Source organism: Pseudomonas sp. ACN8, assembly GCF_002303925.1.
In the GTDB taxonomy this organism is placed as follows: Bacteria; Pseudomonadota; Gammaproteobacteria; order Pseudomonadales; family Pseudomonadaceae; genus Aquipseudomonas.
In genome coordinates, this window is sequence record NZ_MRCS01000030.1 from 1 (window position 1) to 57,671 (window position 57,671).

At 59.6% G+C, this 57,671-nt stretch carries 40 protein-coding genes and 1 pseudogene (1 of these 41 running past the window's edge); 24 read left to right on the forward strand and 17 right to left on the reverse strand.

What is annotated here, in order from left to right; translation table 11 throughout:
* Both BSF44_RS30505 and BSF44_RS17605 read left to right on the forward strand, forming a co-directional pair.
* On the forward strand, positions 1–1,895 hold a 1,895-nt coding region (locus BSF44_RS30505; RefSeq protein ID WP_178081857.1), incomplete at its 5' end, for a hypothetical protein.
* Between the two features lie 473 nt (positions 1,896–2,368).
* Positions 2,369–5,914 carry an Ig-like domain repeat protein gene (locus tag BSF44_RS17605; protein ID WP_141250046.1) on the forward strand — a complete coding sequence of 1,182 codons (3,546 nt, stop codon included), beginning with the start codon at positions 2,369–2,371 and terminating at the stop codon, positions 5,912–5,914.
* 58 nt (positions 5,915–5,972) lie between these two features.
* On the opposite strand, the pseudogene BSF44_RS17610 reads toward BSF44_RS17605, so the two are convergent.
* The 5 genes and pseudogenes from BSF44_RS17610 to BSF44_RS30735 form a co-directional block, all read right to left on the reverse strand.
* Positions 5,973–6,278, reverse strand: a pseudogene (locus BSF44_RS17610) (aliphatic nitrilase); the annotation flags it as partial.
* Between the two features lie 403 nt (positions 6,279–6,681).
* Positions 6,682–8,970 (reverse strand): autotransporter outer membrane beta-barrel domain-containing protein, encoded by a 2,289-nt coding sequence (locus BSF44_RS17615; protein ID WP_095944586.1) that lies wholly within the window; start codon positions 8,968–8,970, stop codon positions 6,682–6,684.
* 233 nt (positions 8,971–9,203) lie between these two features.
* A complete protein-coding gene (locus BSF44_RS17620) occupies positions 9,204–11,153 on the reverse strand; it encodes a hypothetical protein (RefSeq protein ID WP_095944587.1) in 1,950 nt (649 codons plus the stop codon).
* A 227-nt stretch (positions 11,154–11,380) separates the two neighbouring features.
* A complete protein-coding gene (locus BSF44_RS17625) occupies positions 11,381–13,291 on the reverse strand; it encodes a hypothetical protein (protein WP_256589098.1) in 1,911 nt (636 codons plus the stop codon).
* 321 nt (positions 13,292–13,612) lie between these two features.
* Entirely contained in the window at positions 13,613–23,752 is a 10,140-nt protein-coding gene (locus tag BSF44_RS30735; protein WP_172435364.1) for a retention module-containing protein, read from the reverse strand.
* A gap of 588 nt (positions 23,753–24,340) precedes the next feature.
* Here BSF44_RS30735 and BSF44_RS17640 point away from each other — a divergent pair.
* The 3 genes from BSF44_RS17640 to BSF44_RS17650 are packed head-to-tail and all read left to right on the forward strand — an operon-like array spanning position 24,341 to position 29,240.
* On the forward strand, positions 24,341–25,699 hold the full coding sequence (locus tag BSF44_RS17640) for a TolC family outer membrane protein (RefSeq protein ID WP_095944589.1): 1,359 nt from the start codon (positions 24,341–24,343) through the stop codon (positions 25,697–25,699).
* Between the two features lie 16 nt (positions 25,700–25,715).
* The gene (locus BSF44_RS17645; RefSeq protein ID WP_095944590.1) at positions 25,716–27,875 is read left to right on the forward strand and encodes a type I secretion system permease/ATPase; all 2,160 of its coding nucleotides are present in this window, start codon (positions 25,716–25,718) and stop codon (positions 27,873–27,875) included.
* A gap of 9 nt (positions 27,876–27,884) precedes the next feature.
* Entirely contained in the window at positions 27,885–29,240 is a 1,356-nt protein-coding gene (locus BSF44_RS17650; protein ID WP_095944591.1) for an HlyD family type I secretion periplasmic adaptor subunit, read from the forward strand.
* A gap of 149 nt (positions 29,241–29,389) precedes the next feature.
* On the opposite strand, the gene BSF44_RS17655 is transcribed toward BSF44_RS17650, so the two are convergent.
* Positions 29,390–29,986: a tRNA-uridine aminocarboxypropyltransferase gene (locus BSF44_RS17655; RefSeq protein WP_095944592.1), complete on the reverse strand. Its 597-nt coding sequence runs from the start codon at positions 29,984–29,986 to the stop codon at positions 29,390–29,392.
* A gap of 5 nt (positions 29,987–29,991) precedes the next feature.
* Positions 29,992–30,885: a LysR family transcriptional regulator gene (locus tag BSF44_RS17660; protein ID WP_007972518.1), complete on the reverse strand. Its 894-nt coding sequence runs from the start codon at positions 30,883–30,885 to the stop codon at positions 29,992–29,994.
* Positions 30,886–31,233: 348 nt separating this feature from the next.
* Between BSF44_RS17660 and speB the strand changes: the two genes are divergently transcribed.
* The 6 genes from speB (at position 31,234) to BSF44_RS17690 (ending at position 37,123) form a co-directional block, all read left to right on the forward strand.
* On the forward strand, positions 31,234–32,184 hold the full coding sequence (speB, locus tag BSF44_RS17665) for an agmatinase (RefSeq protein ID WP_008018246.1): 951 nt from the start codon (positions 31,234–31,236) through the stop codon (positions 32,182–32,184).
* A 9-nt stretch (positions 32,185–32,193) separates the two neighbouring features.
* On the forward strand, positions 32,194–32,616 hold the full coding sequence (locus tag BSF44_RS17670) for a nuclear transport factor 2 family protein (protein ID WP_095944593.1): 423 nt from the start codon (positions 32,194–32,196) through the stop codon (positions 32,614–32,616).
* Between the two features lie 55 nt (positions 32,617–32,671).
* The gene (locus BSF44_RS17675; protein ID WP_095944594.1) at positions 32,672–34,183 is read left to right on the forward strand and encodes a cytosine permease; all 1,512 of its coding nucleotides are present in this window, start codon (positions 32,672–32,674) and stop codon (positions 34,181–34,183) included.
* Between the two features lie 164 nt (positions 34,184–34,347).
* Positions 34,348–35,727, forward strand: a complete 1,380-nt coding sequence (locus tag BSF44_RS17680; protein ID WP_095944595.1) for a sodium:solute symporter — start codon at positions 34,348–34,350, stop codon at positions 35,725–35,727.
* Positions 35,728–36,075: 348 nt separating this feature from the next.
* Complete coding sequence (locus BSF44_RS17685) at positions 36,076–36,801, forward strand: MBL fold metallo-hydrolase (protein ID WP_095944596.1); 726 nt, start codon at positions 36,076–36,078, stop codon at positions 36,799–36,801.
* A gap of 70 nt (positions 36,802–36,871) precedes the next feature.
* Complete coding sequence (locus BSF44_RS17690) at positions 36,872–37,123, forward strand: phosphopantetheine-containing protein (RefSeq protein ID WP_095944597.1); 252 nt, start codon at positions 36,872–36,874, stop codon at positions 37,121–37,123.
* An 86-nt stretch (positions 37,124–37,209) separates the two neighbouring features.
* On the opposite strand, the gene BSF44_RS30740 is transcribed toward BSF44_RS17690, so the two are convergent.
* Positions 37,210–37,338 carry a PA1414 family protein gene (locus BSF44_RS30740; RefSeq protein WP_007914492.1) on the reverse strand — a complete coding sequence of 43 codons (129 nt, stop codon included), beginning with the start codon at positions 37,336–37,338 and terminating at the stop codon, positions 37,210–37,212.
* A gap of 135 nt (positions 37,339–37,473) precedes the next feature.
* Complete coding sequence (locus BSF44_RS17695) at positions 37,474–38,367, reverse strand: LysR family transcriptional regulator (RefSeq protein ID WP_095944598.1); 894 nt, start codon at positions 38,365–38,367, stop codon at positions 37,474–37,476.
* A gap of 104 nt (positions 38,368–38,471) precedes the next feature.
* On the opposite strand from BSF44_RS17695, the gene BSF44_RS17700 reads away from it, so the two are divergent.
* A complete protein-coding gene (locus BSF44_RS17700) occupies positions 38,472–39,653 on the forward strand; it encodes an MFS transporter (RefSeq protein WP_095944599.1) in 1,182 nt (393 codons plus the stop codon).
* Here BSF44_RS17700 and BSF44_RS17705 read toward each other — a convergent pair.
* Both BSF44_RS17705 and BSF44_RS17710 read right to left on the reverse strand, forming a co-directional pair.
* Positions 39,598–40,530, reverse strand: a complete 933-nt coding sequence (locus BSF44_RS17705; RefSeq protein ID WP_095944600.1) for a DMT family transporter — start codon at positions 40,528–40,530, stop codon at positions 39,598–39,600. The two genes, BSF44_RS17700 and BSF44_RS17705, sit on opposite strands and share 56 nt — an antisense overlap.
* Positions 40,531–40,724: 194 nt before the next feature.
* A complete protein-coding gene (locus BSF44_RS17710; protein WP_095944601.1) occupies positions 40,725–41,561 on the reverse strand; it encodes a S1 RNA-binding domain-containing protein in 837 nt (278 codons plus the stop codon).
* A 351-nt stretch (positions 41,562–41,912) separates the two neighbouring features.
* Here BSF44_RS17710 and BSF44_RS17715 point away from each other — a divergent pair, with 351 nt between their 5' ends.
* The 3 genes from BSF44_RS17715 to BSF44_RS17725 all read left to right on the forward strand — a co-directional run bounded on the left by BSF44_RS17715 (position 41,913) and on the right by BSF44_RS17725 (position 43,976).
* On the forward strand, positions 41,913–42,101 hold the full coding sequence (locus BSF44_RS17715; protein ID WP_015096330.1) for a hypothetical protein: 189 nt from the start codon (positions 41,913–41,915) through the stop codon (positions 42,099–42,101).
* A gap of 205 nt (positions 42,102–42,306) precedes the next feature.
* Positions 42,307–43,029 (forward strand): TorF family putative porin, encoded by a 723-nt coding sequence (locus BSF44_RS17720; RefSeq protein ID WP_095944602.1) that lies wholly within the window; start codon positions 42,307–42,309, stop codon positions 43,027–43,029.
* 77 nt (positions 43,030–43,106) lie between these two features.
* Positions 43,107–43,976, forward strand: coding sequence for a DUF6279 family lipoprotein (locus tag BSF44_RS17725; protein WP_095944603.1), 870 nt, complete (start codon positions 43,107–43,109; stop codon positions 43,974–43,976).
* 60 nt (positions 43,977–44,036) lie between these two features.
* Here the strand turns inward: BSF44_RS17725 and BSF44_RS17730 are convergent, their stop codons facing one another.
* Positions 44,037–44,429, reverse strand: coding sequence for a transcriptional regulator (locus BSF44_RS17730; RefSeq protein ID WP_095944604.1), 393 nt, complete (start codon positions 44,427–44,429; stop codon positions 44,037–44,039).
* A 194-nt stretch (positions 44,430–44,623) separates the two neighbouring features.
* Between BSF44_RS17730 and BSF44_RS17735 the strand changes: the two genes are divergently transcribed.
* On the forward strand, positions 44,624–45,358 hold the full coding sequence (locus tag BSF44_RS17735; RefSeq protein WP_095944605.1) for a thioredoxin family protein: 735 nt from the start codon (positions 44,624–44,626) through the stop codon (positions 45,356–45,358).
* Positions 45,359–45,534: 176 nt separating this feature from the next.
* Positions 45,535–45,813 carry a hypothetical protein gene (locus BSF44_RS17740; RefSeq protein ID WP_095944606.1) on the forward strand — a complete coding sequence of 93 codons (279 nt, stop codon included), beginning with the start codon at positions 45,535–45,537 and terminating at the stop codon, positions 45,811–45,813.
* Between the two features lie 63 nt (positions 45,814–45,876).
* On the opposite strand, the gene BSF44_RS17745 is transcribed toward BSF44_RS17740, so the two are convergent.
* On the reverse strand, positions 45,877–47,217 hold the full coding sequence (locus BSF44_RS17745; RefSeq protein WP_007972492.1) for a DEAD/DEAH box helicase: 1,341 nt from the start codon (positions 47,215–47,217) through the stop codon (positions 45,877–45,879).
* Between the two features lie 191 nt (positions 47,218–47,408).
* Here BSF44_RS17745 and BSF44_RS17750 point away from each other — a divergent pair, with 191 nt between their 5' ends.
* Entirely contained in the window at positions 47,409–48,707 is a 1,299-nt protein-coding gene (locus BSF44_RS17750; protein WP_095944607.1) for a mechanosensitive ion channel family protein, read from the forward strand.
* 127 nt (positions 48,708–48,834) lie between these two features.
* On the opposite strand, the gene BSF44_RS17755 is transcribed toward BSF44_RS17750, so the two are convergent.
* Positions 48,835–49,479, reverse strand: coding sequence for a hydrolase (locus BSF44_RS17755; RefSeq protein WP_095944608.1), 645 nt, complete (start codon positions 49,477–49,479; stop codon positions 48,835–48,837).
* Between the two features lie 158 nt (positions 49,480–49,637).
* Between BSF44_RS17755 and BSF44_RS17760 the strand changes: the two genes are divergently transcribed.
* Positions 49,638–50,525 (forward strand): LysR family transcriptional regulator, encoded by an 888-nt coding sequence (locus BSF44_RS17760; protein WP_095944609.1) that lies wholly within the window; start codon positions 49,638–49,640, stop codon positions 50,523–50,525.
* A 135-nt stretch (positions 50,526–50,660) separates the two neighbouring features.
* Here the strand turns inward: BSF44_RS17760 and BSF44_RS17765 are convergent, their stop codons facing one another.
* The 3 genes from BSF44_RS17765 to BSF44_RS17775 all read right to left on the reverse strand — a co-directional run bounded on the left by BSF44_RS17765 (position 50,661) and on the right by BSF44_RS17775 (position 53,015).
* On the reverse strand, positions 50,661–51,527 hold the full coding sequence (locus BSF44_RS17765) for a carboxylate/amino acid/amine transporter (protein ID WP_095944610.1): 867 nt from the start codon (positions 51,525–51,527) through the stop codon (positions 50,661–50,663).
* 341 nt (positions 51,528–51,868) lie between these two features.
* Positions 51,869–52,468 (reverse strand): FMN-dependent NADH-azoreductase, encoded by a 600-nt coding sequence (locus BSF44_RS17770; RefSeq protein WP_095944611.1) that lies wholly within the window; start codon positions 52,466–52,468, stop codon positions 51,869–51,871.
* A gap of 232 nt (positions 52,469–52,700) precedes the next feature.
* The gene (locus BSF44_RS17775; protein ID WP_095944612.1) at positions 52,701–53,015 is read right to left on the reverse strand and encodes a 3-phosphoglycerate kinase; all 315 of its coding nucleotides are present in this window, start codon (positions 53,013–53,015) and stop codon (positions 52,701–52,703) included.
* Between the two features lie 49 nt (positions 53,016–53,064).
* On the opposite strand from BSF44_RS17775, the gene BSF44_RS17780 reads away from it, so the two are divergent.
* The 5 genes from BSF44_RS17780 to aqpZ all read left to right on the forward strand — a co-directional run.
* Entirely contained in the window at positions 53,065–53,988 is a 924-nt protein-coding gene (locus tag BSF44_RS17780; protein ID WP_008018223.1) for a LysR family transcriptional regulator, read from the forward strand.
* A gap of 14 nt (positions 53,989–54,002) precedes the next feature.
* Complete coding sequence (locus tag BSF44_RS17785; RefSeq protein WP_095944613.1) at positions 54,003–54,806, forward strand: alpha/beta fold hydrolase; 804 nt, start codon at positions 54,003–54,005, stop codon at positions 54,804–54,806.
* Positions 54,807–54,809: 3 nt separating this feature from the next.
* Positions 54,810–55,367 carry a peptidylprolyl isomerase gene (locus tag BSF44_RS17790; RefSeq protein ID WP_095944614.1) on the forward strand — a complete coding sequence of 186 codons (558 nt, stop codon included), beginning with the start codon at positions 54,810–54,812 and terminating at the stop codon, positions 55,365–55,367.
* Positions 55,368–55,461: 94 nt separating this feature from the next.
* Entirely contained in the window at positions 55,462–57,294 is a 1,833-nt protein-coding gene (locus BSF44_RS17795) for an ABC transporter ATP-binding protein (protein ID WP_095944615.1), read from the forward strand.
* 299 nt (positions 57,295–57,593) lie between these two features.
* A protein-coding gene (aqpZ, locus tag BSF44_RS17800; protein ID WP_095944616.1) for an aquaporin Z crosses the window boundary here: on the forward strand, positions 57,594–57,671 show its start. It continues 621 nt past the right edge of the window; 78 of the gene's 699 nt are visible here — the first part of the coding sequence; its start codon is at positions 57,594–57,596; its stop codon lies beyond the right edge, outside the window.

Consider the following 57,671-nt stretch of genomic DNA (forward strand, 5'->3'; position numbering starts at 1 on the left):
GCACCTGGTTCGCGCAAAAATACTGGCCAAGACCGGTCGCCAAAAGCTACTTCAATGAATTGGCCGACGGCAGCCGCTTGACGCTGAGCTTCAAGGCCGCGCTGGATAAAAGCAATGTCGAGGCCAAGGCGCTGGTGTTCGCGGATCAGGTCTATACGATCAAGGCCTTCGAGGTGGTGACGCCGACGATCACCAAGGCCGAAGACTCCAAGGGCGATGAAATTCCTCAAAACGGCACCACCGCCGACACCGCCGTCACCCTCACGGGGACCGCCAGCAAGGGCCAGCAGGTCGAGGTGTTTGACGGCACCACCTCCAAAGGCAAGGCGACGGCCGACCTCACGACCGGTATTTGGACCCATCCCATGACGGGCCTGAGCCTGGCCGCCCACAGTTTTACCGCCAAGGCGCTGTATGGCAGTGGCCAGGTTTCAACGCCGCCACGCACCCTGACCGTCACGGCTGTGGCAGCTCCGACCATCACCAAGGCCGAAGACTCCAAGGGCGATGAAATTCCTCAAAACGGCACCACCGTCGACACCGCCGTCACCCTCACGGGGACCGCCAGCAAGGGCCAGCAGGTCGAGGTGTTTGACGGCACCACCTCCAAAGGCAAGGCCACGGCCAATGTCACAACGGGAATCTGGACCCTGACCGTCAGTGGTCTGGCGGTTGCTGCACACAGCATCACCGCCAAAGCACTCTATGGTGCGGGCGCCTCGTCAGCGGCAAGAACCTTCACCGTCACGGCCGTGGTGGCCCCGACGATCACCACGGTGAAAGGCTCGCCCAGCAATGCCGACATTCCGGCGAACGGTTACACCGTGGAAACCGCCGTGGTCTTGACCGGTACAGCGAGCAAGGGCCAACAGGTCGAGGTGTTTGACGGCACCGTTTCCAAAGGTAAGGCCACGGCCAATGTCACAACGGGAATCTGGACCCTGACCGTCACCGGCCTGGCGGTTGCTGCACACAGCATCACCGCCAAAGCACTCTATGGTGCGGGCGCCTCGTCAGCGGCAAGAACCTTCACCGTCACGGCGGTGGTGGCCCCGACGATCACCACGGTGAAAGGCTCGCCCAGCAATACCGACATTCCGGCGAACGGTTACACCGTGGAAACCGCCGTGGTCTTGACCGGTACAGCGAGCAAGGGCCAACAGGTCGAGGTGTTTGACGGCACCGTTTCCAAAGGTAAGGCCACGGCCAATGTCACAACGGGAATCTGGACCCTGACCGTCACCGGCCTGGCGGTTGCGGCGCACAGCATCACCGCCAAAGCACTCTATGGTGCGGGCGCCTCGTCAGCGGCCAGAACCTTCACCGTTATTCCGACGCTGGTGATTGATCCATCTCCTGTAAGCTTGAACGGAATCCGTTTGAAGGCTCAAGACTGGCCGAAAACAGGAGCTGACGCGCCTGGCACTACAGCAACCAGGACTGCGACCGGTGGCCGGCCTGCATACACTTACTCGTCTAGTAACCCCTCCGTGGCATCCGTTAATCCATCTAGCGGGAAAGTAAAAAGCGAAAAAAATGGAGTTGCCACAATTACTGTGGCCGACCAAAGCGGTCAACGTGCTTCCTACAGCGTCAACGTCTCGAACGTATATGACTTAGTTGTAAACAACAACTTAATTGACTGGACGCAAGCGTACCAGTGGAGGGATGCAACAGGTGTACGAATTCTGACTAGTAGCATGGCGAACGCTCTATTCATCGAGAATATCAATACAAAGGCACCCTATCCACTTGCGTTCTACTGGCCAGGAGATACGCAGGATTCCATGGCTTGCCCAGCATACCAAGGAACGATATTCCAAAAAGCCGCCGGCGTTATTCATTGCCAAAGTATCTACGATAGAGCCGGGGCTTGGGGGGTAAAGAGCACTTGACTTTTTAATGAGCGATATACGCCCCCCCATATACCTTAGATACTATGAACAGACGTCCACCCGTTTACAATCGTTTCCCGCGTTTGCTTGCCTTAAATAGGAAGCGATGAAACGGAAAAACGTGAGTCCATCTCAAACACCATCCCCATACGGCGATGGTGTTTGAGGCTTGCTCCTAAAGCTGGCGATTTTTCGATGGAGGAAGATTAACAAAGCGACTTATTGCGCGGGATAATGCCGTCCCAGGAAAGTGCTCCCCCCCGCTCAATACGTCCCACATAGGTTTTGCCTGGATGCTTCTCCAGCCTCAAACAGCCGATTGATGGTTCGAGCTGCTTTGCGCTACCCCCTACCACTCATCGAAAACCCACCCCAACCTGTTATTTCTGACAGTAGCCAACACCTCCGCCCTGGGGCCCAATCGAACGATCTATTCGTACCTGAATAGCATCACATCGACGAGGGCTTTTTCCATGTCGCATTTCCGCTCGTTTCTGTTTCCGGTTTTCCCGGCCGCCATTTCCCCTCTTGCTCTACGCCCCTTGCTGATTGCCGGCATGACGCATCCGGTCGTTGACGGTGACGGTGGCCTCAACATCCACGCCGTCGAAGAGTACCCCGAAGGCATTTTGTGTGCCGTCAACGCTTACAGCTTTCCAATGCTCGACGGCGATACGCTGGATATCTACTGGGGCACCGAGAAGCTCCTTACCCGGATTGTCGAGCCAGATGAAATCGACAAGACCGTGTTTTTTTTCCTGCCTGCCGAGGCTATCGTTTCCGGCTGGGTCGAGGAGGTCTACTACGTGCTGACCCGTCAGGGTGAACCCGTACCCGATGATCCGGCCGTGCCGTTGCGGTTGTTGGTGAAACTGGATCGGCCGGCCGGGCGCGACAAAGACCCTCATCTACCGGGCCATTCCGAATTGCATATTGCGCAACTGCCGGAAGACGTGATCAAAAACGGCGTGGATGCCGAGTGGGCGCAAAGGGGTGTGCCCATGACCATCGGCGTGTACCCGAACATCGCCGTGCGCGATGTGGTCCAGGTGAAATGGGGCAGCGCTTATCTGGCACCTCACTTTGTCACGACGGCACAAGTTGATGGCTCCGAGCCTATCGTGATCACCGCCACGCAGGCCGACATACTGGCGGGCGGCGACAGCGCGGCACTGATGGTGCAATACGAGGTCCACGACGAAGTCTGGAACTACTCCGAACAATGGTCGCAAGCCACCACCGTGCGGGTGGAGGCAGGCGCCTGGCGTCTGGACCCACCGATGATCCGGGAGTCGGACAACGGTGTGATCGACCTCAAGAAACTGAACCAGAAAGACGTGACAGTACAAGTCCTGGTCGTGGGCACTGATTTCGACCTGGGCGATACGGTCACGATGACCTGGATCGGCACGCCGCTCACTGGCAACCCGCTGATTCATACCGAATCATGGACCGTGGACAACATCCCCAGTGTCAAGGATTTCATGGTGCCTTACGCCGAGGTCCGCGCCATCGCCATGGGCTCGGCCGACGCCTCCTACGTCCTGACCAAACGCAATGGCGGCCCACCGCTCTCCTCCAAACGCGCCTTCGCCAGTGTGATCGGCGATGTGTATGCGCATCCGGCACCGACCATTCGGGAGCTGGTCGGCAACCTCCTCGAGCCTGACAACTCCATTGCCACCGTAGACATCACTTACCCGGGAATGACCAACGGCGACTTCATCAACCTGAGATGGCTGGGCACCCGATCCAATGGTCAGCCCTATGTCCATGGCGAGGAGTACACCGTCAGCAAGGGGGACGCCGAGCGCAAGAAGATCACGATTTACGTGCTGAGTGAACACATCGCCGTTCTGGCTGACGGCAAGCTGGACTTGTCGTATGTGGTGTCCAACGATAAAGCGGTAATTTATGGGGTCAGCGAGTCCGAGCACCTGCTGGTCGATGTCAAGGCCATCCGCGCCACGCTGCCGGCGCCAAAGGTAGTGGAGGCCGACGACGACGTGCTGGACCCGTCAAAAATTTTCGATAACGCCACGGTACGGATCGAATACCTTGGGACACTCAAAGGCGACATTCTGACGTATTACTGGACGGGTATCAGCGCTGGCAGCAGTACCAGCGACTGGCTACCGATCACGTCCGTCATTGCGGGCAAGCCGGTAAACTTCCGGGTCGACGCCTGGTTTGTCTCGGCCAACATCGGGCAGTACGTCAAGGTCAGGTACACCCTCAAACACGCCGGCACCGGCCTGACGAGTTACTCGGCGACGCTGAATCTGTTGATTGGTCAACTGGTGGGAGAGCTTCCGCCACCGAGGGTGATTCAGGCCCCGGATGACGAGCTTGATCCCATGAATGCGACCCAGGGCGTGGACGTATCGGTCGAATACGCAAACATGGATCCGGCACTGGACACCATTGCCTTGAAATGGCGCGGCACACCCGGTGCGGGCACATCGGAAGATCTGGAATTACCGGCAGACGCCAGTGGCCGGGTGAAGTTCTCTCTGCCGTCCTCTGTCGTAGGGCCGAACATCGGTAAAAGCGTTGCAGTGTCCTATGAGGTCAAGCGCTACAATTTCTGGAAACCCTCCGATTTGCTGACCCTCAATGTGTTGAGGTTTCAAGATCCCGATAACCAGCTTCCGCGCCCACAAGTGCCCCAGGCCCCCAACGGCATCCTTGACCTGATGACCTTTGCCGGCGACGCCAGAGTCACTGTCGATAAATGGCCATTTATCGCGCTCAAACAACGCATCTGGCTAAGGCTGCAAGGCAAGACCGTTTCCGGTGCGACTCACACGATTGAACTGCTCGACGGTACGGAGATCACACAGACACAACTCGCCAACGGCCTCAATGAAACCCTCCTCAGATCCGAACTGTTGAAACTGGGTCACGCTTCACCGGCGACGGTGATCTGCAAGGTTGCCTTCGATGGCGACTCGCAGGAACACACGGCCATCGAGTTTCCGCGTCTGGCGCTGACCGTCAAAACCCGGTACGACTACCTGACGCCGGAGATTACTGACGTGGCTGACCCGAAAGGTACGGTGGGCGAGGGCGAATCCACTTACTTCAGGCAAGTGACCATCACCGGGACGGCGACGCGGGGCGAGAAGGTTGAACTGTTTGACGGTTCCACGTCACTTGGGCCAACCGATGTTGATAGTGCGGGTATCTGGACAAAGGTGCTGAGCAATCTGGTCGTGAAGGGCTACCACATTATCGCGCGCGCCCTGTATGACGCAGCCCCGGTGGACAGTCTGCCAAGGACATTTTCAGTGGCCGAGAGCGTGACGCCGACCATTAATACTGTTACTGACGCGGGAGGCTCCGACATCAAGAATGGGGAGCACACAACGGAACCGTCCGTGGCTATCAGTGGCGGAGCCACCGGTAACGTCACGATCAGGCTCTATGACGGCAGTACCTTCCTGCGGGAGGTTCCCGTTAACAGTAATGTTTGGGATCTACCCCAAACAACTTTCAACCCGGGTCTTCATACAATTACTGCTCACAGCACTAATGGTTCGGGACTTATATCCCTCCCGCACAGTTTCACCAGCATTGCACCACTCGTGCGCGACTTGACCGATTTTTCCAATCAAAACTGGAATGGCTGGGCAGGCGGACCTGGTGTGGATCCCCGCGATCTGTTACTGGTCAATATCGGAGGCAACTGGGTATTCCAAAACTACACTCATACTGAAAAGTCCAATGGTGTCATCATTAAAAAGACCCTGAACAACTTGCGAGCAGGCCGCAGTTATCGGTTTTCCCTCAAGATCATTCGGGTCAATGGACGATACGAAGTACCAAGAATATCGATCAGAGCCGCCGACAATACGGTTGCAGGCCCGACCAATATCACTTCGTTGACCAATTGGATAACCCTCTCAGGCACCTTCGTTTCTACCAGTATGCAAATCGTACTGGATGTCTACAGTCATGTCGCAACGGGCCAGGGTAACGACTATCAAATTGACGATATCGAGATCGTTCCATTGTAAGTTGTAGAGCACGCCACCTCCCCCCTGCGATGAGCGGGGGGGGGACTTTTTTTCTACCCTAACCCAACACCTCCGCCAGCCCGCTCTCTTCAACCCGCTTCGGATGCGCACTGCGTTCGTGCACATGGCTTTGCGGTGTACGGTCAATCAGCAGGCTCAGCAGTTCCGGGCGGCTGTAGTGGCCGCGTGAATCCATCATGCGTTTGCGCTTGTCGATCAGGCCCATGTCGAGGTCGGCGATCACCTCGCCCTCATCTTCCTGCAACGAACCCAGCACCGAGCCATTCGGGCTGATGATTGCGGTATAGCAACCGCCGGAAATCGGGCCGATGGCGCAACCGGTATCAGCCATGATCTGCGCCTGTTATTACGGCACGGGGTGCGGTCAATCAGTCCTTGAGCTACACCGTAACCGTCACGGGTGTTATCCATTGCGTGGGCTTGGGAAGGAGCACATGGGCCGGAATCAATACAGCAGCCACTCAAGCTGGGGCGCGGATACCCAGTCATGCTGAACTGTATGAACTTCATCAGGCGTATGGTTCACGCTGGCCCATGGGCAATGCACTTTATTGGTCGACAACCCCCGGTCCCATTATTTGGCCATTTCAGAGCAAAAGATGTATGAACATTGTTACTTCCGCGAATGGCAACGTTCCTGAACAAGGGGGTAGCACCGCCCTCGGTGTTGGATTTAGATAATCGCTCATAAAAAACGCCTCGCACATTGCGAGGCGTTTTTTTTTGGAACCCTTCACACCAAGCGTTTAAAAACCCCAACGAAACCCCACATTCACCCCATACGGCTGTTCGATGTTCTCACCGTTGCTGTAATCGAAATCGGCATGCACTTGCACGTCCTTGGTCACCGCCAATGCAACGCCCAACCCCAGCAGCCCGCGAGTGCCGGACAAATCGTTGTTGAACTGGTTGTCGTGGTTGACGGTGACGCGGTTGTTGTTGATGAACTCTTGCTGCACGGCGGCACGCACATAAGGTTGCGCGATCATGCCGTTGTCCAAGTTGAAGGTACGGCCGGCGGTGGCGCCGGCTTCGCCGAGAACGGAACGTGCACGATCACCGTCGGCGTTCATGCCGTTGTCCAGGTCATAGTCGCTACCTTGAATCACCGCGGTCGACAGTTTGGCGTACGGCTCGACGAAGTAGCCCCTGTCCAGCTTGATGTTGCGCCCGAACTCGGCGGAAGCGCTGATGCCGGAGCTGCGGTAGTCGCCCTTGCTGCGCGAGCCGTCGCTCATGCTGACTTTGGCTTCATTGTGATAGCGGTTGAACCTGAGCGTGGCGTCGAAGTAGTACCCCGTCTCGGCGTCCAGCCAGGTCGCGTATGGCCCCAGGTAGTAGCTGTTGATGGTCCCGGACGTGCCCTGCTCGACGTTCAGGTCGGAATCGCTGTAACCGGTCATGATACCTGCCAGCCACTGGCTCTCGCCCAAACGCACATCCGCCCCCAGGGACAGGCCTTGCTGGGTTTGCTGATAGGCCACGCCGGAACCGGAAGACACGTTGTATTTGTTGCCGTAGCCACGCATCCAGAAGCCGGTTTTACCGCCGTTGAAACGCAGTTCGCCCATGCGGCTGCGCAGCGATGCACCCTCGGCATACAGGATGGTGATCGGTGCGTTGAACAAGGCCAGCACCGAGCGCGCGCCAGGGCTGACGGTCTTGGTGGTCGGGTCGAGGAACCATTCTGTCCCCCCTGCCCCCGTGCTGCGCTGGGCCAGGTCGTAGGACCAGGTACCCACGTCGACCGCGCCACCTTCGAGCGAGAATTTCGCATCGCCCGCCGCGGTGTGCACCAGGGTCAAGGCCTGCGGTGACGCCGCGTCCAGCCCGGAGGCGGCCACGGCCAGGCCGAAGTCGCCCGTCGCCACACCGGTAACGTTGAGGAAGTCGCGGTTGCCGGTGGCGAAGTCACCCTTCATGGCAAACACACCGTTGCCCGCCAGTGTCCCGACATTCAATTGATAGTAGGTAGCCGGGGCACCCGCCGCGCCAAAGCTGACACGACCGTCATTCATGGCCAGTGTGCCGATGCTGTCGTTGCCGGTGAGCGTCCAGTTCGAACCGCTGTTGATGGTGACACCGTTGGCCTTGTCGAGGCGGCCGGTGAGGGTCGAACCGTTTTGCAGGGTGACGTTGGCCGTCGAGGCATCATCGACCTTCACCACATCGCCGACCATGTGTCCGCCATCGAACGTCAGGTTCGCAGTGCTGCCACCGTCGACGCTCACGTTGCCTTGCAGGGTGCTGTTGGCCACTTTCAAGGCCGCCGTGGAGGCCCCTTTTATCATCAGAAGTTGGTTGTCTTTCCCTTGCAGCGTGGAATTGTTCAGCACTTCGATATTCGCGCTGATACCGGTATCCACCACAATCGCCGCGCCGTTACGGCCTGTCACGCTGGCGTTGTCCAGGACCAGCGAGTTGTTGCCCAAGCGAGACGGATCGCGGGCCATGCGCACACCCGCCGCATCACCGCTTATGCGGGTACCCGCCGTCGCGCGCACATCACCACCGAGGATATTCAAGCCAACGCTGTTGGTGCCTGTTCCGGTGATTTCGGTATTGATAAGCGTAAGGGTACTCAAGCCTGTGACTTGAGCGCCGGCGTCACCCCCGCGGTAAAAACCACCTGTGGCGGTTACCGTCGAGCCTTGCGTCGAAGAACTCAGCCGATTGACCGCCAGAGCCAGGGTATCGCTGGTGACGCTGGCCTGGTTGAGCGTCCCTTGGCTATTGGTAATGGTGACCCCTTCGATACCGCTTCTCGCCGTAATGGTCGCGCCATTGATGTTCAGTGTCGACCCACCGGTCGCGGTAATCTCATTGGTATTGGCGCCTGTGACATTGAGCACGCCGTTGTTGCGCACCAGGTAGTCAATGGTTGGCGTCGTTGCATCGATGTCCAGCGTGGTGTTATCGACGATGGTCGCTGCCAGTGCGGCAGGGCTCAGAAAAAAAAATGCCGGTATGGCTACCAGCATTTGAAATGGGCCTGCGAAGGCAGGTTTGTGCGATTTGCTATTGCCGATGTTCATAAAATGGCTCCGATTGATCAAGGCCTCACGTCTTTCATGAAACAGCGCAAAAGACTACGAGGGCAGCAGACAATACCCAGTACTTGCAAACATGAATGTAGGAGTAATCCTTTTTTAGCCGCGAGTAATTCCAGGGTTCATTCCGAAAGCTCCGTCATCAGAGACTTGTTCAACGAAAGACCCCCGAAAGCGGAAGGCGCATGACGCGCCTCCCGCCGGCTATTCAAATCACCTTAACGTCGAGTGATCTTGCAAGTGCCGCCATCACCCGGATCGACCAGGTAAACCCTTACCAGATGTGGAACGGAGTCTACTGGGCGACCGTCGATAACAGCGGTGTATCTAATGTCCCCCCAGCCATTCTCGGTTTCCAAAATAGGGGCATAAGGGATTTTCACGATAAAACCGTTGATTGCTTCTTGTTCATTGGGGGTATACGTAACATCAAGGTCCGTGCCAGGTTTCACCGTACCTGTATTGTCGGTATAACCCTGATATTTAAAAACCAGATCCTGATCTTTAAGTTGAGGTTCTCCACCTGCAACCAGCACTTCGACAACAGTGCCTTTCACAGGATCCTGACGCAATGAACCGCAGTTCAACCAGTCAGTGAAGTCCGGATCAAGGTTTTGAAACTTTGCCTCTGGAACAACACCGGGAACAATCTCGACATCAACGTCCTGATTAGGGGAGATGTCTTTGTTTTCGTTTACATCCGGGTGTGCGATTTCGTAGTTTACAAGAATTGGATTTCCGTTGCCCCCGTCGGCGACAACACTCCAGTCAGTGGTCCAGGTAATTCTGGCTGGAGGCACCGGAACCGGTTCCTCTACTGTATATACACCACCATTGGCTGCCGGTACAGGAACGCCCTTCCAGACAAGTTGAACTTCATCGTTCACTTTCGCCCCTTCGTAAATGACAACCGACACATCGACGTCCTGATCCTTGTCAGCTTCTGTCAACTTGTTTGGATCATTACCACCCTGCCCTTGAACCGTCACCAGAGCAAGGTTCGGGTTAACAGGGCCTGGATTGTCCGGGTCAATAACGCCACCCGGTTTCCTCAAGTCTACATCGACTTCCACAGACAGTGGAGTTGACGGATAAAGAAGCGAGCCACGCTTGATTTGATACTCAACCGTGACCGTTTTTTCACCAGCATTACCATTGAAAACATCTTTGAACAGTACATTCGCGTAAACGGGAAAGCTGACAATCGGTTTGGGTGCTTGTGGGATACCGTCCCATGTCACCAGCAATTGATCATTCGGCATGAAGTTGGTGTATTCAACCTTCATCCCTACGCCTACCGGCGTCTGGGCATCAGCCAAATCGATCAGGCCGTCCTCGTACAGCGGAATATCCGGCGCCAACAAACCTACTGGCGGATCGGTCAACGTGACATTCAATTGTTTGAATAGAGAAACTCCACTTATATAACCTTTGCGGTTGGTGATGTAGTAAAAGATCGCATGCGGCCCCTCTTCGTCCCCCACCACAGCGGCAGTCAATTTGTCGGAGACTACCGGAACGTTGGTGTCGGTCCGTGTAATCTCATCAAATTTCCTCGAAAGTGGCAATGACTTACCAAAATGGAGTTCGATGACATCGCCGATTTTTCTGCCTGAATACTCAGGTATGGTTAACTGCACATTACCATTTTCGTCCAGGTACTTCTTGGTAATACCGTCACGCTCCACCTCCGGTGGAACTATTACCTCACCATTGGTCTCTGGATGGGTTGTATCAACATTAATAGTCAGTGGTGTCACTGTAGTGGGGTTACCACCTTGCACCAGGTGGTAACCGAGTTGATGGGTTCCGGGTTGATTGCTCAAATTTTCCGGCAAATTCAAATCAATTTTTAGAATATCAGAGTCCAGCGGTGTCGTATAGGTAAAACGTGTTCCCACCCGAGTTTCATCCCATGTCAGTTGAATAATCCCCGGAATACCACCAGGCAGGTCCGCAACGTCTGGCCTTGGCACTTCAACCTTGAGTTCCACCCCTTGATACATGCGATGCAGTTGATTAGGCAGATCATCAGGGGTGTTCGGCAACAATGGATTATCGGTATGCAGGTTGGGTGGACCCGCAACAACTTTTGGGCTTGAGAGGCGAATTTTTTTATAATTCAACCGGCTTTGTTGTGCGGACGTGATTTTCTCTAAACTTGACATATCTCAACTCCTACTCAATAAACGGGCTTTACCTGCCCCAGGTATTTCAACCAAGCACATGACTGACAACAGCCACGTGCAACTTAAAAACATCAAACGCATACAGACAGCACCTCGAAAGGCACGGCTTTCAACTTTCAAACCATTTATTAACGTGCAGGGTTACGCACCACGAAAACTGGAACAAGCACGTTAAACAAACATCAGCTTTTCAATGACAGAAGCGATTACTTATCGCAGGGCTCCTGACAAGTCTCATTCGTCGGCGAACACACTTCGCCACTGGGCATGGTCCTGTTGATGATGACGAAATCTTTCTTGGAGACGCCCACTGCGCCATTGAGCTTTTTCAAGTCGTAATAACAAAGGGCGGAACCATTGTTGACCATGGGTGCAATCAGATTTTCATAATCAGCCACATGAACTTCGAAACCATTACGCGCCTGATCCAGGTTCAACTTCGTGGCGAATGTGTCAACGACGCCGGGAATGGGGGATGTGCCATTCGTCCCTTCACACCCTTGCCAATGCAGGGTCACGACATCGTTCTCATCGAATGCCGGATTACCTTCCACTTTCACCCAAACCCCCTTCCAGAGCCTCGGGCATGCACAGCAATTGAGAACACCGTATTTACCCGCATGAGGGAACGACGGCTCTTTCAGGCCCTCGATGACCACAATCAAGACACGGACCGAGGTGATACGCGCTTGCTGCAGATTGATACCGTTGCTGGTGGTGTAGTAGACCGGCAGCGCCGGGTTGTCCCGGTCCTGGTCAATCGCAGACCAGGGGATTGTGATCGGCACCCTTTTTCCCGCCACGTCACCGGACTGGACGATGTATTGCGCAACCGGTGTGCTGATCGACCCCCAGTACAACTCGATCGTCTGCCCGGGTTGTGGATCGTCAAACAAGGTCAGAAATGCCTCGGCATCTTCACCAAAATCCTCGGAGAGCAAGGTGTTCAAGGTCTGGGATTTGGCGCCATACACCTCAAGCAGGGCCAGCGTGGCGTTCAGCAGCGCTGGCGCATTGGCATGGTCCTGCCCGGCCACGGTCAAATCCATCGGCACCCGCGTTTCAAGCGATGACGGCGTGTCTCCACTGCCGCGTCGCACCTTGTAAGTGATGCGCGCCGTCATTGGGCCCAGGCCATTGGCACGCAGCACCGACCAAGGCACCGGAGCCACGAGCGGGAACCGTCCGGGGTCGACTGCCAGCGGTGCCAAGGGGTTTTCATCCCAGTCGATCAACACCTCATCGCCCACAGCCGGATTGTCATAGGCATCGATTTCTACCGTTACCACACCTTGGTCCACCGCACCTTCACGAGCGTGCTGACGGTCTATCAATCCTCTGGCCGACAACGGCACGCGTGGCGGCTTGAGATTACCTGGCGCCGGGAGCAAGTCGACGAACAGCGGTAGAAATGTCGAGCGGGGCCCACGGTTACCGGCCCAGTCTCGCAGCCGGTAAAAGATGTAACGTGGCCCGGGCCCACGATCCCGAATATCTGCCTCATACATCGTGATAATCAGTTGATCATTGTCGATATCTTGCTGGCTGAAGGCCTGCTCGCGAATTTCGGGTTCCGAATCCGGTGGATTGGGATTATCCGACCAGTAATAAATCGCCCGATCACGAGCCTGCACATCCACATAAGTCGGGACCTTGAAGCGAACTTGCCCGTGCTCGGTCAAATAGTCGTCAGTGATGCTACCCACGACATCCAGCATTTGCAGCGCCAAAGGTTCCTGACCGTCGTCAGGTTCAACCCGGTCGACCGTGATTTTCTTTTTACCGGATTCAGCCGAGTTGCCCCCGATAATGAGTTTGTACGACAGGTCATAAATACCGTGCACCAACTTATCCCGTGGTACCGATACGATCTTGTCCCCTGGCTCAATGGGGATGGGAAATAGAACTCTGCTGACTTCAAAAAAGTCTTGCCCTACCGGCCTCCAACCAACGGCAACAATGTCTGCGCCAAAAGCCGGATCGGTGGAAAAACTCCATGCCGGTACAGTGACCTGCAGATGACTATTCAAAACGCTGCGCGGTACCAGCCCATCCGCACTTTCATTGCCGTCCTCGTCTTTGAGAATGACCGGAACGATAGGCAACGGAAGGGCCATACCATCCTCGCCGGGGTTTGGCCCGGTACGTTCTGGGTCTATCGGAAATTTCGGGGACGGCATCGCAGATACTCCGTGGCAACGAATCAAGTGCAATGCGCCTGGACAGTGAATCACGTGCAAAACCGCCTTCACGGTCATCACATCGGCGCATCTGATGGGCTTAATTAAATGCCTGTCCGCTGATGCTGCCTACTGTCAGAAATAACAGGTATTGCGACCGTTCATCGTAAAACCACCCTCAGACCACCCGATTTTGCCCATAAAAAACCCGCGCTCCCGTTTGATCGGGAACGCGGGTTCTGTGGTTGCGACTTCGGGTTACACGGTATCCACCTTCAACGAATGATCGTTGAGCATGCCGTTGATGATGGTCGCGGTGTCATACCCGCCCGCGATCACCCCACCCGCCCCCGGCGTTACACCGTAATGGCTGGCGAGGTCGACGCCGGCCAGGTCGATGGTCTGGTTCGGCGCGGCGCCGGCCATGGCGCTGACGTCGATGCTGGTCACCGTCGACGGCCCGCTGCCGGTGACGGTGAAATGCAGGTAGTCATCCAGCGACGCCGTGGTGCCGTTTTCCCCTTGCAGCAGTTGCGACAGGTCGAGTTTGTCGGTGCCGGGCGTGAAGTCGATGATCACGTCATGGCCACTGTTGCCCTTGAGCCACTGGAAGGTATCGGCCCCCGCCCCGCCGGTGAGGGTGTTGTTGCCCAGGCCCCCGATCAGCAAGTCATCGCCGCCCCCGCCGTTGAGGATGTCGTTGCCCAGGCCGCCGTTGATCACGTTGTTGGTGTTGTCTCCGGTAAGGGTGTCGTTGAAGTTCGAGCCGGTGAGGTTTTCGATGCCGGCCAGGGTGTCAGTGCCGGCACCGAGAGTGTTTTGCCCACCGAGCAGGCTGAGGTCGACCGTCACTCCGGCGGTGGCGTGGGCGTAACTGGCCGTGTCGATACCCGTGCCGCCATCGACGATGTCACTGCCCTGGCCGCTGAAGAGCAGATCATTGCCGGCGTCGCCATGCAGCTCGTTGTTGCCGGAACCGGCGGTGAGCACATCGTTGCCGTCGCCGGCATTGATGAAGTTGTTGCCCGTGCCCGCCACCAGTACGTCATCCCCGCTGGTGCCGGTGAGGGTGTGGCCGTCCTGATAGCTGATGGTCAGGTTGGCCGAATCGCTGCCGCCGTGGTTGTCGTTGGCGGTGTAGGTGCCGTGGTAGTCCGTGGTGACTTCGTGTGCTCCGGCGTAGTTGACGGTCATGGTCAGTTCGTAGTTTTCCGCCGAATTCTTATTGCCGCCACTGGTGTTGGCGATGTTGGTCACGTGGATCTGGTAAGTGCCATCCGCGCCTGCGGTAATGGTGTCACCATCGGCGATGCTGACGAACGCCCCACCGTTGAGCGAATACTCCATCGTGATGTGCCCGGCATCCAGGTTGTGATTGAGGTTGAGCGTCTCACCTTGATTCAGCTTGACCGTGATGAAGTCTTCATTGTTGCCATTGGAGTTGTTCGCGGCGCCCAGATAGCCACTGATCACCAGCAGCGCCGTCATGGTCGTCGCGTTGGCCACAAAGGCGTTGCGCACATTGGCCAGACTCTGGTTGGCGGGGTTGTTGTTTTCGCCGGCGAAGTCGATCGCGCCGGTACCGGTGAAGTCCCCGCCTTTCACGACCCAGCCGGTGTTGAACGAGGTCGGGGTCGCCGAAAGCTGGTCGCCATTGGGGTCGGTGTCGTTGACCAGCAGCAGTTCGGCCGGCACCACGATATTGCTCGACAGGACGTTGGTGATGACGTGGTCGTCCACCGCCACCGGAGGCGCGTTGGGGATCACTTTCACGGTCAGCGTCGAGCTGGTGAGGTCGCCATCGTTGTCGCTGACGGTGAAGCCGATGTTCTCGGTGATCAACACCGACGTGGTTTTCTGCGAGGTGTAGCTGTAGTCGCCAGTGTCGAGGTTGATCACCAATGTGCCGCTGTTGTTGGTGGCGATGCTCAGCGTGTTGTTCACGGTGTTGAAGGTGCCGTGGTTGGTGCCGCCGCTTGGCGTCAACGAACCCTGGCCGCTGAGGGCTTTGGGATCGTAAGTGTAGGTGGTGCCGTCGACCACGATGGATTTGATGAAACCGCCATCAGCGCCGAACGCGCCACCCTCACCCAGCAACGAACCGGTGACCGGTGCGCCGACCACGGTGCCGGACAGCACCGAGTTGAGTTGGTTGAGGTCGGTGACCACCACCGCATTGGTGTCGGTGTGGCTGTTGCCGTCGTAGGCCAACGGATCGAGGTTGGCGTTGCTCACGCCACTGCCCAGGCCGATCGCGTAGTTCTTGATGCTGTTGGCATCGAGGAAGGCTTTCAGCGCGGTCTCGTCGGCGGTGCCGATTTCCTGGCCGGTGGTGGGCTTGCCGTCGGAGAAGAAGTAGCCGACGTTTTGCGCACCGGTCAGTTTGCCCGAGGTGTTGAACGCGGTCTGCATGGTCACCACGGCCGCGTCGTAGTTGGTGCCGCCGTTCGCGACGAGGCCGGCCAGCAGTGTCTTGGCGGTCGCGACATCGACCCACACCGAAGTCATGTCGGTGGCGCTGCTGCTGAAGGTGACGAGCTGCACTTTCACATCGCCCAGGTCGTCGTATTTATCCAGCAAGGCACTGATGGCCTGCTTGGCCAGACTCAGGCGCGACAGGTTCGACACGCCGGAAGGGTCGGCCATGCTGCCGGAGACGTCGAGCACGATCAGCAGGTTGGAATCGATCTCCACCGCCGCCACCGAGCGATCCGTTGCCACCGCCTTGGGCACGTCATCGACAATGTTGACCACGATGGTGCTGGTGCTGCTGTTGCCCAGCGCATCGGTGGCTTTGTAGGTGAAGCTTTCACTCAGACTGTTCGGCCCGTCGTTGGCGTTCGGCAAGGTTTTCGGCGCCGAGGTCAGGGTGTAGGTGTAGCTGCCGTCGGGGTTGATCAGGATCTGCCCGTAGCTGCCGGTGGCGCTGCCGACCAGTGTGTAGGTGAGCGCGCCGCCAGCACCGGAGACCGAACCGACCAGGGTCCCGGATGCGGTTTCGCCAGTGTTGCCCGGATCGCTGCCGGTGACCGTACCGGCGGCCAGGTCCTGGCCGTCCTGGCTCAGGTCGAGGGCTTTTTCGTAGACCGTCACGTCGCTGTCGGGGTTGGCCTTGATCGCGCTGTTGGCGACGTCGATGGTGAGGGTGGCAGTGCTTTCATCGCCATCGGAATCACGCACGGTGTAGGTGAACGTGTCAGTGGCGCCCGGATCGCCGACGGAATTCTGGTTGCTGTGGTACACCGCGTTGCCGTTGGCATCGAGGGTCAGGTAGCCATAGGTACCGTTGATCTGATTGCCCAGCCCGCCGATGGCTGACGTCAAGGTGTTGCCGCCGGCACGCACGCCAACCACCGTCGCCGGTCCATCGGCGCCGCTGACATCGTTGCCCAGCACACTGATGTTGACGGTGCCGCCCTCCACTACCGACGACGAGTCTGGTTTGGCGTTTGGCAGGTCGTCGACGATCTTGACGTTGATCTGCCCGGTATCGCTGTCGCCATCGGTGTCGGTGGCCACGACGTTGATGTTCTCGATGAGGTTGTTGGTGCCGTTGGCCGTTGGATGGGCTTCGTTATCGTTGAGGGTGTAGCTGTAGCTGATCACGCCCTGGCTGAAACCGGTGATGGTCAGGGTGCTGCCCAGTGGCGTGACGGCGGTTTGCGGGAAGCCGGCTGTAACACCGCCGCTGACGACCGTGATGCCGCCCACGGTCAGGGTTTGCAGGCCGTCGAGGGCAGCCACGGTGAAGGTGCCGCTCTGGGTCAGGGCCGGTGTGTCGGGGCTGGTGCCGTCGCTGAGATTTTTCTCGTAGACCGTCAGTTCACCGCCATACACGTCGAGGCCGTTGAGAGTGACCTTATCGTCGTTGTTGTAGACGTTCAGCACCAGGTTGGCGGTGCTGATGTCACCGTCGGCATCGGTGAGGGTGTAGGTGAAGGTTTCGGTGTCGCTGCCACCGCCATGCAGGTTTTTGAAGTCCGCATTATCGGGATCCAGCGTGTAGGTGTAGGTGCCGTTGGCATTGAGCACCAGGGTGCCATAGGTACCGGTGAAGGTGCCTGGGGTGACCGGGCCGGCATCCGGGCCGATGGCGACTTTATCGGCGCCGATCACGTCGTTGCCGAACACATCGCCGCTGAGGCTTGGCACTGTCTCCGAAGCGGTGCCGACGTTACTGTCGTTCATCGCTTTGGGCACGTCATCGACAATGTTCACCACGATGGTGCTGGTGACGATGTTGCCCAGCGAATCAGTGGCCTGATAGGTGAAGGTTTCGTATATCACGTTCGGGCCGTCATTGGCATGCGGCATGGTGCTCGGTGGTGTCGTCAGGGTGTAGGTATAGGTGCCGTTGGCGTTGAGCTGAATCTGCCCGTATACCCCGACATCGCTGCCGACCAGGGCATAGGTGATCGCGCCGACGGCGTTGGTGACCGAACCCACCAGCGTGCCGGACGCGGTTTCGCCCGTACTGGTCGGATCGCTGCCGGTGACGGTGCCGGCCACCAGGTCCTGACCGTCCTGGCTCAGGTCGAGGGCTTTTTCCAGAACCGTCACGTCGTTGTCGCTGACGGCCTTCAGGTAACTGTTGTAGACGTCGATGGTGAGGGTGGTGGTGCTTTCGTCACCATCGGAGTCGCGCACGGTGTAGGTGAACACATCCACCGCGCCGGGGCCGCTCACTGCGTTAGGCGTGCTGTGATACACGGCGTTGCCGTTGGCATCGAGGGTCAGGTAACCGTAAGTACCGGCGATGTGGTCGTCGAGCCCGCCGATGGCCGAGGTTGATGTGTCGCTACCCGCACGCACACCAACCACCGCTCCAGCGACAGCCGGACCATCAGCCCCGCTGACGTCGTTGCCCAGCACACTGAGGTTGACGGTGCCGCCCTCCTGCACCGAATCCGCGTCGGGATTGGCGCTCGGCAGGTCATCGACGATCTTGACGTTGATCTGCCCGGTATCGCTGTCGCCATCGGTGTCGGTGGCCACGACGTTGATGTTCTCGGTCAGGCTATTGGCGCCGTTGCCTGTTGAATGGACTTCGTTATCGTTGAGGGTGTAGCTGTAGCTGATCACGCCGGTCGCCGGGTTGTAACCGGTGATGGTCAGGGTGCTGCCCAGTGGCGTGACGGCGGTTTGCGGGAAGCCGGCTGCAACACCGCCGCTGACGACCGTGATGCCGCCCACGGTCAGGGTTTGCAGGCCATCGAGGGCGGTTACGGTGAAGGTGCCGCTCTGAGTCAGGGCCGGTGTATCCGGGTGGGTGCCATCGCTGAGATTTTTTTCGTAGACCGTCAGCTCACCGCCATACACGTCGAGGCCGTTGAGGACCACTGAAGCGTCGTTGTTGTGGATCTGCAGCACCAGGTTGGCGGTGCTGCTGTCGCCGTCGGCATCGGTGAGGGTGTAGGTGAAGGTTTCGGTGCCATTGCCACCGCCGTGCAGGGCTTTGAAATCGGCATCGCTGGTGTTGAGGGTGTAGGTGTAGGTGCCGTTGGCATTCAGCACCAGGGTGCCGTAGGTGCCGGTGAAGGTTCCGGGGGTGATCGGCCCGGCGTTCTCTCCGAGCGTCACCCGGTCCGCGCCTTGCACGTCGTTGCTCAGCACGTTGCCGTTGAGGGTCAGCAGGGTTTCCGAAGCCGTTGAAGGATTGCTGTCGCCCACGGCGTTGGGCAGGTCGTCGACGATGTTGACGTCCAGTGAACCGGTCGCGGTGGTGCCGTTGTCGTCGACCACGGTCACGGCGAACTGCTCAGGCAGGGTGTTGGTACCGTTGGCGGTTGGGTGCGCTTCGTTATCGTTGAGGGTGTAGCTGTAGCTCACCACGCCGGTCACCGCGTTGAAGCCGGTGATGGTCAGGGTGCTGCCCAGCGGTGTGGTGATCGATTGCGGGAAGCCCGCCGCCACACCAGCGGTGACCACGGCGATGCCGCCCACGGTCAGGGTGGTGACGCCGTCCAGCGCAGTGATGGTGAAGGTGCCGCTCTGGGTCAGGTCTGGTGTGTCAGGGTTGCTGCCGTCACTGAGGTTTTTTTCGTAAACCGTCAGTTCACCGCCATACACGTTGAGGCCGTTGAGGACCACTGGATTGTCGTTGTTGTGGATCTGCAGCACCAGACTGGCGCTGCTGCTGTCACCGTCGGCATCGGTGAGGGTGTAGGTGAAGGTTTCGGTGCCATTGCCACCGCCGTGCAATGCCTTGAAATCGGCATCGCTGGTGTTGAGGGTGTAGGTGTAGGTGCCGTTGGCATTCAGCACCAGGGTGCCGTAGGTGCCGGTGAAGGTGCCGGGGGTGATCGGGCCGCTGTTCTCCCCGACTGTTATCCGGTCAGCGCCTTGCCCGTCGTTGCTCAGTACGTTGCCGTTGAGGGTCAGCAGAGATTCCGAAGCAGTGCCATTGCTGTCGCCCACGGCGTTGGGCAGGTCATCGACGATGCTGACGTCCAGTGAACCGGTCGCGGTGGTGCCGTTGTCATCGACCACGGTCACGGCGAACTGTTCAGGCAAGGTGTTGGCGCCGTTGGCAGTTGGATGGGCTTCATTATCGACCAGCGTGTAGCTGTAACTCACCACGCCAGTCGCCGCGTTGAACCCGGTGATGGTCAGGGTACTGCCCAACGGCGTGGTGATCGATTGCGGGAAGCCGGCGGCCACGCCAGCGGTGACCACGGCGATGCCACCGACGGTCAGGGTGGTGACGCCGTCGAGGGCGGCGACGGTGAAGGTGCCGTTCTGGGTCAGCGCGGTGGCGTCCGGTGCGCTGCCGTCGCTGAGGTTTTTCTCGAAGACGGTCAACTCGCCGCCCCCGGCATTCAATCCGCCAATCGTGATCGGGTCATCGTTGTTGTGGATCTGCAGCACGAGGTTGGCGGTGCTGATGTCGCCATCGGAATCGGTGAGGGTGTAGGTGAAGGTTTCGGTGCCGTCGCCACCGCCGTGCAGGGCTTTGAAATCAGCATCGCTGGTGTTGAGGGTGTAGGTGTAGGTGCCATTGGCATTCAGCACCAGGGTGCCGTAGGTGCCGGTGAAGGTGCCGGGGGTGATCGGCCCACTGTTTTCCCCGACTGTTATCCGGTCAGCGCCCTGCCCGTCGTTGCTCAGTACGTTGCCGCTGAGGGTCAGCAAGGTTTCCGAAGCAGTGCCATTGCTGTCGCCCACAGCGTTAGGCAGGTCGTCGACGATGTTGACGTCCAGTGAACCGGTCGCGGTGGTGCCGTTGTCGTCGACCACGGTCACGGCGAACTGCTCAGGCAGGGTGTTGGCGCCGTTGGCGGTCGGGTGGGCTTCGTTGTCATTGAGGGTGTAGCTGTAGCTCACCACGCCAGTCGCCGCGTTGAACCCGGTGATGGTCAGGGTACTGCCCAACGGCGTGGTGATCGATTGCGGGAAGCCGGCGGCCACGCCAGCGGTGACCACGGCGATGCCTCCGACGGTCAAGGTGGTGACGCCGTCCAGCGCAGTGATGGTGAAGGTGCCGCTCTGGGTCAGCGCGGTGGCGTCCGGTGCGCTGCCGTCGCTGAGGTTTTTCTCGAAGACGGTCAACTCGCCGCCCCCGGCATTCAAACCGCCAATCGTGATCGAGTCATCGTTGTTGTGGATCTGCAGCACCAGGTTGGCGCTGCTGCTGTCACCGTCGGCATCGGTGAGGGTGTAGCTGAAGGTTTCGGTGCCATTGCCACCGCCGTGCAGGGCTTTGAAATCAGCATCGCTGGTGTTCAGCGTGTAGGTGTAGGTGCCATTGGCATTCAGCACCAGGGTGCCGTAGGTGCCGGTGAAGGTGCCGGGGGTGATTGGGCCGCTGTTCTCCCCGAGCGGCACCCGGTCAGCGCCTTGCACGTCGTTGCTCAGTACGTTGCCGTTGAGGGTCAGCAGAGATTCCGAAGCAGTGCCATTGCTGTCGCCCACGGCGTTGGGCAGGTCATCGACGATGCTGACGTCCAGTGAACCGGTCGCGGTGGTGCCGTTGTCATCGACCACGGTCACGGCGAACTGTTCAGGCAAAGTGTTGGCGCCGTTGGCAGTTGGATGGGCTTCGTTGTCGTTGAGGGTGTAGCTGTAACTCACCACACCGGTCGCCGCGTTGAACCCGGTGATGGTCAGGGTACTGCCCAACGGGGTGGTGATCGATTGCGGGAAGCCGGCGGCCACGCCAGCGGTGACCACGGCGATGCCACCGACGGTCAGGGTGGTGACGCCGTCCAGCGCAGTGATGGTGAAGGTGCCGCTCTGGGTCAGCGCGGTGGCGTCCGGTGCGCTGCCGGCGCTGAGGTTTTTCTCGAAGACGGTCAACTCGCCGCCCCCGGCATTCAATCCGCCAATCGTAATCGGGTCATCGTTGTTGTGGATCTGCAGCACCAGGTTGGCGGTGCTGCTATCGCCGTCCGAATCGGTGAGGGTGTAGGTGAAGGTTTCGGTGCCGTCGCCACCGCCGTGCAGGGATTTGAAATCGGCATCGCTGGTGTTCAGCGTGTAGGTGTAGGTGCCATTGGCATTCAGCACCAGGGTGCCGTAGGTGCCGGTGAAGGTGCCGGGGGTGATTGGGCCGCTGTTCTCCCCGAGCAGCACCCGGTCAGCGCCTTGCACGTCGTTGCTCAGCACGTTGCCGTTGAGGGTCAGCAGAGTTTCCGAAGCAGTGCCATTGCTGTCGCCCACAGCGTTGGGCAGGTCGTCGACGATGTTGACGTCCAGTGAACCGGTCGCGGTGGTGCCGTTGTCATCGACCACGGTCACGGCGAACTGCTCAGGCAGGGTGTTGGCGCCGTTGGCAGTTGGATGGGTTTCATTATCGACCAGCGTGTAGCTGTAACTCACCACGCCGGTCGCCGCGTTGAACCCGGTGATGGTCAGGGTACTGCCCAACGGCGTGGTGATCGATTGCGGGAAGCCGGCGGCCACGCCAGCGGTGACCACGGCGATGCCGCCGACGGTCAGGGTGGTGACGCCGTCGAGGGCGGCGACGGTGAAGGTACCGTTCTGGGTCAGCGCGGTGGCGTCCGGTGCGCTGCCGGCGCTGAGGTTTTTCTCGAAGACGGTCAACTCGCCGCCCCCGGCATTCAATCCGCCAATCGTAATCGGGTCATCGTTGTTGTGGATCTGCAGCACCAGGTTGGCGGTGCTGCTGTCGCCGTCCGCGTCTGTCAGCGTATAGGTGAAGGTTTCGGTGCCATTGCCACCGCCGTGCAGGGCTTTGAAATCAGCATCGCTGGTGTTCAGCGTGTAGGTGTAGGTGCCATTGGCATTCAGCACCAGGGTGCCGTAGGTGCCGGTAAAGGTACCAGGGGTGATCGGCCCGCTGTTCTCCCCGAGCGGCACCCGGTCAGCGCCTTGCACGTCGTTGCTCAGCACGTTGCCGTTGAGGGTCAGCAGAGATTCCGAAGCAGTGCCATTGTTGTCATCGACTGCTTGCGGCACGTCGTCGATGATGTTGATTGTCACTGTACCGGTAGTGCTGTCGCCATTGCTGTCGCTGGCCACCACGGTGACGTGTTCGACAAGACTATTGGCACCCTCGCCTCTCACATGGGATTCGGCACGGTTGAGGGTGTAGCTGTAACTGACCACGCCCGTGGCCGGGTTGAAACCGGTGACGGTCAGCGTGCCGCCCAACGGGGAGGTGATCGACTGCGGGAAACCTGCCGCCACACCGCCGCTGATCAAGTTGATCGCACCGATGCTGAGGCTGCTCAGCCCGTCGGGCGCATTGATGGTGAAGGTGCCGCTTCGCGTCAGCGAGCCTTCGCTCCTCGCCGAACCGTCGGCCAGGTTGGCCTCGTTGACGGTCCGCTCGCCGTTCTGCTGCGACAGGCCGTCGAAGGTCACCGGATTGTTCGGCACCGGCGGCACCACAGGGGCTTCGGCCGCAACAACGTCATTGTCCGGATTGGCGTTCAGGCGCTCTTCGGGTAGTTCGGGAATGCCATTGAACCCGTCAGTAGGGAAGCCGATCACCGGATCGACTCGTCCGCCCACTTCTTCGAGCATGACGAAACTATGGCCACTGCCCGCGATGCCACCCGGTACACCGGCCGTCGTGGTAGGCCCGGCAGCGGTGGCTTCAGCGGTTTGGGTCGGGTCGTCGCCCGCCGCAATGGCTTTTTGCAGCTGTTCGACATCGGTCAGTTGCGCTTCGCTCGGCGTCAGCGCTTCAGACGAGTTCACATGGGGAATCTGATTGGCGAGCAACTGCGGCGTCATCTGCATGCTGCTGCCGCGCCCGAGGGTCAGTTCCTGGCCATTTTGCAGATGCACCGCCACCGCGCCTTCAGCGCCGGTGCTCAGTTGGTCGCCGGCGAACAGCCGGTCCCCCTCGACCAATGCACGCCGGGTGCCGTCGCTCGCAACCGCGAACACCTGACCGATGACCTTACTGACGATTCCGATGAGCGTTGCCATGTGCACTTCCTCCGCCGCCAACCGCTGTCGGCACCTTGATTGTGCGAAGAACGTGCTCATGGCTCGAGCGGGTTGCCTGGCGGATCGTGTTCCGGGTGCCGGCTTACTTGAGTAAGCCGTGGACCCGGAACACGATCTCGCCCAGCCAGTCGCTCACGGCGCTGTTTACGATTTCGGAAAATCCCTCTGCAATCAATGGCATCGGATCCCTGTTCGCAACAACCTTGCCTGTGAGCGATGCGTAACGATCTCGAAGCACTAAAGTGACAAAAAACCGTCGCCATCAGATCGCTCGCATCCCTCCCCTCCAGCACCTCTCCGCTCTATTTCGATAAGTGGATTGGAACTTTCCTCAAACCCCGATGAGCGCCAGAGAGCTCATAAAACAAGGGGTTTCGACTTGAACAATGTGCTGGATTTTGTAGAGCGCATAAGTTTTTTTTTGCATAGTCGTTATGAAAAAAATTTCTTAGCTACGCTCCAGAATGTTCTTAGCTCTTTTGTTAAAGATGTGAAACAACTTTACCTATAATTGTCGTCAATAAATTGGCGACCGATAAGCACCATCAGGAATCAGGGAGATGCACCATGCGCCTATTAACCCCCCTCTGCAGCGCGGTTCTTTTGGCCATGGCCTGCTCGTACCAGGCCCAGGCCATGACGCTGACCGAGGCAATCCAGAGCACCATCGCGACGCACCCGGAGCTGGCATCACGGGTGGACAGCCGTCTGTCGGCTGACGAGGACGTGAAGGTCGCCAAAGGGGGCTTTTATCCATCGGTTGATCTGAACGCCGCCTACGGGCGCGGGTACAGTGACAACACCAATACCCGGGCGTTCGGCAATCACCATACCGAAATCCTCAACTACACCCAGTCGGAGCTGCGCCTGCGGCAAATGCTCTTCGACGGGTTCAACACTTCCAATGAAGTCGCACGCACCAAAGGCGTGGTCAACTCGCGCGCCTATTACGCTCAGGGCACGGCTCAGGACCTGGCCCTGCGCACCACCGAGGTTTACCTCGAAGTCCTCAAGCGCCGCGAACTGGTGACACTGGCCAAGAACAACCTGCAAGCGCACTTGCGGGTCAACGACCAGATCGGCCTGCGCACCCAGCGCGGCGTGGGCAGCAACGCCGATGCCGACCAGTCCAGCGCTCGCCGGGCACTGGCGGAAAACAACCTCGACACCGCCGAAGTCGATCTGGCCGATGCCGAGTCGAACTTCTATGCCGTTGTGGGGCGCATGCCCGATGAGCTCGAAACCCCGCCGTCGATTCGCGGCGAAGTCCCTACCTCCCTGCCAGAAGCCCAGCAGAGCATGGTGGAAAACAACCCTTACCTGAAATCCGCCCAGGCCGACGTGCAATCGTCCGAAAGCCAGTACGAAGTCGCCAAGTCGCCGTTCTACCCACGCTTCGATGCCGAGGCGGCGGTGGGCGCGAACAACAACCTGCAGGGTGACGAAGGCCACGACAACGAATGGCGGGTCGGCGTGATAATGAACTACAACCTGTTCCGCGGCGGCAGCGACAAGGCGCGCCTGGCCTCCGACTCGCACAAGATCAACCAGGCCATGGACATCCGCAACAATGCCCTGCGCCAGCTCAACGAGAACATTCACCTGGCCTGGAACGCCATGGTCAATGCCAAGAAACAAACCCCGACCGCCCGTGAATACGCCGACACCAGCAAGCGCGTGCGCATCGCCTACCAGGATCAGTTCGGCCTCGGCCAACGGACCCTGCTTGACCTGCTCGACAGTGAAAACGAGCTCTACAACGCCAACCGTCGCTACACCGAAGTGCGCTACACCGAGGAGTTCTCGATGTACCGCATCCTGGCGAACATGGGCCAGTTGCTGAGCAAGCAACGGGTCGTACTGCCCGCCGATGCTATCGCCCAGACCGAAGTGAAAAACGAAGCTCGACTACCTGAAATGAAGTAGTGCCCGGGAGGGTTCAATGACCAGCATGGAACCCGGCAACACCGGTGTCGATCCGCGCCTGAGCTTCGATGACCCGCTTCTGGACGGTCTGTTGATCCTCTGCAAACTCCACGGCGCGACGGTCAGTCGCGCCAGCCTCAGTGCCGGGCTGCCCATGGCACACCAACGCCTGAGCCTGGACCTGCTGCCCCGTGCAGCGGCCCGGGCCGGTTTGCAGGCACGCTTGCTGCGCCGTGACCTCAAAGATATCTCCGCGCTCAACTTGCCCGTATTGCTGTTGCTTAACAACGGCCGCACGGCCGTCCTGCGCCGTTATGGCGAGGACGGCAAGGTGCTGATCCTGCCCTGCGAAGCCGACGGCGGCGAACAATGGCTCAGCCCCGAGGAGCTGGCCGGACACTACAGTGGCCAGGCGTTGTTTGCGCGGCCACGCCACGAACTCGAAGACTTGCGCTCGCCCCTGGTGCCTCGGGTCCATGCCTGGTTCCGCGACACGCTGAAGCTGTCGAAATGGCTCTACAGCGATGCGATCCTGGCGAGTTTCCTGATCAACCTGTTGGGCCTGATGGTGCCGTTGTTCGTGATGCAAACCTATGATCGCGTGGTGCCGAACCAGGCCACTTCGACCTTGTGGGTGCTGGCGATCGGCTTGCTGATCGGCACCGCCTTCGAACTGGTGCTGCGGGTCGTGCGCGCGCACTTGCTCGATACCGCCGGCAAGAAAACCGATGTGATCCTGTCGGCCACCCTGTTCGAGCGCATCACCGGCATGGCGATGAAAGCGCGACCGGCGACCATCGGTGGTTTCGCCCAAAGCATTCATGACTTCCAGGGCCTGCGGGAATTTCTCACCGCCGTAACCCTCACCAGCCTGATCGACCTGCCCTTCTGCCTGCTGATGCTGCTGGTGATCGGGCTGCTCGGTGGCTGGCTGGTGGTGATCCCGATACTGGCGTTTCCCGTCACCATCATCTTCGCCATGGTGATCCAGGTGCGCCTGCGCGATACCGTGCAGAAAAGCCTCAGCCTCGGCGCCGAACGCCAGGCGCTGTTAATCGAAACCCTCAGCGGCCTGGAAACCCTCAAGGCCTGCAGCGCTGAAAGCGAACGCCAGCACAAATGGGAAAGCACCCACGGCGCCCTCACCCGCCTCGACAGCCACGCGCGCAACCTCTCGGCCCTGGCCACCAACGGCACGCTGTTCATCCAGCAACTGTCCGGCATGGCCACCATCGTCGCCGGGGTCTACAGCATCATCGCCGGCAACCTCAGCGTCGGTGCCCTGGTGGCCAGCTACATGCTCGGCAGCCGGGTACTGGCGCCACTGGGGCAGATCGCCGGCCTGATCACCCGCTACCAGCAAGCGCAACTGACCATGAAAAGTACCGACGCGCTGATGGGCCTGCCCCAGGAACGCGACGTCAAACAGCGGCCGCTGGAGCGCACCCAACTGCAAGGCGCGCTGGATGTCGTCGGCGTGACCTTCCACTACAACGGTCAGAATTCTCCTGCCCTGGCCAATGTCAGCTTCAGTGTGAAACCCGGCGAGCGCATCGGAATCATCGGCCGCAGCGGCTCGGGCAAAAGCACCCTGGCGCGACTGGTGATGGGCTTCTACGAACCGGATGAAGGCCAGCTGCTGCTCGATGGCCTGGACCTGCGGCAACTGGACGTCGCCGACCTGCGCCATCAAATCGGTTACGTCGCCCACGACCTGCCGCTTCTGGCCGGCAGCCTGCGCGACAACCTGACCCTCGGCGCGCGCTACATCAGCGACTCACGCATGCTCGAAGTGGCGGAAATGACCGGCGTGACCGAACTGGCCCGGCAACACCCGCAAGGCTTCGACCGGCCCGTGGGCGAACGCGGGCAACTGCTGTCCGGCGGCCAGCGCCAGGCCGTATTGATGGCCCGGGCGATGTTGCTCGACCCGCCCATCATGCTGCTCGACGAGCCCACCAGCGCTATGGACAACAGCAGCGAAGACATCCTTCGGCAAAAACTTCACGGCTGGGTCCAGGGCAAAACCATCCTGCTGGTGACCCACCGAACCTCGATGCTAAGCCTGGTGGATCGGCTGGTGGTGCTGGACAACGGACGGATCGTCGCCGACGGTCCGAAGGAAGCGGTCATCGATGCACTGCGCAAGGGCCGTGTCGGCTCTGCGGCCGTCTAGGAGTCGCCCATGTCTGCCGATCAAGGATCCCGTGGCTACTTCGACAGTTTCAACAAAAGCGCCGAAACCGAGTTCATGCCGGAAACCGCCGGCGCCTCGTTGCAGGACTCACCGCGCTGGTCGCGCATCACCGTGTGGCTGGCGGCCGCGCTGCTGGTCAGCGCAGTGGTCTGGGCCAAATTCGCCGTGTTGCAGGAAGTGACCATGGGCGAAGGCAAGGCGATTCCCTCGAGCAAGGTCCAGGTGATCCAGAACCTGGAGGGTGGCATCGTCACTGAAATTTTCGTCCGTGAAGGACAAATGGTGAACAAGGGCGATACCTTGCTGCGCCTGGATGACACCCGCTACCTGTCGAACAAGGGCGAAAGCGAAGCCGATCGCTATGCCTTGACCGCGCAGGTCGAACGGCTTTCGGCCGAAGCCGAAGGCCGGCCGTTCAAGCTGTCGGAAGAGGTGATCGCCAAGGCCCCGCAAGTGGCTGAAGACGAGCGCTCGCTGTACGAACAACGGCAACGGCGACTGGCCAGCGAACAGCGCACCCTGACCGAGCAACTTCGGCAAAAAACCCAGGAGCTGGCGGAGTTCCGCTCGAAACAGGGGCAGTTCAGCTCCAGCCTGGCGCTGCTGCAACAAGAGATGAACATGTCCACACCGCTGGTGGGCACGGGTGCGGTATCACCGGTGGAAATCCTGCGGCTCAAACGCAGCGCCGTGGAGATTCGCGGTTCCTTGAACGCCACCACCCTGGCGATTCCCCGGGCCGAGTCGGCGATCGAAGAGATCAAAAGCAAGATCGACGAGTCGGAGCAAACCTTCCGCTCGGAAGCCGCCAAAGAGCTGAACGAGAAACGCACCGACCTGTCGAAAATCACGGCATCGAGCATTGCCATCGACGACCGCGTGACACGTACCACGGTGGTCTCGCCGGTGCACGGCATCATCAAGGTGTTGAAGGTCAACACCATCGGCGGCGTGGTCCAGCCCGGCAGTGACATGGTGGAAATCGTACCACTGGAAGACAACCTGCTGATCGAAGCCAAAGTGCGGCCACAGGACGTCGCATTCCTGCATCCTGGCCAGAAAGCCATGGTCAAGTTCAGTGCCTACGACTACACCATTTACGGCGGCCTGAGCGCCAAGCTGGAACTGATCGGCGCCGACACCATCACCGACGACAAGGGCAACAGTTTCTATCTGATTCAGGTGCGTACCGACAAAAACCATTTGGGCGGGGATGTGAAACCGCTGCTGATCATCCCGGGGATGGTGGCGACGGTGGATATTATTACCGGGGAGAAAACGGTGCTGGATTACTTGCTTAAACCGGTGTTGAAAGCGCGGACCGAGGCGATGCGGGAGCGGTAGTCACTATTCAAGATCTTCTGTGATTGTTCCACCGCCATCGCGAGCAGGCTCGCTCCCACAGGGGATTTTCGGTGGTTACAAAAGTTGTGTTCGCCGAAGAACCAATGTGGGAGCGAGCCTGCTCGCGATGGGGCCCTGACAGGCACCGACTATTTTGACCCATGGTTACGCTGGTAAACCTCCTCCCCCATCGCCGCAATCTGCCCCTCGATCAACGCCTCGAACGGCTTCAGCAACGGCGTAAACATCGCCGGCGCTTCGAGGATTTCCAGCGCCTGCACAATCGCCTCCACCGTCGACAACGCCCCCGGCCCCGGCGCCTTGCGCAGTCGATAACGGGACACACCGCCTTCGGCCAGCGTCACCCTCGGCAATGCCGCCAGCAGCGGATTGAGGTGCAGTATCTTGCGCGCCTTGCGCCAGGTGCCGTCGGGGACCACCAGCAGCAAGGGTTCGTCTGTCGCGGCACAAGCCTGCATCGGTTGGGCATCTTCGCCGGGAAACAGCAACCGCGCCCGATGCCCCGGTTGATTCAACAACGTCGGCAAATCCTCGAACACTTCGCCCACGATCAACTCGGCATTGTTCAAGCCCAACGCCGCCAACCGCGCCGTATTCAGCGCATGGTTCACTTCGCTCGGATGCTGCAACAACAGCACCCGGGTGCGGCTGTCGAGGTTGGGAATCAACGGGCACAGACAATGAGTTTGCGGGCGCAGGCAACGCGGACATTGAATTCTGGACATCGTCTTTACGCCTGATTCAGTTGTGCTTTGAGCAGATCACGGAAGGTCTGGATCAGCGGCTCGCGGCTACGGCCCCGACGCACGATCATCGAGAACGGCGCCTGATAACCGAAGGTCGCCGGCAGCAACACCCGCAAGTCCCCCTTGTCGGCCCAGGCCTGGGCGTAGTGCTCCGGCAGGTAGCCGATGTAGGCGCCGGACAGCACCAGAATCAATTGGGCCTCCATACTTTCTACTGTCGCGGCGCTGTGCTTGAAGCCGTGGCGCGCCAGTTCGGCCTGGCTCCAATAGCCACGACCGACCATGCGTTGCTGGGTGATGACTTGCTCGGGGATGCGCCGCTCGTTGAACAGCGGATGCCGCGTGCTGCAATACAACCAGTGTTGTTCACGGTACAGCGGCATGTACACCAGGCCGCTCATGCGCGTGGAAAACGCGCCGATGGCCAGGTCGAGGCGGTTGTCCTGCACGCCGAGTTGCAATTCGTAAGGGCTCATCACCGACAGGTGCAAATGCACGGCCGGGTGTTCCTGGCTGTAGGCGCCGATGGCTTCGGCGAACGGCAGGGCCTTGTCGCTGACGGTGGAGTCGATCACCCCCAGGTTCAAGGTACCGCGCAACTCGCCCTTGAGGGCGGCGGCGTACTGCTCGAAGCCTTCGAGTTCGCCCAACAGACGCAGGGTTTCCTGATGGAACAGCTCGCCCTTGCTGGTCAGGCTGAAACCGCCACGGCCGCGATGGCAGAGCACCAGGCCGAGGGCTGCTTCGAGCTGGCTCATGTAGGTGCTGATGGCCGACGTCGAGAGATTGAGCTCCTGCTGGGCGTTGGCGAACCCCTGATGGCGCACCACGCTGACGAAGATGCGCAATAGTTTCAGGTCGGGTAAAGCGTTGGCCATGGAATGCTCCGGTCTCGGGGTGACACGTAGTACTCGAATCAATAGAGAACCTTGTGGGAGCGAGCCTGCTCGCGATGAGGCCATGACAATCAGCATCAATGTTGTCTGACCCGCCGCCATCGCGAGCAGGCTCGCTCCCACAGGGTTTGCTCCTGGCATCGGGTTTTGCGTATGGAGGGAAGTCTATCGCTGTCCCAGTCATTAGTTTAGAAAAATCTGAACTAAGTATTTGCCCGTAGCGATTCTTCCCGGGCACTACATTTCGCAGAATCGGCGCCACAAGGTTCGTCCGTACTCCCGTGAACGGCGCAAACCAATAAATAAAACAACGACGATGAGGCCCTACCCGTGGACAAGATTCTTCACCAACCACTGGGCGGCAACGAAATGCCGCGCTTCGGCGGCATCGCCACCATGATGCGACTCCCCCATTTGAATACCGCTGCCGGCCTGGACGCTGCCTTCGTTGGCGTGCCGTTGGACATCGGTACCTCGCTGCGCCCCGGCACCCGCTTCGGGCCTCGCGACATCCGCACCGAATCGGTGATGATCCGTCCTTACAACATGGCCACCGGTGCTGCGCCGTTCGACTCGCTGTCGGTTGCCGACATCGGCGACGTGGCGATCAACACCTTCAACCTGCTGGACGCCGTACGCATCATCGAAGAAGCCTACGACGACATCCTCGAACACAACGTGATCCCCCTGACCCTGGGCGGCGACCACACCATCACCCTGCCGATCCTGCGTGCCATCCATAAAAAGCACGGCAAGGTCGGCCTGGTGCACATCGACGCTCACGCCGATGTGAACGATCACATGTTCGGCGAGAAGATCGCCCACGGCACCACCTTCCGCCGCGCCGTCGAAGAAGGCCTGCTGGACCCGGACCGTGTCGTGCAGATAGGCCTGCGCGCCCAGGGCTACACCGCTGACGACTTCAACTGGAGCCGCAACCAGGGCTTCCGTGTGGTTCAGGCCGAAGAGTGCTGGCACAAATCGCTGGAGCCCTTGATGGCTGAAGTTCGCGAGAAAGTCGGCGGCGGTCCTGTTTACCTCAGCTTCGACATCGACGGCATTGACCCGGCCTGGGCGCCTGGCACCGGCACCCCGGAAATCGGCGGTCTGACGACCATTCAGGCAATCGAGATCGTTCGTGGCTGCCAAGGCCTCGACCTGGTCGGTTGCGATCTGGTAGAAGTCTCCCCCGCTTACGACACCACCGGTAACACCTCGCTGCTGGCCGCCAACCTGCTGTACGAAATGCTCTGCGTACTGCCTGGCGTAGTCCACCGCTGAGGATTGGTCATGAATGAACGTGATCAGGTCTTGAAAGCCGCCGCCGATCTGGTGTCCGCTTTTGCCCGTAACGATCGCGAAGCCTACTTCGGCGCATTCAGCTTTGAAGCCAGCTTCGTCTTCTACACCCTCGAACAGCCCCTGCTGTCGCGCGACGCCTATCAGGCGATGTGGGACAGCTGGCGCGCCGAGGATGGCTTCGAGGTGCTCTCGTGCACCTCAAGCAACGCTTTCGTCAGCCTGCTGGGTGACGTGGCGATTTTCATCCATGACGTCGCCACCGAGTTGCGCATGCAAGGGGAGCAACACTTCAGCCAGGAGCGCGAGACGATTGTTTTCAAGAAACAAGCGTCTGGCCAAGAACAACAAGGCCTATGGCTGGCCTGCCACGAACATTTGTCCGCGATGCCGGAAGGGCTGCCAACCCCTTAGCCAACACAGGTGACGCTCACGCACGATGAGCGCGCCTTTATGATCGGAGCTGATCATGAATAACAACAACAACGACCAAAGCCTTACGCAAATTGAAACCCACGGGGTCGAACAGATCCCGGACAGCGAACGCACCGCAGGCCCGACGGACTTGTTCCGGATGATCTTCGGTGGTTCCAACACCTTTGCAACCGCCGTCCTCGGCAGCTTCCCGGTACTGTTCGGCCTGTCTTTCCAGGCGGGCGTCTGGGCGATTGTGCTGGGCGTATTGCTGGGTTCGCTGATCCTCGCGCCAATGGGCCTGTTCGGCCCGATCAACGGCACCAACAACGCCGTGTCGTCCGGTGCGCACTTCGGCGTGCACGGGCGGATCGTCGGTTCGTTCCTGTCGCTGTTGACCGCCATCGCCTTCTTCTCGCTCTCGGTGTGGAGTTCGGGGGATGCGCTGATCGGTGGTGCCAAACGCCTGATCGGCCTGCCGGAAACCGACCTGACCCTGGGCCTGGCCTACGGTCTGTTCGCGATCCTGGTACTGACCGTGTGCATCTATGGCTTCCGCTTCCTGCTGTGGGTCAACAAGATCGCGGTGTGGAGTGCCAGCCTGTTGTTCCTGCTGGGCGCCTTCGCCTTCGCCGGTCCCTTCGATGTGAACTACGCCGGCACCGTCAACATGGGCCAACCCGGTTTCTGGGCGGCGTTCATCGGCGCTGCGCTGGTAGCCATGAGCAACCCGATTTCCTTCGGTGCGTTCCTCGGCGACTGGTCGCGCTACATTCCGCGTGACACCTCCAAGCGCCGCATCATGGCGGCGGTGGTGATTTCGCAGATCGCAACCTTCATCCCGTTCCTGTTCGGCCTCGTCACCGCCACCATCGTAGCGGTCAAGGCACCGGACTACATCGTGGCCAACAACTATGTCGGCGGCCTGCTCGCGGTATCACCGAGCTGGTTCTTCCTGCCGGTGTGCCTGATCGCGGTGATTGGTGGCATGTCCACTGGTACCACTTCGCTCTATGGCACCGGCCTGGACATGTCCAGCGTATTCCCACGGGTGCTGTCGCGGGTCAAGGCCACGCTGCTGATCGGTGTGATGTCGATTGCCTTCATCTTCATCGGGCGCTTCGCGGCCAACCTGGTGCAGAGCGTGTCGACCTTCGCCGTGCTGATCATCACCTGCACCACCCCGTGGATGGTGATCATGATCATCGGCCTGCTGGTGCGTCGCGGTTTCTACTGCCCGGATGACCTGCAAGTGTTCACCCGCGGCGAGAAAGGTGGCCGCTACTGGTTCACCCACGGCTGGAACTGGCGTGGCCTGGGCGCCTGGATCCCGAGCGCGGCCGTCGGCCTGTGCTTCGTGAACCTGCCGGGTCAGTTTGTCGGGCCGCTGGGCGAAATGGCCGGTGGTATCGACATCAGCCTGCCGGTGACCCTGGGCCTGGCCTCGCTGGTGTACCTGGCGCTGCTGAGCCTGTTCCCGGAGTCGAGCGCAGTGTTCGGTCCGAACGATTCTCGCAGCAAGGGCGCAAGCACCATGGCAAAGCCTGAACTACGTCAGCCCGCCTGACACAGATCCACCTGTGGGAGCGAGCCTGCTCGCGATGACTGCGGCACATCCGACATTGATGTGACTGACAAATCGCAATCGCGAGCAGGCTCGCTCCCACAGAGACCTAGCCCACAGAACCATCTTTGTTCCACCATAAAAAAGACAATCGGAGACACGCCATAATGGCTTTGGATTTATTCGTCGTACTCATCTACGCCGCCGCAATGCTGATACTCGGCTACTACGGCATGCGCAAGGCCAAGACCCACGAGGACTACCTGGTCGCCGGTCGTAACCTCGGCCCGAGCCTGTACATGGGCACTATGGCCGCCACCGTCCTCGGCGGTGCATCCACCGTGGGCACCGTGCGTCTGGGCTACGTGCACGGCATCTCCGGTTTCTGGCTCTGCGCCGCACTGGGTTGCGGGATCATCGCGCTGAACCTGTTCCTCGCCAAACCTTTGCTGAAACTGAAAGTGTTCACCGTCACCCAGGTGCTGGAAAAACGCTATAACCCAATGGCCCGCACCGCCAGCGCGACTATCATGCTGGCCTACGCCCTGATGATCGGCGTGGTTTCAATCCTGGCCATCGGCACCGTACTGCAAGTGCTGTTCGACCTGCCATTCTGGGTCTCGGTACTGGTGGGTGGCGGTATCGTCGTCATCTACTCGACCATCGGCGGCATGTGGTCGCTGACCCTGACCGATATTGTGCAGTTCGGTATCCAGACCGTCGGCCTGATGTTCCTGCTTCTGCCGATCTGCCTGTTCCGCGTGGGTGGCTGGGATCAACTGGTCGCGCAATTGCCGGCCGCCAGCTTCAGCTTCACCAGCATTGGCTGGGACACCATCATCACCTACTTCATGATTTACTTCTTCGGCATCCTGATCGGTCAGGACATCTGGCAACGGGTGTTCACCGCCAAAAGCGAAAAAGTGGCGAAGTACGCCGGTACTTCGGCCGGTATCTACTGCATCATCTACGGCCTGGTTTGCGCACTGATCGGTATGGCTGCACACGTGCTGATCCCGGACCTGGACAACGTCAACAACGCCTTCGCCGCTATCGTCAAAGTCTCGCTGCCGGACGGCATCCGTGGCCTGGTGATCGCTGCGGCCCTGGCGGCCATGATGTCCACCGCCAGCGCCGGCTTGCTGGCCGCGTCCACCACCTTGACCGAAGACCTGCTGCCAAAGCTGCGCGGTGGTAAAGAGTCGAACATTGCTACCAACCGCTTGTTCACCCTGCTGACCGGCATTGTCGTGCTGGGCATCGCATTGGTGGTGAATGACGTCATCAGCGCGCTGACTCTGGCCTACAACCTGCTGGTAGGCGGCATGCTGATCCCGCTGATGGGTGCGATCTTCTGGAAACGCGCCACCACGGCCGGTGCAATCGCCGCCATGGCATTGGGCTTTATTACCGCCCTGATATTCATGTTCAAGGACGGAATGGATGCCAACTCGCCGATCTACTTCAGCCTCGGCGTAAGCCTGGTGAGCTTCGTGCTGGTCAGCCTGCTGTCCCCTCGCCCGGTGACTGAGGCCAACGCTGCCTAAGCTGTACATAACGACTTGATGCTTTCTTCGACGGGTGTGGCACGGGCGTGTCCTCCCTTATTTCATGCGCCGCGTTGCGCCTAAAAGCGAGCTAGGCAAGGCGCAGTCCGTAGGTAAGGGTCGTTTCCTTGCCAAGGACTGCAACACAGCCTAGCTCGCTTTTAGGCACAACCCGAAGGGCCGGATCTGATGTCGTGCAGGGCTGCGTTGCTCGGACCTTATTTGGAACAACCAAACCACGCTCCTCGCGCCTTGCCCTGCACGACATCAGATCCGGCGCGACGCATGAAATAAGGGAGGACACGCCCACTTGCCACACCCGTTTTTTTCGTCTGAAGGAAACTGCACATGAAGATCGTCAGCCGCGATCAGTGGTTCGAAGTCAAACATCTCTGCGATGGCATCCGCTTGATCCACGAGCCGTACATCCGGCCTTTCTACCGCTGCAACCTCTGGCACATCCAGGGCCGTGACAAAGACCTGCTGCTCGACAGCGGTTCGGGCCTGGTCAGTCTGCGCGAGCAACTGCCGTGGATCACCGAACGGCCGCTGGTGGCCGTGGCCAGCCACTGCCATTTCGATCACATCGCCGGCCATCACGAATTCGCGGAACGACTGGTGCACCCGGCCGAGGCGGACATTCTCGCCGCGCCCGATGGCGACAACGACCTGAGCAAAGCCTTCGTCGGCGACGACATGTTCGAGGCGCACCCCGATTGCCCGCTGTGCTACGCCGAGTACCGGGTCAAGGCCGCACCGGCGACGGGTTTTGTCGAAGACGGAGATGTGCTGGACCTGGGCAATCGGGTGTTGCAGGTCGTGCACACACCGGGACACTCGCCGGGTGGCATCTGCCTGTACGAAGCCGCCACCGAGACCTTGTTCAGCGGCGACATCATCTACGACGGCCCGCTGATCGAAGACGCCTACCACTCCAACCTCGATGACTACGCCCGCAGCCTGCGACGCTTGCACGCGTTATCGATCCGCACGGTGCACGGCGGGCATTTCGGCAGTTTTTCCGGGGAACATTTGCGCAGCATGATTGACGAGTGGCAGCGCTCACACGGCTAAAGCCTGCTGTACTCAACGGCAGGAACTGCACCGGCAGGGAGAACGACACCCACCGCCTCGAAGAACCATCATGAAAGAAGCTGCCCTTCGTGCTGTCGTACATCGCTACATCAGCCGCCTGCTGGAAGGTCGGGATGACTTCGACGACAACGCCAGCCTGGCGCAGTTGGGATTGGATAAAAAAGACATCGAAGAGCTGATCTTCCATCTGGAAGATGAACTGGGTGTCACGGCATTTACGGTGGAGGAAGACCGGATGCTCAAGACCGCCAGGACGGCGAATGATTTAAGCCGGTTTTTGTTGGAGATCGAGCGCTACTAAGGCGGGTGATCAAACGTACACGAAGCGGCAAGGGAGCTTGCTCCCTCGCCACAGGAAACCTTTCACCTGTCAGATGTTATCTGCCATTACCGGCGTCGCTGCTGGCGCCGACGTTGTTCGTCGTCAGTACGAATTGGCACGGGTTGCAGAGGCGGTTCGATCAAACCCAGTGCAACACCCAGGTCATGCAGCCAGTTTTGGATTTTCTCTTTCATGGTGCCCCCTTCAGGGTAGTGCCGAGCGGCCAAAGTTCTGTAGCCCCTTCGTACAGATAATAGTCCGAAGTCCTACGCAATGCTCGCGCAAAGTCACAATGATCTGTTACTGAATCCATCACAATCAGCCTGTGTTCAGGCAATTTCCCGTGACCCTACCCGTGCCGGCGGAAAAACCAGCTGTTGCTGCTCGATCCAGGCGTTCAGATTGGCCCCGACCATGCCTTTGCGCCACATCAGCCAGGTAGTAGCGCTGGCGAACGGCTCGGCCAACGGATGCACGGCCACACTCTCACGGCCTGGCAGACTGGCGAGCATCGACTCCGACATCAGCGCTACACCGGAACCAGCAATCACGCATGCCAGCATCCCCGGGTAAGACTCGATCTCCATCGCCCGGCCCATGGCCGCATGGTCATGGGCGAACCAGGCCTCCAGGCGCATGCGGTAGGAGCAGCCCTGGCGAAAGGTGAACACCGAACGCCCCTCCACATCCAGCGCGCTGCGCACGGGCGGATGGTCGGCCTCGCTGATCAGCACCAGGCGCTCGTCGCACAAGGGCACCCCGTCGAGCCCGGCCAGTTCCAGGGGGCCATCCACCAGCGCCGCATCAAGTCGACCGGTGAGCAGGCCTTCGAGCAATTCACCACTGGGCCCGGACTGTACTTGCAGGTTCACTGCCGGATACAAACGGTGGTAGTGCGCCAATAGCCCCGGAAGGTGAATCGCCGCCGTGCTGTACATGGTGCCGAGTACGAAGTCGCCCGCCGGTTGCCCGCCTTGCACTGCCGCGCTGGCTTCGTCGCGCAAGGCAAACAGCCTGGCGGTGTAGTCCAGCAAGACTTTTCCCGCAGGCGACAGCTGCAAACGCTGACGTTCGCGCAGGAACAGTTCGACGCCCAGTTGCTCTTCCAGCTGTTTGAGCCGGGTCGACAGGTTCGACGGCACTCGATGCAGCCGTTCGGCGGCACGGGTTATCGACCCTTCCTCCGCCACCGCCTGGAAGATGCGCAATTGGCTGAACTCCACGATATTCTCCAAAAAAGAACAAGTTACTCAATATTATTCATTTTTAAAGAAAGTCAATCAGTCCTAGCCTGACGGTCATCGATCCTCTGAACGGAATCCAGACCATGTCTCCCCTGATCCGCTTATCCGCCAGTTTCGTTGCCCTGATGATGGCCATGGGCATCGGCCGTTTTGCCCTGACACCGCAACTGCCGCACCTGCTCAGCGAAGGCCAGATCGACCTGACCGCCGCCGGGCTGATTGCCGCCGCCAACTACCTCGGGTATTTCATTGGTGCGGTGGACGCCATGTTTTCCCGGCGTCCCGCGCAAGTGCGTCGGCGCTTGCTCGGCGGATTGTGGCTCTGCGTGCTGCTGACCCTGGCGTCGTTCTGGGCCAATGGTTTCTGGTCGCACCTGCTGCTGCGCTTCGGCACCGGCGTGGCCAGCGCCTGGGTGCTGGTGATGATTACCGCCCTGAGCCAGCCACTCGCGGCAGCGGCCGGTCGTCCTCGACTCGGTGCCCTGGTCTTCGCCGGGCCGGGTTTGGGGATTTTTCTGACAGGTCTGCTGGCCCTGGGCTCGAATCTGCTGGGCCAGACGTCCGCCACCTTGTGGCTGGTGTACGCCGCCGCAGGGCTGACGATGTTGCTGGGGATCTTGCCGTTCCTGCCACAACCGGGTGTCACCGCGACGGCGGCACCCGGCGCCAGCACGTCGGGCAATCAAGGCATCGCTCGTCTGGGCTGGATCTACGCCTTGTACGGATTGGGCTACATCATTCCGGCGACCTTTTTGTCGCAAATGGCCAACGCGCAATTTCATGGCCAATGGCAGGCCGACCTGTTCTGGCCATGCTTTGGTTTGGCGGCGGCAACCGGCGTGGTGCTGGTGAGTCTGCGGCGGCAAAAATCCGGCGCCACGGGGCACTGGTTGATGGCGACGTTATGGCTGCAAGCCGCTGGCGTGTTTGCCTGCCTGCTGGGCAACGGGCCGGGCCTGGCATTGGGTGTGATCCTGTGCGGCACGCCGTTCCTGGCCTGCATGCAACTGGTGATGCAACGCTCCCGGGAACTGGCGCCCCACGCCACCCAGCGCAATGCCGGCCTGCTGACGGCCTGCTTTGCCGTGGGTCAACTGAGCGGGCCATTGCTGGCGGCGCTGAGCAGTCATTTCAGTGGTGGTTTGCAGCCGGCACTGGTGGTCGCCGGCTGCGGCCTGTTGATCGCCGGCGGTCTGTTGCTCGCGCCGGTCAGTGCTGCCCGAGGGCTTTGCGCAAACGACGGCGCAACCACTGTTCGGCGCTGACAAAAGTGATGCCCGCCAATACCAGCACGGCACCGATGACGAAGTTCAGGCTCAGTTCCTCGCCGAGCAGCACCACACCGAAGGTGACGCCGAACAACGGCGTCATGAACGAAAACACCGCGAGGTTGGCCGCCAGGTAACGGCGCAGCAGCCAGAACCAGATCAGGTAACTGAAGAACGACACGACCACGCCTTGAAACAGCACACTGGCCACCGCCACGCTGGTCAGGCTGACATGGGTGATCTGGCCGCTGAGCAGCGCAATCAACAACAGGCCGAAGAAGCCGACAATCAACTGATAGAACAGCGTCAGGGTCACCGGCGCTTCCGACAGGCGCGAAGCGCGCACCACCACCGTGGTCGCGCCCCAGGCGGCACCCGCCAGCACGCCCAGGGCATCGCCCATCAACATGCGGTAATCAAGGTTGTCCCAGGACACCCCACCGGCAAACGCAATCGCAATCCCGATAAACGCCAGGACAATCCCCAGCCATTGCAACGGCCGCAAACGCTCACTGGGCAGCAACCAGTGCACCCCCAATGCGGTGAAGATCGGGGCCGTGTAGAGGAACACCGACATGTGCGCCGCCGTGGTCAGTTGCAGGCCTTCGGAAATGAAGAAGAACTCCAGGCCGAACAAGGCACCGGCCAACAGACCGCCGCGCCAGGTTGCACCCACCTGGTTCCAGCCGCCCTTCCAGCAGATCAGCAGCCCGACCAGCAACGCCGACATACCGGAACGTCCGGCCGCCTGCATCACCGGCGCGATATCGGCCGCCGCCCACTTGATCATCACCTGCTGCACGCCCCAGACCAGGCACAACCCGACCATCACTTGCAGGGCAAACCCGTCGGCGCTGCGCCGGGTGGCGCTCACCGGAACACCTCGAAGACACAATCCATGGCAAAGACTCGGCAGTAAAAGCAAAGCCCCGGCCTTCTCGTTGAAAAGAAAACACCGGGGCGAAGAATCATATTGTCGATTATTGACCAGAAGACCAGAAAATGCCGCCTGCCAGAGACCTCTACTTCTCTGCCTGCGCCATCCTGGCCCTCTGTATTGTCAGCGCATCAACTGAGTTCAATGCGATCGGCATGAATGACAATCTGGCCATTCTTGTACAACGCACCGATGGCCTTCTTGAAGTTGCCCTTGCTGACACCGAACAGGCTGCTGATCAACGCCGGATCGCTCTTGTCGCTCACCGCCAGGCTGCCGTTGTTTTCGCGCAACTTGGCGAGGATCTTCGAGTTCAGGCTGGTGGCCGCTTCCTGGCCGACCGGCTGCAGGCTAAGGCTGATCTTGCCGTCGGCGCGAACTTCCTTGATGAAGCCCTTTTCTTCTTTACCGGCGCGCATGAACTTGAAGATTTCGTTCTTGTGGATCAGGCCCCAATGCTTGTTGTTGATGATGGCCTTGAAGCCCATGTCCGTGGCTTCGGCCACCAGCAGATCCACTTCCTGGCCCGCGGTGTAGTTGGCCGGGGTTTTGTCCAGGTAGCGGTCCAGGCGCGCGGTCGCGGTGATGCGACGGGTGTGCTTGTCGAGATAGACATGCACAACCACATACTCGCCCGCCGTCATCTGACGCTTCTCTTCGGAGAACGGCAGCAACAGGTCTTTCGGCAACCCCCAGTCCAGGAATACGCCGATGCTGTTGACTTCAACAACTTTCAAACTGGCGAATTCACCGACTTGAACTTTCGGTTTTTCAGTAGTTGCGATGAGTTTGTCATCGCTGTCCAGATAAATAAAAACGTTGAGCCAGTCTTCATCTTCGCTAGGAATATCTTTTGGAATATAACGATTAGGCAGAAGGATTTCGCCATCCGCGCCACCGTCCAGATATAAACCGAAGTTAGTGTGTTTAACCACTTGCAAACTGTTGTAACGCCCGACTAAAGCCATGTCCAATACCCTCATTGCGTGGGCGGCATTCTACCCGGTTTTAAGCGCTGCGTTCGGCAGCCGGCCCGGTGGCGCGAGAAAATCCTCTGAAACCCTTAATTTTCCCGGGGTTTCATACCGCGCCTGGCCGCTCGTCAGGCCGATCCGGGCATTTACGCCATGCCCAGGCAAGCGTGACGCGGTATTTTTTCAGGCAATGTTATTAGTTAAAACAGCGGCTTAGGTGCATATTTCGAATATTGGCCGGTGACTGGTTACCCCGCCCTCACGGATATACCGAGGGGATATTTGCCAAGCAATTATCTGGTAATTCCTGTACGATGCCTGGCCAAGTTAATTTTCTACAGGTTAATGGCCGCCATGCGCGTAAAAGCATCCACCAGCAAAGCAAAGCCAGCTCCAGCCGTCGAAACCAGCGAATCGATCAACAGCCAGATCGCTGCGTTCCTCAAGTCCGGCGGTGAAATCCAGCAAATTGCCAAAGGCGTCAGCGGCCAGACGTTCGGCCCGTCCAAGCAGATCACCCTGGGCAAAAAGTAATCCCCTCGCGTCACCTGGTCCCAAAGCGCTTTGAGCTTCGAAGCGCTTGGACTGGAACCCTCGATACTCCCGCGCCACTCCTTCAATTCTCTGTAAATCGACGAACGGCCTTCATTGCCGATCATTCGCCGGTATCCTTGCACACGTCTGGATCAAGCGTTTCAGCGGGCCCACCCGCCTGTCCTCGCTGTTCATGGAGTGACGCATGTTCAAACCTTTCTATCTATCGGCATTGCTCGGTGGCCTGCTGGCCTGCTCCGTGGCACACGCACAAATCTTTCAGCGTGAACTGGGTGCCTTCGACCTCAAGCTCGGCACCAGCCCCACCCGCAGCATGGCCCAGGGCCTGGTCAAGCCTTCGGCCGTCGGCTCGTTCCACGGCGGCCTGGACCTGAGCCACGACAGCGGTTTCTATGTGGGCCAATGGTCGCCCAGCATGGGCATCAGCCCGGGAAAAGACCTCGAAATCGATTCCTACATGGGTTTTAAACAACCCTTCGACCAAACCCTCGGCTACGAAGTGGGCCTGATCCGCTACAGCTACCCCGAAGTCACGACCCCTGCCAGCCAGGAACTGTTCGGCGGCCTGACCTTGCTCGGCAGCCGTTTCGGCATCGCCTTCAGCAATGACCCGGACAAGCAGAACAACACCCTGTTCGCTGACTTGAGCGGCAATCAACCGTTCGGTGTCGGCATCAGCCTGAAATACACCACCCACCAATTCAATACGCCAGTGGCGGTGGATGGCGGGTATGTAGGCAGCTTTACCGATTGGTCGCTGAAATTGTCCCGACCGTTCATGGGCATCGACCTCGACCTGATCTACAGTGACTCCAGCCTGAGCGGCAGCGGTTGCTCGGCCTATGCCGGGCACAACAACCAATGCGACGGGCTGGTGACGCTCAAGGCCGAACATGCGTTCTATTGATCGACTGAACTGCCGGACGCCTCCCGGGTTCACATGAGAATCAGACCCCGAAGACTGGCTTTCGCAAGGATTCGCCCATGTCCCGCTGGTTCAAACATATCGTCGTTGTGCTGAGCGTTTCCCTCGCCCTCGGCGCGTGCAGCCGCGTGGGCCTGGCCTACCGCAATCTCGATGTGATCATCCCGTGGACGCTCAGCGACTATCTGGACATGAACGGCGAGCAGAAAAGCTGGCTGGACGAACGCCTGAAGGAACACCTGAGCTGGCACTGCACCACCCAACTGCCCGGCTACCTCGACTGGCTGGACCGCCTGCAAGCCATGATCGCCACCAACCAGATCACCGATGCCGCCTTGCAGGCCCGCGCCCGTGAAGCCGAACAGGCGATCGCCGAAACCGCGCGGGAAATCACCCCGTCAGCCATCGAGTTGCTGCAAGGGCTGGATGATAAACAGGTCGCCGAAATGAACGATGCCTTTGCCAAGGACCAGCGCAAACGCCAGCAGGAATACCTCAAACCTTCCCTCGACCAGCAGATCAAGGAACGCGGCGCGCGCATGGAGAAGCGCCTGAACGACTGGCTCGGGCCACTGAGCACTACCCAGCAACAGCGGGTAGCCACATGGTCCAACGCCCTGGGCGAGCAGAACACCCAGTGGCTTGCCAACCGGGTCCATTGGCAAAAGCAGTTCAGCGCGGCTATTGCGCAACGCCAGAGTCCGCAATTCCCACAACGCATCGAGACACTTCTGGTCAATCGCGAGAGCTTGTGGACGCCCGCCTATCGACAGGCCTTTGCCAACACCGAAGCCCAGGCACGTTCGCTGTTCGTGGATCTGATGGCCGAAAGCACGCCGAACCAGCGCGCACGATTGCTGAAGAAAATTGAAGGTGTGAGGAAGGACTTCAGCGACCTGAAGTGCCTGAAAGCAGCGAAACAAAGCTGAGGACAACGCAAGACCAATGTGGGAGCGAGCCTGCTCGCTCCCACAGGGGATCACACCACGTCAGGCAATCTGCGCCTTTGACGCCACCTCATCAAACGTTACTTCATTCAGCGCATCCTCCTGTTCGTCCAGCACCTGCCGCGGGTGATCATTGCCGGGAATACTGCTGTCGATCAGGCTCAACAAACGCGAACCCCGTGCCGTCAATATGTAATTGGTGCCCGTGCCACCTTCGTCTTCCGGTCGCGGCTCGATATAGCCACGCGCCAGCAGCAACTTTTCGTACTCGCCAGCCATCGTTTTCAAGTGATCAAGATTTTCAATCGGCTCGCCTTCCGCGGCCTTCTGCGCGGCATGCTGTTCGGCGTAGGGCCGCGGCGTGAAACTGTGGCCCGCACTGTTTTGCACTTCATGCAGCAAGCGCTCAATCAAGTCCCAGTTGTAAGTCGTCATCCTGATTCAGCCTCCGGTACCCGTTCGATTGATGCCCGTGCAATTGAACGGGCCTTACAGGTTGTGACCGGTACACCCGGCCGCCGTTCAGCCGGGCGTTTGCAGACGACCGACCGGCGGCATGTCGAATTTCATGCAAGCCAAACGACTAGGCTGTGTAGGTCACCTCCCCGCCCCACGCAGGAGAAAACAACATGAACATTCAGAACCATCCCGTCGTATCGCGGGAAGAATGGCTCGCCGCCCGCAAACAGCACCTGGCCCACGAGAAAGCCTTCACCAAGGAAAGAGACAGGCTCAGCGCCGAACGCCGCGCCCTGCCCTGGGTAAAAATCGACAAGGACTACCACTTCCAGGGCCCCGATGGCGAACTGAAACTGGCGGACCTGTTCGGGGGGCGCAGCCAGTTGGTCATCTACCACTTCATGTTCGCCGAGGGCTGGGACGAGGGCTGCCCCGGTTGCTCGTACCTGAGCGATCACATCGACGGCGCCAACCAGCACCTGGCCCACCATGACGTGGCCGTGGTGGCGGTTTCCCACGCACCGTTCGCTGAATTCCAGGCCTTCAAACGGCGCATGGGCTGGAAATTCGACTGGGTGTCTTCGGCAGGATGCGATTTCAACTACGACTTTGGCGTCTGTGCCCGAGCCGAAGAGGTCGCCGCCGGAAAGGCTACGTACAACTACGAAAAAACCGACGGCGCCGAGGAAGAACTCCCCGGTCTCAGCGTGTTTTATCGCAATGACGCCGGCGAAATCTTCCATACCTACTCCACCTATGCCCGGGGCCTGGACATGCTGGTCGGCGCCTACAACTACCTCGACCTGACGCCCAAGGGGCGCAACGAAGAAGAAATCATGGAGTGGGTCCGGCATCATGACAAATATGAGGAACAGGAGAAGTCGAGCTGCTGTCATGGTGGTTAGCCCCAGACAGCGAGGCGCGGCCTTCGCGGGCAAGCCACGCTCCCACAGTTCCTGTGGCGCTCACAAAACCTGTGTGCTTACCCGCGAAGGGGCCCCGGCAATCACAGACTGAACTTTCCCCAGGGGCCAACGCTCAACCGGTTAACCCGCCTTGACCGGAGCTGAGGCCCGCCCCCATGAAACCACTGCTGAAGACGCTCACTCTCGCCGCTGCCCTCACCTGCGCCCTGCCCGCCTGGGCCTGCACCCTTGATGAAGCCACCGCCAAGCGCGAACAACTGGCCCGGGAAGTGGCCAGGCTCACCGAGCAAAACCCGACCAAGGCCAAGGAGATCAACGACGAATTGCAGAAGATGGACTTGGGGACGGCGGCCAAGGACTTGCCGGATAAATGCCAGTTGATCGATCAACGCCTGAAGGAGTTGGAGTCCGCCGAGAAGAAAACCGAAGGCTGATAAACGCCAGGCATAAAAAAACCCGGACACTGTCCGGGTTTTTCACAGGCCATCTACAACGACTTACTCAGCCGCCGGCGCTTCCGGCTTGCGGCGCTTGAGCGGGGCCATGCCGTCCTTGCTGACCAGGGAATCGCTCTTGGGCCGGTTGGCGCTCTTGCGCTTGGTCGGGGTCTTGGCGGCAGTCTTCTTCTTGTCGCCCTTGGCGTCGGTCTTTTTCTTCTTCACGCCGACGGCCTTGCCCGAGGCCTTGACCTTTTTCGGTCCGCCGTAGGTGCCTTTGACTTCCTTGATGGTGCGGCGCTCGAAGCTCTGCTTGAGGTAGCGTTCGATGCTCGACATCAGGTTCCAGTCGCCGTGGCAGATCAGCGAAATGGCCAGGCCATCGTTACCGGCGCGACCGGTACGACCGATGCGGTGCACGTATTCGTCGCCGCTGCGCGGCATGTCGAAGTTGATCACCAGGTCCAGGCCGTCCACGTCCAGACCGCGAGCGGCAACGTCGGTGGCCACGAGGATTTTCACGCCGCCCTGCTTCAGACGGTCGATCGCCAGTTTGCGATCCTTCTGGTCTTTCTCGCCGTGCAGCACGAACGCTTTGTATTCCTGCGCCACCAGGCGGCCGTAGATACGGTCGGCCATGGCCCGGGTATTGGTGAAGACGATGGCCTTCTGGTAGGTCTCGTTGGCCAGCAGCCAGTTGACGATCTGTTCTTTGTGCTGGTTGTGGTCAGCGGTGATGATCTGCTGGCGGGTGGTGTCGTTCAACTGGCTGACCGCGTTGAGCTGCAAGTGCTCAGGGTTGTTCAGGACCTTGGCGATCATCTCGCGCAGGCCCGAACCACCGGTGGTGGCGGAGAACAGCATGGTCTGCTGACGGTTGGTGCATTCGTCCACCAGACGCTGAACGTCTTCGGCGAAGCCCATGTCGAGCATGCGGTCGGCTTCGTCGAGCACCAGTACTTCAACTTCTTTCAAGTCGAGGTTGCCGGCGTTCAACTGCTCAATCATCCGGCCCGGCGTACCGATCAGGATGTCCGGCACCTTGCGCAGCATCGCGGCCTGGACCTTGAAGTCTTCGCCGCCGGTGATCAGGCCGGACTTGATGAAAGTGAACTGCGAGAAGCGTTCAACTTCTTTCAAGGTCTGCTGGGCCAGTTCGCGGGTCGGCAGCAGGATCAGGGTCTTGATACTGACACGGATTTTCGCCGGGCCGATCAGACGGTTGAGGATCGGCAAAACGAATGCAGCGGTTTTGCCGCTACCGGTTTGCGCCGTCACCCGCAGGTCACGCCCCTGGAGCGCCAGCGGGATGGCCGCGGCTTGCACAGGCGTTGGCTCGACAAATTTCAGCTCGGCCACGGCTTTGAGCAGGCGTTCGTGCAGGGCGAATTGGGAAAACACGGGTGCTACCTCGAAGAAATGCAAAAAAACAGCTGCATAGGGTAACGGTTTCGAACGCTCAGGCCGAGTTTCTTTATACAAATGACGGTAAACAGTTGGTTTTTTGTTGCCTGATTTTTCCCGAAACGTAATACAAAGCGTCTTAAATGCTCTAATCCCTTCTCGCGCCTTACAGAAGAATCGTTTCAACCATGGATATCAAACAGCTCTGGACCAACGTTCTGGACCTTTGGGGCGCTCTCGACCAGCACCCGCTCGTGCACTCCAGCCTGTCGCTGTTGCTGCTATTGGCAATTGCGCTGTTCCTCGGACGGGTGGCGCGCTACCTCATTCTGCACGCGGCAAAAATGCTCAGCCGCCAGCCGGCCCTGCACTGGGTCAATGATTTTCTACAGAACAAGGTGTTCCATCGCCTGGCGCAGATCACGCCTTCGCTGGTGATCCAGTTCGGCCTCAATCTGGTGCCGGACCTGAGCAAAACCAGCCTGAACTTCCTCGGCAACGTCGCCCTGTCCTTCACCTTCCTGTTTCTGTTGCTGGCGGTCAGCGCCCTGCTCAACGCCCTGCTGGACATCTACGCGCGCACCGAGCACGCCCGCACCCGGTCGATCAAAGGCTATGTGCAACTGGCGAAAATGGTGTTGTACGTGTTTGGCGCGATCATCATCGTCGCCACGCTGATCGACCGCTCGCCGCTGTTGCTGCTGTCGGGTCTGGGTGCCATGTCGGCGGTGATTCTGTTGGTCTACAAGGACACGTTGCTGTCGTTCGTAGCCAGCGTGCAGTTGACCAGCAACGACATGCTGCGGGTCGGCGACTGGATCGAGATGCCCCAGGTGGGCGCCGACGGCGATGTGGTGGACATCACGCTGCACACGGTCAAGGTGCAGAACTTCGACAAGACTATCGTCTCGATCCCGACCTGGCGCCTGATGTCCGAGTCGTTCAAGAACTGGCGCGGCATGCAGGCTTCCGGTGGCCGCCGGATCAAACGCAGCCTGTTCATCGACGCCAGCGGCGTACGCTTTCTGCGGGACGACGAAGAGCTCAAGCTGTCCCAGGTGCACTTGCTCACCGACTACATGACCCGCAAACAGGCCGAACTCAAGGCCTGGAACGAAGCCCAGGGCAACGTCGCGGCCATGTCGGCCAACCGCCGCCGGATGACCAACATCGGTACTTTCCGCGCCTATGCGCTGGCCTACCTGAAGAGTCACCCGGGGATCCAGCCGAACATGACCTGCATGGTGCGTCAGATGCAGACCACGGCCCAGGGTATTCCGCTGGAAATCTATTGCTTCACCGGCACCACGGCGTGGGCCGACTACGAGCGGATCCAGGGGGATATTTTTGACTACCTGCTGGCGGTGCTGCCGGAGTTTGGGTTGAGTCTTTATCAGCAACCGAGCGGGTCGGATCTGCGTGCGGGGATATTGCCGGCGGTGTTGGGCGCTAGCTATCTTCCCGAAGCCGAAAAACACAGGGTGTGACACTACAAAAAACAAATGTGGGAGCGAGCCTGCTCGCGATGGCGTTGGGTCATTCAACAATGATGTCGATTGACCCTCCCTCATCGCGAGCAGGCTCGCTCCCACAAGTGTCGCGATAATTTTTCGGTTACTTCACCTGCCGCTGCGGTGCCTTGTGCACCATGGTGTAGGCGTAATCCACGCCCATGCCGTACGCGCCGCTGTGTTCCAGCACCAGTTCCATCACCGCCTCGTAAGTGTCCTTGTGCGCCCAGTCACGCTGGTATTCGAGCAACACTTGTTGCCAGGTCACCGGCACCGCGCCGGCCTGAATCATCCTTTGCACCGACATGTCGTGGGCTTCCTTGCTGGTGCCGCCGGAGGCGTCGGTGACGATGTACACCTCGTAGCCTTCGGCCAGGGCTTCCAGTGCCGGGAAAGTCAGGCAGACCTCGGTCCACAGCGCGGCAATGATCAGCTTCTTGCGACCGGTGGCTTTCACCGCGTCGACCAATGCCTTGTCTTCCCAAGAGTTCATCGAAGTGCGCTCGATCGGCTTTTGATCCGGGTGTACAGCCAGCAATTCGGGCCAGATGTAACCGCTGAAGCTTTCAGTTTCGACCGAGGTATAGATGGTCGGCACGTCGAAGATCTTCGCCGCCTTGGCCAGGCCCACAGTGTTGTTCTTCAGGGTCTGGCGATCGATAGATTGCACGCCGAATGCCATTTGCGGCTGGTGGTCGATCAGGATCAGGGCGGAGTTGGTTGGGTTGAGCAGTTCACGAATAGACATGGCGCGTTCCTTTTGATGTCGATACTTCGAATGGGTAAGGGGTTAGTCGACTTTGCCTTCAGCGGCGTTGTTGTCGGCTTGGATGTCACTTTAGGGGCTGGCGATAAAAGGGACAATTACCTAAAATCGAGAATCATTGATTCCAAAACAGGGACAATATGGATCGTATCGAATGCATGCGCGCCTTCGTCGTCACGGTCGGCGAAAACGGCTTCGCCGCAGCTGCCCGGGCCATGGATGTACCGCGCTCGAAAGTCAGCAAACAGATTCAGGCATTGGAAGAAACCATCGGCGTGCAATTGCTGCAACGCACCACCCGAAGCCTGCACCTGACCGAGGCCGGGGCCGAGTATTTCGATGCGGCACGGGAGGTATTGGCGGCACTGGACGAGGCCGAGCAACGGGCCCGTGACGGCATCGGCGAGTTACGCGGTGTGTTGCGAGTCAATGCGCCGATGTCGTTCGGTCTTCGGCGGCTGGGGCCGTTGATTCCGCTGTTTCATGAACAGCACCCGAACATCGAGCTGCAACTGGTGCTCAGCGACCAGCAGGTCGATCCCGTGCGGGGCGGGTTTGACGTGACCATCCGCATCGCCAGCATGCCCGACTCGACGATGATCGCCCGGCAACTGGCTCCCGCGCCGCGCATCATGGTGGCGTCCCCGGCTTATCTCGAGCGCGCGGGCGTGCCGCAGACTCCGCAGGATCTACGCGCCCATCAATGCCTGAACTACGGGTATCTGCAGAGCGGTGTCAGCCTGCAACTGTGCAATGGCAAGGAAACCCAGCGGGTGAACGTCACCGGCCCACTGCACGCCAACAACGGCGACCTGCTCGCCCAGGCGGCCGAAGCCGGCATGGGCATCGCCCTGCTGCCCGACTTCATCGTCGAGGATGCGCTGGCGGCCGGGCGGCTGGTGCCGGTGCTGTGCGAATGGCAGGCTCCGGCGATCACCATCAACGCGGTGTATTCGTCGGCGCGGCGGGTGCCGCAGAAGACCCGGGCGTTCATCGAGTTTCTGGTGGGACAATTGGCGCCGAAATGATTTTCGCAGATCACGCAATCCCTTGTAGGAGCGAGCCTGCTCGCGAAAGCGGTGGATCAGGCAACATCTTCGTCGACTGACACTCCGTCATCGCGAGCAGGCTCGCTCCCACAGAGGTATCGGGTCACCCAGAGTTCAGTGAACGGCCAAAGGCTTGCGTATACCCAACCGACTGATCCACACCGCCAGCAAAATCACCGAACCGCCGAGCAACAACCGCCCCAGTTCTTCGTGCTGGTTCCAGATCAGCAGGTTGATCAGCAACCCCACCGGCACATGCAGGTTGTTCATCACCGCCAGCGTCCCGCCGTTGACCAGGCACGCGCCCTTGTTCCACCAGTAGAGCCCCAAAGCGGTCGAGACCAGGCCGAGGAACAGCAGCACGCCCCATTGCAACGGCGCTTCGGGCAGGAAGTTCTGCTTGCCGAACAACAGAAACGCCGGCAACGCCACGGCCAGTGCGCCGAGGTAGAAGTAGCCGAAGCGTCGGTAATGCGGCAGATCGCTCGGGTGGCGCGCAACCAGGTGTTTATAGAGCACCTGCCCGGCGGCGTAGGTGAAGTTGGCCAGTTGCAGCAACAGGAACCCCATGAAGAAGTCCGGGTTGATCCGGTCAAAGCGAATCACCGCCGCCCCGGCCACTGCCACCAGTGCCGCGACCAGGGCCCAGGGATTGAAGCGACGATTGAGCGCATCTTCGATCAGGGTCACGTGCAACGGTGTGAGGATGGTGAACAGCAACACTTCCGGCACCGTCAGTACACGGAAGCTCAGGTACAGGCAGACGTAGGTCACGCCGAACTGCAACGCGCCAATCAGCAGCATGCCGCGCATGAACGCCGGCTCAACCGAGCGCCAGCGGGTCAGCGGGATGAACACCAGCCCCGCCAGCAGCACTCGTACCAAGACTGCGAAATAACTGTCGACATGACCGGCCAGGTATTCGCCGATCAAACTGAAGGAAAACGCCTGGATCAGCGTGACAAAAAGTAGATAGCCCATGCTCGCCTCATTTCGAATGGCGGCGACGATAGCGGTTTTTGCTGCTGATCGCGAACGCTAAACCAACACAAAACCTGTGGGAGCGAGCCTGCTCGCGAAGACGGCGCGTCAGACGCATAGAGGCTGGATGTGCCGACGCTTTCGCGAGCAGGCTCGCTCCCACAGGGTTGCGTGGGTGTCTATAAAATCGCAGGCAAAAAAAAGCCCGATCTCGCTAAAGCGTTCAATCGGGCCAGAGCACTCAGGAGCAACAAGTGCGAAGGGAGGTCGATGCGCGTACAGGCTTGAAGGGTTGCGCCAGATCACTAGACCATCCAGCGATTATCTGGCGATTAAACGGCTCAGGCCACTTGCGAAAGCTTGGCGTTTGCCTGGTTCAGGCCTTTCTCCTGGAAATCACCGCCCAGGTTCATGCCTTCGGCATGGATGAACGTCACGTCGTGGATACCGATGAAACCCATGACCTGCCGCAGGTACGGTTCCTGGTGATCGGCGGTGCTGCCGGCATAGATGCCGCCACGAGCCGTCAGCACATAGGCGCGTTTGCCGCTGAGCAAACCTTGCGGACCGGTTTCGGTGTATTTGAACGTCACGCCGGCACGCAGCACATGGTCGAGCCAGGCTTTCAGGGTGCTGGGGATCGCAAAGTTGTACATCGGCGCGGCCATGACCAATACATCGGCGGCGAGCAATTCATCGGTCAACTGGTTGGAGCGTTCCAGGGACGCCTGTTCGATGTCGCTGCGCTGCTCGGCGGGTTTCATCCAGCCACCCAGCAGGTTGCTGTCCAGGTGCGGCACCGGCTTGACGGCCAGGTCCCGGACGGTGATCTGGTCATTCGGGTGAGCGGCTTTCCACTGGTTGATGAAGGTCTGGGTCAGTTGGCGGGAAACCGAGTCTTGCTGACGGGCACTGCTTTCGATGATCAGAACGCGGGACATGGGATGTAGCCTCCATCTGAGAATGCTGTAGGTCGATGGAGTGAAGGTTAAACAGAGTCATATCGATGAAAAAGCGCAAATAACTGCTATAACCCATCAAGAAATTCGTTTATAAGCTCAGCATGCCCCACCTCTGTAGGAGCGAGCTTGCTCGCGAGGGTGTATCAGACGCAGTGGTGTCGATTGACCCACCGCATCGCGAGCAAGCTCGCTCCCACAGAAGAGCCAGGCGTCATTTCGGGGTGCAGGACAGCTCGATGCGCAACTTGATGATGCTGCGGGTGAACTTGGCGGTGGCATTTTTGTGCTTGCCGGCCGGTACGTCGATCTTGCGGGTACGCGGTGCTTCCGGGCCATTGATGAAAACGGCCTTGCAGCTCGCATCGACGTCGCCGTAGTTGGCCACCTGAATGGAGCCGATGTCGCTATCCGTGTCGTAGGTCTGGTAATCGATCTTCATGCCGTTGAGGTCTTTTTTCACATCGATCGGGTAAGCCATCGCCGTCAGCGGCAGCAGCGCCAGCAGCACACAACAGAATTTTTTCATTCAGCAGCCTCCAATAAGGGCTGCCAGCTTAGGACAAGAGGAGCTCAACATGAAAGCGCCCCGCGTGACCCTTGATCAATGGCGAACGCTGCAGGCCGTGGTCGATCACGGTGGTTTCGCCCAGGCCGCCGAGGCGCTGCATCGCTCGCAATCGTCCGTCAGCTACACCGTGGCCCGCATGCAGGATCAACTCGGCGTGCCATTGCTGCGCATCGACGGACGCAAAGCCGTGCTGACCGAAGCCGGCGGGGTGCTGTTGCGTCGCTCCCGACAACTGGTAAAACAGGCCAGCCAACTCGAAGACCTGGCCCATCACATGGAACAGGGCTGGGAAGCCGAAGTGCGCCTGGTGGTCGATGCCGCTTACCCAAGCGCCCGCCTCGTCCGCGCCTTGACCGCGTTCATGCCGCAAAGCCGTGGCTGCCGGGTGCGTCTGCGTGAGGAAGTGCTGTCGGGCGTGGAGGAAGTCCTGCTCGAAGGCGTGGCCGACCTGGCCATCACCGGTTTCAGTATTCCCGGTTACCTGGGCGCGGAATTGAGCGACGTCGAATTCGTCGCGGTCGCCCACCCGGAGCATCCCCTGCACCGCCTCAACCGCGAGCTGAGCTTCCAGGACCTGGAAAGCCAGATGCAGGTGGTGATCCGCGACTCGGGCCGCCAGCAACCACGGGATGTCGGCTGGCTCGGTGCCGAACAGCGCTGGACGGTCGGCAGCCTGGCCACCGCCGCGACCTTCGTCAGCAGCGGCCTGGGTTTTGCCTGGTTGCCCAGGCACATGATCGAACGGGAGCTCAAGGAAGGTACGCTCAAGCTGCTACCGTTGGATCAGGGCGGTAGCCGTAACCCGAGCTTTTACCTGTATTCGAACAAGGACAAACCGCTGGGGCCGGCCACGCAGATTCTCATCGAACTGCTGCGCACGTTTGACACCGCCCCACTGGACGCACCATTCGCCGCCCCCGAACAAGCCTGACACGGAGTGTATGCATGGCCTATTTCGAACACGAAGGTTGCAACCTGCACTATGAGGAATATGGCCACGGCACGCCGCTGTTGCTGGTCCACGGTCTGGGCTCCAGCACGCTGGACTGGGAAAAACAGATCCCGACACTGGCCACCCGCTACCGGGTGATTGTCCCGGATGTGCGCGGTCACGGTCGCTCGGACAAACCCCGGGAGCGCTACAGCATTGCCGGATTCAGCGCTGACCTGGTTGCACTGATCGAGCACCTCAATCTCGGCCCGGCACATTATGTCGGCCTGTCGATGGGTGGCATGATCGGCTTCCAGTTGGGCGTGGACCAGCCGCAACTGCTCAAGAGCCTGTGCATCGTCAACAGCGCGCCTGAGGTCAAACTGCGCAGCCGCGACGATTACTGGCAGTGGTTCAAGCGCTGGAGCCTGATGCGCGCCCTTAGCCTGGGCAACATCGGCAAGGCGCTGGGCGCCAAGTTGTTCCCGAAACCCGAGCAGGCCGACTTGCGACAAAAAATGGCCGAGCGCTGGGCAAAAAACGACAAACATGCTTATCTCGCCAGCTTCAATGCCATTGTCGGCTGGGGGGTCCAGGAACGACTTTCGAAGGTCACCTGTCCAACCCTCATCGTCAGCGCCGACCGTGACTACACGCCGGTGGCGCTGAAGGAAAACTACGTAAAACTGTTGCCCGACGCGCGGCTGGTGGTGATCGCCGATTCACGCCACGCCACACCGCTGGACCAACCGGAACACTTCAACCAAACACTGCTGGAGTTTCTGACCGCAGTCGACACCACCACTCAGGATCACTGACCCATGCTGAAAAAAATCGCCCTCGCCGCAGGCTCCGTCCTGTTTGCCGCCAACCTGATGGCCGCGACGCCGGAAAAGGCACCGCATGTGCTGCTGGAAACCACCAACGGCCAGATCGAAATCGAACTGGACCCGGTCAAGGCCCCGATCAGTACCAGGAACTTTCTTGAGTACGTCGACAAAGGCTTCTACAACAACACGATTTTCCACCGGGTGATCCCGGGCTTCATGGTCCAGGGCGGCGGATTCACTCAACAGATGCAGCAAAAAGACACCAACGCTCCGATCAAGAACGAATCGAAGAACGGCCTGCATAACGTACGCGGGACCTTGTCCATGGCCCGTACCTCGGTGCCTGACTCGGCCACCAGCCAGTTCTTCATCAACGTCAAGGACAACGACTTCCTTGACCAGGGCGACGGCTACGCGGTGTTCGGCAAAGTGGTCAAAGGCATGGACGTGGTGGACATCATCGTCAACTCGCCAACCACCGTCCGTGGCGGCATGAAAGACGTGCCGGCCGACCCGGTGTTCATCAAGTCGGCCAAGCGCATCGACTGAGACTAAGCTGGACAAGGATGTCCGAGCCGTTGCCGGTGATTGCCGGCAACGCTCAAAACGTTAAAAGGAGAGCCCGTACGCGGGCGAACAACCCATGCTTTATCGCCGCTTTGAAAAACTGATCGATGTTTTCCGCGAAGCACCGACGGCGTCTCCGCCAGACCGTGTATTCCCTTTTTATACCTATTACCTCAAGCAGGTCTGGCCGAGCTTCGCCGCCCTACTGATCGTCGGCCTGATCGGTGCGTTGATCGAGGTGGCGCTGTTCAGCTACCTGAGCCGCATCATCGACCTGGCCCAAGGCACGCCGAACGTCAGCCTGTTCCAGGATCACGCCCTCGAACTGACCTGGATGGTAGTGGTTGCGCTGGTGCTGCGCCCGATCTTTGTCGGCCTGCATGACCTGCTGGTGCACCAGACCCTGAGCCCCAGCATGACCAGCATGATCCGCTGGCAGAATCACAGCTACGTGCTCAAGCAGAGCCTGAACTTCTTCCAGAACGACTTCGCCGGGCGCATCGCCCAACGCATCATGCAAACCGGCAACTCACTGCGCGATTCCGCCGTGCAAGCGGTGGATGCGTTGTGGCATGTGCTGATCTACGCCATCAGTTCCCTGGTACTGTTCGCCGAAGCCGACTGGCGCCTGATGATCCCGCTGCTGACCTGGATCTTTGCCTTCATCGGCGCCCTCTGTTACTTCGTGCCACGGGTCAAGGATCGTTCGGTGGTGGCGTCCGATGCGCGCTCCAAACTCATGGGGCGGATTGTCGACGGCTACACCAACATCACCACCCTGAAGCTGTTCGCCCACACCAACTTCGAACAGCAATACGCCCGCGAAGCCATCAAGGAGCAGACCGAGAAGGCGCAACTGGCGGGCCGCGTGGTCACCAGCATGGACGTGGTCATCACCAGCATGAACGGCTTGCTGATCGTCTGCACCACCGGCCTGGCCCTGTGGTTGTGGACGCAGTCGTTGATCAGTGTGGGGGCGATTGCCCTGGCCACCGGTCTGGTGATCCGCATCGTCAACATGTCCGGCTGGATCATGTGGGTGGTCACCGGCATTTTCGAAAACATCGGCATGGTGCAGGACGGTCTGCAGACCATTTCGCAACCGGTCTCCGTTACCGACCGCGACCAGGCCAAACCCCTGGCGGTGGCACGTGGCGAAGTGCGCTTCGAACAGGTGGACTTCCACTACGGCAAGCGGAGCGGGATCATCGGTGACCTCAACCTGACCATCAAGGCCGGTGAAAAAATCGGCCTGATCGGCCCGTCCGGTGCCGGCAAATCGACTCTGGTGAACCTGCTGCTGCGCCTGTACGACGTCGAAGGCGGACGCATCCTGATCGACGGCCAGAACATCGCCGACGTCAGCCAGGAAAGCCTGCGCGAACGCATCGGGATGATCACCCAGGACACCTCGCTGCTGCACCGTTCGATCCGTGACAACCTGCTGTACGGCAAGCCCGACGCCACCGACGCCCAACTCTGGGAAGCGGTGCAAAAGGCCCGGGCCGACGGGTTCATTCCTACACTGTCGGACGCTGAAGGCCGCACCGGTTTCGATGCCCACGTCGGTGAGCGCGGGGTGAAGCTCTCCGGCGGCCAGCGCCAGCGCATCGCCATCGCCCGGGTACTGCTCAAGGACGCGCCGATCCTGATCATGGACGAGGCCACCTCGGCACTGGATTCGGAAGTCGAAGCGGCAATCCAGGAAAGTCTCGAAACCCTGATGCAGGGCAAAACCGTGATCGCTATCGCTCACCGCCTCTCGACCATCGCCCGGATGGACCGGCTGGTGGTGCTGGAAAACGGCAAGATCGCCGAAACCGGAACCCATGCCGAACTGCTCGCACATGGCGGTTTGTATGCGCGGTTGTGGCAACACCAGACCGGTGGGTTTGTCGGGATCGATTGATCCCCTGAACAACACACTTCCCCTGTAGGAGCGAGCCTGCTCGCGATAGCGGTGCGTCAGACAACATCATTGTTGAATGATATTCCGTCATCGCGAGCAGGCTCGCTCCCACAGGGGTCCAGTGAAGCCGATCGATCACAGAAGACCGCCAGCCCAGCCAACAACAGGGCCTGGCGGTTTTTTATGCCTGCTGGAATTCTGAAAAAACCGTGCTGTACTCACTCCAACGTTCTGGAGATGGTTCTGCAGTCCATCGGCTGGATGCTTAAGGCAGCATAATCTCGAAAGGGCTCACTCTCATGTCTCTGTTAAAACGTTCGGCTACAGAGTTGGTAGGTACGTTCTGGCTGGTGTTGGGTGGTTGCGGCAGTGCGGTG

Bases quoted from the DNA above. Each gene is read 5' to 3' on its own strand.
- BSF44_RS17605 (WP_141250046.1), top strand. From the start codon at position 2,369: ATGTCGCATTTCCGCTCGTTTCTGTTTCCGGTTTTCCCGGCCGCCATT.
- BSF44_RS17615 (WP_095944586.1), bottom strand. From the start codon at position 8,970: ATGAACATCGGCAATAGCAAATCGCACAAACCTGCCTTCGCAGGCCCA.
- BSF44_RS17620 (WP_095944587.1), bottom strand. From the start codon at position 11,153: ATGTCAAGTTTAGAGAAAATCACGTCCGCACAACAAAGCCGGTTGAAT.
- BSF44_RS17625 (WP_256589098.1), bottom strand. From the start codon at position 13,291: ATGGCCCTTCCGTTGCCTATCGTTCCGGTCATTCTCAAAGACGAGGAC.
- BSF44_RS30735 (WP_172435364.1), bottom strand. From the start codon at position 23,752: ATGGCAACGCTCATCGGAATCGTCAGTAAGGTCATCGGTCAGGTGTTC.
- BSF44_RS17640 (WP_095944589.1), top strand. From the start codon at position 24,341: ATGCGCCTATTAACCCCCCTCTGCAGCGCGGTTCTTTTGGCCATGGCC.
- BSF44_RS17645 (WP_095944590.1), top strand. From the start codon at position 25,716: ATGACCAGCATGGAACCCGGCAACACCGGTGTCGATCCGCGCCTGAGC.
- BSF44_RS17650 (WP_095944591.1), top strand. From the start codon at position 27,885: ATGTCTGCCGATCAAGGATCCCGTGGCTACTTCGACAGTTTCAACAAA.
- BSF44_RS17655 (WP_095944592.1), bottom strand. From the start codon at position 29,986: ATGTCCAGAATTCAATGTCCGCGTTGCCTGCGCCCGCAAACTCATTGT.
- BSF44_RS17660 (WP_007972518.1), bottom strand. From the start codon at position 30,885: ATGGCCAACGCTTTACCCGACCTGAAACTATTGCGCATCTTCGTCAGC.
- BSF44_RS17670 (WP_095944593.1), top strand. From the start codon at position 32,194: ATGAATGAACGTGATCAGGTCTTGAAAGCCGCCGCCGATCTGGTGTCC.
- BSF44_RS17675 (WP_095944594.1), top strand. From the start codon at position 32,672: ATGAATAACAACAACAACGACCAAAGCCTTACGCAAATTGAAACCCAC.
- BSF44_RS17680 (WP_095944595.1), top strand. From the start codon at position 34,348: ATGGCTTTGGATTTATTCGTCGTACTCATCTACGCCGCCGCAATGCTG.
- BSF44_RS17685 (WP_095944596.1), top strand. From the start codon at position 36,076: ATGAAGATCGTCAGCCGCGATCAGTGGTTCGAAGTCAAACATCTCTGC.
- BSF44_RS17690 (WP_095944597.1), top strand. From the start codon at position 36,872: ATGAAAGAAGCTGCCCTTCGTGCTGTCGTACATCGCTACATCAGCCGC.
- BSF44_RS30740 (WP_007914492.1), bottom strand. From the start codon at position 37,338: ATGAAAGAGAAAATCCAAAACTGGCTGCATGACCTGGGTGTTGCACTG.
- BSF44_RS17700 (WP_095944599.1), top strand. From the start codon at position 38,472: ATGTCTCCCCTGATCCGCTTATCCGCCAGTTTCGTTGCCCTGATGATG.
- BSF44_RS17710 (WP_095944601.1), bottom strand. From the start codon at position 41,561: ATGGCTTTAGTCGGGCGTTACAACAGTTTGCAAGTGGTTAAACACACT.
- BSF44_RS17715 (WP_015096330.1), top strand. From the start codon at position 41,913: ATGGCCGCCATGCGCGTAAAAGCATCCACCAGCAAAGCAAAGCCAGCT.
- BSF44_RS17720 (WP_095944602.1), top strand. From the start codon at position 42,307: ATGTTCAAACCTTTCTATCTATCGGCATTGCTCGGTGGCCTGCTGGCC.
- BSF44_RS17725 (WP_095944603.1), top strand. From the start codon at position 43,107: ATGTCCCGCTGGTTCAAACATATCGTCGTTGTGCTGAGCGTTTCCCTC.
- BSF44_RS17730 (WP_095944604.1), bottom strand. From the start codon at position 44,429: ATGACGACTTACAACTGGGACTTGATTGAGCGCTTGCTGCATGAAGTG.
- BSF44_RS17735 (WP_095944605.1), top strand. From the start codon at position 44,624: ATGAACATTCAGAACCATCCCGTCGTATCGCGGGAAGAATGGCTCGCC.
- BSF44_RS17740 (WP_095944606.1), top strand. From the start codon at position 45,535: ATGAAACCACTGCTGAAGACGCTCACTCTCGCCGCTGCCCTCACCTGC.
- BSF44_RS17750 (WP_095944607.1), top strand. From the start codon at position 47,409: ATGGATATCAAACAGCTCTGGACCAACGTTCTGGACCTTTGGGGCGCT.
- BSF44_RS17755 (WP_095944608.1), bottom strand. From the start codon at position 49,479: ATGTCTATTCGTGAACTGCTCAACCCAACCAACTCCGCCCTGATCCTG.
- BSF44_RS17760 (WP_095944609.1), top strand. From the start codon at position 49,638: ATGGATCGTATCGAATGCATGCGCGCCTTCGTCGTCACGGTCGGCGAA.
- BSF44_RS17765 (WP_095944610.1), bottom strand. From the start codon at position 51,527: ATGGGCTATCTACTTTTTGTCACGCTGATCCAGGCGTTTTCCTTCAGT.
- BSF44_RS17770 (WP_095944611.1), bottom strand. From the start codon at position 52,468: ATGTCCCGCGTTCTGATCATCGAAAGCAGTGCCCGTCAGCAAGACTCG.
- BSF44_RS17775 (WP_095944612.1), bottom strand. From the start codon at position 53,015: ATGAAAAAATTCTGTTGTGTGCTGCTGGCGCTGCTGCCGCTGACGGCG.
- BSF44_RS17780 (WP_008018223.1), top strand. From the start codon at position 53,065: ATGAAAGCGCCCCGCGTGACCCTTGATCAATGGCGAACGCTGCAGGCC.
- BSF44_RS17785 (WP_095944613.1), top strand. From the start codon at position 54,003: ATGGCCTATTTCGAACACGAAGGTTGCAACCTGCACTATGAGGAATAT.
- BSF44_RS17790 (WP_095944614.1), top strand. From the start codon at position 54,810: ATGCTGAAAAAAATCGCCCTCGCCGCAGGCTCCGTCCTGTTTGCCGCC.
- BSF44_RS17795 (WP_095944615.1), top strand. From the start codon at position 55,462: ATGCTTTATCGCCGCTTTGAAAAACTGATCGATGTTTTCCGCGAAGCA.